55 protein-coding genes (2 of these 55 only partly in view) are annotated in these 57,489 nt (G+C 59.7%); 20 read left to right on the plus strand and 35 right to left on the minus strand.

Features of this window, described 5'->3' with window-relative positions; genetic code table 11:
* From bamA to rpsB, 9 genes are all read right to left on the minus strand, one after another.
* Positions 1-1,756: the 5' portion of an outer membrane protein assembly factor BamA gene (gene bamA, locus B9G99_RS02690; RefSeq protein ID WP_086620638.1), read on the minus strand. Its footprint begins 578 nt before the window's first position; only the first 1,756 of its 2,334 coding nucleotides appear in the window; it begins with the start codon at positions 1,754-1,756; its stop codon lies off the left edge, out of view.
* 310 nt (positions 1,757-2,066) lie between these two features.
* Positions 2,067-3,416 (minus strand): sigma E protease regulator RseP, encoded by a 1,350-nt coding sequence (gene rseP / locus B9G99_RS02695; protein WP_086620639.1) that lies wholly within the window; start codon positions 3,414-3,416, stop codon positions 2,067-2,069.
* A 2-nt stretch (positions 3,417-3,418) separates the two neighbouring features.
* Positions 3,419-4,609 (minus strand): 1-deoxy-D-xylulose-5-phosphate reductoisomerase, encoded by a 1,191-nt coding sequence (gene ispC / locus B9G99_RS02700; protein ID WP_086620640.1) that lies wholly within the window; start codon positions 4,607-4,609, stop codon positions 3,419-3,421.
* 108 nt (positions 4,610-4,717) lie between these two features.
* A complete protein-coding gene (locus tag B9G99_RS02705) occupies positions 4,718-5,515 on the minus strand; it encodes a phosphatidate cytidylyltransferase (RefSeq protein WP_086620641.1) in 798 nt (265 codons plus the stop codon).
* Positions 5,508-6,251 carry a polyprenyl diphosphate synthase gene (gene uppS, locus B9G99_RS02710; protein ID WP_086620642.1) on the minus strand — a complete coding sequence of 248 codons (744 nt, stop codon included), beginning with the start codon at positions 6,249-6,251 and terminating at the stop codon, positions 5,508-5,510. Before uppS ends, B9G99_RS02705 begins: the two co-directional genes overlap by 8 nt.
* A gap of 62 nt (positions 6,252-6,313) precedes the next feature.
* The gene (gene frr / locus B9G99_RS02715; protein ID WP_086620643.1) at positions 6,314-6,871 is read right to left on the minus strand and encodes a ribosome recycling factor; all 558 of its coding nucleotides are present in this window, start codon (positions 6,869-6,871) and stop codon (positions 6,314-6,316) included.
* Between the two features lie 16 nt (positions 6,872-6,887).
* Positions 6,888-7,640 carry a UMP kinase gene (pyrH, locus tag B9G99_RS02720; protein ID WP_086620644.1) on the minus strand — a complete coding sequence of 251 codons (753 nt, stop codon included), beginning with the start codon at positions 7,638-7,640 and terminating at the stop codon, positions 6,888-6,890.
* Positions 7,641-7,800: 160 nt separating this feature from the next.
* The gene (tsf, locus tag B9G99_RS02725) at positions 7,801-8,670 is read right to left on the minus strand and encodes a translation elongation factor Ts (protein ID WP_086620645.1); all 870 of its coding nucleotides are present in this window, start codon (positions 8,668-8,670) and stop codon (positions 7,801-7,803) included.
* A gap of 212 nt (positions 8,671-8,882) precedes the next feature.
* Positions 8,883-9,617 carry a 30S ribosomal protein S2 gene (gene rpsB / locus B9G99_RS02730; protein WP_086620646.1) on the minus strand — a complete coding sequence of 245 codons (735 nt, stop codon included), beginning with the start codon at positions 9,615-9,617 and terminating at the stop codon, positions 8,883-8,885.
* 303 nt (positions 9,618-9,920) lie between these two features.
* Between rpsB and map the strand changes: the two genes are divergently transcribed.
* The 6 genes from map (at position 9,921) to B9G99_RS02760 (ending at position 16,653) form a co-directional block, all read left to right on the plus strand.
* On the plus strand, positions 9,921-10,709 hold the full coding sequence (gene map / locus B9G99_RS02735) for a type I methionyl aminopeptidase (protein WP_086620647.1): 789 nt from the start codon (positions 9,921-9,923) through the stop codon (positions 10,707-10,709).
* Positions 10,710-10,796: 87 nt separating this feature from the next.
* Positions 10,797-13,496: a [protein-PII] uridylyltransferase gene (locus B9G99_RS02740; protein ID WP_086620648.1), complete on the plus strand. Its 2,700-nt coding sequence runs from the start codon at positions 10,797-10,799 to the stop codon at positions 13,494-13,496.
* 93 nt (positions 13,497-13,589) lie between these two features.
* The gene (locus tag B9G99_RS02745) at positions 13,590-13,934 is read left to right on the plus strand and encodes an ArsC/Spx/MgsR family protein (RefSeq protein WP_086620649.1); all 345 of its coding nucleotides are present in this window, start codon (positions 13,590-13,592) and stop codon (positions 13,932-13,934) included.
* 27 nt (positions 13,935-13,961) lie between these two features.
* Positions 13,962-14,987: a 2,3,4,5-tetrahydropyridine-2,6-dicarboxylate N-succinyltransferase gene (gene dapD / locus B9G99_RS02750; RefSeq protein ID WP_086620650.1), complete on the plus strand. Its 1,026-nt coding sequence runs from the start codon at positions 13,962-13,964 to the stop codon at positions 14,985-14,987.
* Positions 14,988-15,071: 84 nt separating this feature from the next.
* On the plus strand, positions 15,072-16,244 hold the full coding sequence (gene dapE, locus B9G99_RS02755) for a succinyl-diaminopimelate desuccinylase (protein ID WP_086620651.1): 1,173 nt from the start codon (positions 15,072-15,074) through the stop codon (positions 16,242-16,244).
* A 4-nt stretch (positions 16,245-16,248) separates the two neighbouring features.
* Positions 16,249-16,653, plus strand: coding sequence for a hypothetical protein (locus tag B9G99_RS02760; protein WP_086620652.1), 405 nt, complete (start codon positions 16,249-16,251; stop codon positions 16,651-16,653).
* A gap of 100 nt (positions 16,654-16,753) precedes the next feature.
* On the opposite strand, the gene B9G99_RS17200 is transcribed toward B9G99_RS02760, so the two are convergent.
* Positions 16,754-17,209, minus strand: a complete 456-nt coding sequence (locus B9G99_RS17200) for a cold-shock protein (protein WP_086620653.1) — start codon at positions 17,207-17,209, stop codon at positions 16,754-16,756.
* A 176-nt stretch (positions 17,210-17,385) separates the two neighbouring features.
* Between B9G99_RS17200 and B9G99_RS02770 the strand changes: the two genes are divergently transcribed.
* Complete coding sequence (locus B9G99_RS02770) at positions 17,386-17,622, plus strand: SlyX family protein (protein WP_086620654.1); 237 nt, start codon at positions 17,386-17,388, stop codon at positions 17,620-17,622.
* 90 nt (positions 17,623-17,712) lie between these two features.
* Here B9G99_RS02770 and trxB read toward each other — a convergent pair whose 3' ends face one another.
* Both trxB and B9G99_RS02780 read right to left on the minus strand, forming a co-directional pair.
* Positions 17,713-18,690 carry a thioredoxin-disulfide reductase gene (gene trxB / locus B9G99_RS02775; protein WP_086620655.1) on the minus strand — a complete coding sequence of 326 codons (978 nt, stop codon included), beginning with the start codon at positions 18,688-18,690 and terminating at the stop codon, positions 17,713-17,715.
* Between the two features lie 168 nt (positions 18,691-18,858).
* Positions 18,859-19,065: a zinc ribbon domain-containing protein gene (locus B9G99_RS02780; protein ID WP_086620656.1), complete on the minus strand. Its 207-nt coding sequence runs from the start codon at positions 19,063-19,065 to the stop codon at positions 18,859-18,861.
* 253 nt (positions 19,066-19,318) lie between these two features.
* Here B9G99_RS02780 and acnA point away from each other — a divergent pair, with 253 nt between their 5' ends.
* The gene (gene acnA, locus B9G99_RS02785) at positions 19,319-22,057 is read left to right on the plus strand and encodes an aconitate hydratase AcnA (RefSeq protein ID WP_086620657.1); all 2,739 of its coding nucleotides are present in this window, start codon (positions 19,319-19,321) and stop codon (positions 22,055-22,057) included.
* Between the two features lie 90 nt (positions 22,058-22,147).
* Here acnA and B9G99_RS02790 read toward each other — a convergent pair whose 3' ends face one another.
* Together B9G99_RS02790 and B9G99_RS02795 are read right to left on the minus strand one after the other, a co-directional pair.
* Positions 22,148-22,795 carry a hypothetical protein gene (locus B9G99_RS02790; RefSeq protein WP_086620658.1) on the minus strand — a complete coding sequence of 216 codons (648 nt, stop codon included), beginning with the start codon at positions 22,793-22,795 and terminating at the stop codon, positions 22,148-22,150.
* 166 nt (positions 22,796-22,961) lie between these two features.
* The gene (locus B9G99_RS02795) at positions 22,962-24,143 is read right to left on the minus strand and encodes a YeeE/YedE family protein (protein WP_086620659.1); all 1,182 of its coding nucleotides are present in this window, start codon (positions 24,141-24,143) and stop codon (positions 22,962-22,964) included.
* A gap of 219 nt (positions 24,144-24,362) precedes the next feature.
* On the opposite strand from B9G99_RS02795, the gene B9G99_RS02800 reads away from it, so the two are divergent.
* Entirely contained in the window at positions 24,363-26,390 is a 2,028-nt protein-coding gene (locus B9G99_RS02800; protein WP_227875902.1) for a S9 family peptidase, read from the plus strand.
* 80 nt (positions 26,391-26,470) lie between these two features.
* On the opposite strand, the gene trpS is transcribed toward B9G99_RS02800, so the two are convergent.
* From trpS to radC, 7 genes are all read right to left on the minus strand, one after another.
* Positions 26,471-27,484, minus strand: coding sequence for a tryptophan--tRNA ligase (gene trpS / locus B9G99_RS02805; protein WP_086620661.1), 1,014 nt, complete (start codon positions 27,482-27,484; stop codon positions 26,471-26,473).
* A gap of 111 nt (positions 27,485-27,595) precedes the next feature.
* Positions 27,596-27,940: a putative signal transducing protein gene (locus B9G99_RS02810; protein WP_086620662.1), complete on the minus strand. Its 345-nt coding sequence runs from the start codon at positions 27,938-27,940 to the stop codon at positions 27,596-27,598.
* A gap of 7 nt (positions 27,941-27,947) precedes the next feature.
* Positions 27,948-29,138: a class I SAM-dependent rRNA methyltransferase gene (locus tag B9G99_RS02815; RefSeq protein ID WP_086623244.1), complete on the minus strand. Its 1,191-nt coding sequence runs from the start codon at positions 29,136-29,138 to the stop codon at positions 27,948-27,950.
* A 95-nt stretch (positions 29,139-29,233) separates the two neighbouring features.
* Positions 29,234-30,049: a bifunctional DNA-formamidopyrimidine glycosylase/DNA-(apurinic or apyrimidinic site) lyase gene (gene mutM / locus B9G99_RS02820; RefSeq protein WP_086620663.1), complete on the minus strand. Its 816-nt coding sequence runs from the start codon at positions 30,047-30,049 to the stop codon at positions 29,234-29,236.
* Positions 30,050-30,206: 157 nt separating this feature from the next.
* Positions 30,207-30,362, minus strand: coding sequence for a 50S ribosomal protein L33 (gene rpmG, locus B9G99_RS02825; RefSeq protein WP_086620664.1), 156 nt, complete (start codon positions 30,360-30,362; stop codon positions 30,207-30,209).
* A gap of 60 nt (positions 30,363-30,422) precedes the next feature.
* Positions 30,423-30,659, minus strand: coding sequence for a 50S ribosomal protein L28 (gene rpmB / locus B9G99_RS02830; protein WP_086620665.1), 237 nt, complete (start codon positions 30,657-30,659; stop codon positions 30,423-30,425).
* A gap of 202 nt (positions 30,660-30,861) precedes the next feature.
* Positions 30,862-31,536 carry a RadC family protein gene (radC, locus tag B9G99_RS02835; RefSeq protein WP_086620666.1) on the minus strand — a complete coding sequence of 225 codons (675 nt, stop codon included), beginning with the start codon at positions 31,534-31,536 and terminating at the stop codon, positions 30,862-30,864.
* A 139-nt stretch (positions 31,537-31,675) separates the two neighbouring features.
* Here radC and B9G99_RS02840 point away from each other — a divergent pair, with 139 nt between their 5' ends.
* Complete coding sequence (locus tag B9G99_RS02840; protein ID WP_086620667.1) at positions 31,676-32,689, plus strand: zinc-dependent alcohol dehydrogenase family protein; 1,014 nt, start codon at positions 31,676-31,678, stop codon at positions 32,687-32,689.
* 44 nt (positions 32,690-32,733) lie between these two features.
* Here B9G99_RS02840 and B9G99_RS02845 read toward each other — a convergent pair whose 3' ends face one another.
* Positions 32,734-33,615, minus strand: a complete 882-nt coding sequence (locus B9G99_RS02845; protein WP_158521429.1) for a 5'-nucleotidase, lipoprotein e(P4) family — start codon at positions 33,613-33,615, stop codon at positions 32,734-32,736.
* Positions 33,616-33,736: 121 nt separating this feature from the next.
* On the opposite strand from B9G99_RS02845, the gene coaBC reads away from it, so the two are divergent.
* From coaBC to slmA, 5 genes are all read left to right on the plus strand, one after another.
* Entirely contained in the window at positions 33,737-35,098 is a 1,362-nt protein-coding gene (coaBC, locus tag B9G99_RS02850; RefSeq protein ID WP_086620669.1) for a bifunctional phosphopantothenoylcysteine decarboxylase/phosphopantothenate--cysteine ligase CoaBC, read from the plus strand.
* A complete protein-coding gene (gene dut, locus B9G99_RS02855) occupies positions 35,095-35,580 on the plus strand; it encodes a dUTP diphosphatase (RefSeq protein ID WP_086620670.1) in 486 nt (161 codons plus the stop codon). The genes coaBC and dut overlap by 4 nt, the downstream gene beginning before the upstream one ends.
* Positions 35,581-35,608: 28 nt before the next feature.
* Positions 35,609-36,991 carry a phosphomannomutase/phosphoglucomutase gene (locus B9G99_RS02860; protein WP_086620671.1) on the plus strand — a complete coding sequence of 461 codons (1,383 nt, stop codon included), beginning with the start codon at positions 35,609-35,611 and terminating at the stop codon, positions 36,989-36,991.
* A 120-nt stretch (positions 36,992-37,111) separates the two neighbouring features.
* The gene (gene argB, locus B9G99_RS02865; protein WP_086620672.1) at positions 37,112-38,026 is read left to right on the plus strand and encodes an acetylglutamate kinase; all 915 of its coding nucleotides are present in this window, start codon (positions 37,112-37,114) and stop codon (positions 38,024-38,026) included.
* A gap of 85 nt (positions 38,027-38,111) precedes the next feature.
* Entirely contained in the window at positions 38,112-38,708 is a 597-nt protein-coding gene (slmA, locus tag B9G99_RS02870) for a nucleoid occlusion factor SlmA (protein WP_086623245.1), read from the plus strand.
* Here slmA and B9G99_RS02875 read toward each other — a convergent pair.
* The 5 genes from B9G99_RS02875 to ftsY form a co-directional block, all read right to left on the minus strand.
* Complete coding sequence (locus B9G99_RS02875; RefSeq protein WP_086620673.1) at positions 38,623-40,215, minus strand: putative bifunctional diguanylate cyclase/phosphodiesterase; 1,593 nt, start codon at positions 40,213-40,215, stop codon at positions 38,623-38,625. The two genes, slmA and B9G99_RS02875, sit on opposite strands and share 86 nt — an antisense overlap.
* A 182-nt stretch (positions 40,216-40,397) precedes the next feature.
* Positions 40,398-41,270: an RNA polymerase sigma factor RpoH gene (rpoH, locus tag B9G99_RS02880; protein WP_086620674.1), complete on the minus strand. Its 873-nt coding sequence runs from the start codon at positions 41,268-41,270 to the stop codon at positions 40,398-40,400.
* A 113-nt stretch (positions 41,271-41,383) separates the two neighbouring features.
* On the minus strand, positions 41,384-42,379 hold the full coding sequence (gene ftsX, locus B9G99_RS02885) for a permease-like cell division protein FtsX (RefSeq protein WP_086620675.1): 996 nt from the start codon (positions 42,377-42,379) through the stop codon (positions 41,384-41,386).
* Positions 42,376-43,044 (minus strand): cell division ATP-binding protein FtsE, encoded by a 669-nt coding sequence (ftsE, locus tag B9G99_RS02890; RefSeq protein WP_086623246.1) that lies wholly within the window; start codon positions 43,042-43,044, stop codon positions 42,376-42,378. The genes ftsX and ftsE overlap by 4 nt, the downstream gene beginning before the upstream one ends.
* 12 nt (positions 43,045-43,056) lie before the next feature.
* On the minus strand, positions 43,057-44,634 hold the full coding sequence (gene ftsY / locus B9G99_RS02895; protein WP_086620676.1) for a signal recognition particle-docking protein FtsY: 1,578 nt from the start codon (positions 44,632-44,634) through the stop codon (positions 43,057-43,059).
* Between the two features lie 208 nt (positions 44,635-44,842).
* Between ftsY and rsmD the strand changes: the two genes are divergently transcribed.
* Both rsmD and B9G99_RS02905 read left to right on the plus strand, forming a co-directional pair.
* On the plus strand, positions 44,843-45,463 hold the full coding sequence (gene rsmD / locus B9G99_RS02900) for a 16S rRNA (guanine(966)-N(2))-methyltransferase RsmD (RefSeq protein ID WP_086620677.1): 621 nt from the start codon (positions 44,843-44,845) through the stop codon (positions 45,461-45,463).
* Positions 45,464-45,584: 121 nt separating this feature from the next.
* Positions 45,585-45,824 carry a cell division protein ZapB gene (locus B9G99_RS02905; RefSeq protein ID WP_086620678.1) on the plus strand — a complete coding sequence of 80 codons (240 nt, stop codon included), beginning with the start codon at positions 45,585-45,587 and terminating at the stop codon, positions 45,822-45,824.
* Positions 45,825-45,844: 20 nt separating this feature from the next.
* Here B9G99_RS02905 and B9G99_RS16815 read toward each other — a convergent pair whose 3' ends face one another.
* The 8 genes from B9G99_RS16815 to prfB form a co-directional block, all read right to left on the minus strand.
* The gene (locus B9G99_RS16815) at positions 45,845-46,297 is read right to left on the minus strand and encodes a GNAT family N-acetyltransferase (protein WP_158521430.1); all 453 of its coding nucleotides are present in this window, start codon (positions 46,295-46,297) and stop codon (positions 45,845-45,847) included.
* Entirely contained in the window at positions 46,287-47,171 is an 885-nt protein-coding gene (locus B9G99_RS16820) for a hypothetical protein (RefSeq protein ID WP_158521431.1), read from the minus strand. The genes B9G99_RS16815 and B9G99_RS16820 overlap by 11 nt, the downstream gene beginning before the upstream one ends.
* A 90-nt stretch (positions 47,172-47,261) precedes the next feature.
* A complete protein-coding gene (locus B9G99_RS02915) occupies positions 47,262-47,603 on the minus strand; it encodes a BolA family protein (RefSeq protein ID WP_086620680.1) in 342 nt (113 codons plus the stop codon).
* A gap of 49 nt (positions 47,604-47,652) precedes the next feature.
* Positions 47,653-47,988, minus strand: a complete 336-nt coding sequence (locus tag B9G99_RS16900) for an MFS transporter (protein ID WP_227875903.1) — start codon at positions 47,986-47,988, stop codon at positions 47,653-47,655.
* Positions 47,913-49,076: an MFS transporter gene (locus tag B9G99_RS02920; protein ID WP_227875904.1), complete on the minus strand. Its 1,164-nt coding sequence runs from the start codon at positions 49,074-49,076 to the stop codon at positions 47,913-47,915. Before B9G99_RS02920 ends, B9G99_RS16900 begins: the two co-directional genes overlap by 76 nt.
* Positions 49,077-49,189: 113 nt before the next feature.
* Positions 49,190-49,573, minus strand: a complete 384-nt coding sequence (locus B9G99_RS02925) for a hypothetical protein (protein ID WP_086620681.1) — start codon at positions 49,571-49,573, stop codon at positions 49,190-49,192.
* 134 nt (positions 49,574-49,707) lie between these two features.
* Entirely contained in the window at positions 49,708-51,225 is a 1,518-nt protein-coding gene (lysS, locus tag B9G99_RS02930) for a lysine--tRNA ligase (RefSeq protein ID WP_086620682.1), read from the minus strand.
* Positions 51,226-51,351: 126 nt separating this feature from the next.
* Positions 51,352-52,450 (minus strand): peptide chain release factor 2 gene (gene prfB, locus B9G99_RS02935; protein ID WP_115504158.1). Its coding sequence is split into 2 segments (ribosomal slippage): positions 51,352-52,374 and positions 52,376-52,450, totalling 1,098 coding nucleotides; the frame shifts between segments, so codons are not numbered across the junction.
* Between the two features lie 244 nt (positions 52,451-52,694).
* Here prfB and B9G99_RS02940 point away from each other — a divergent pair.
* The 3 genes from B9G99_RS02940 to B9G99_RS02950 all read left to right on the plus strand — a co-directional run.
* Positions 52,695-54,278 carry a peptide ABC transporter substrate-binding protein gene (locus B9G99_RS02940; protein ID WP_086620683.1) on the plus strand — a complete coding sequence of 528 codons (1,584 nt, stop codon included), beginning with the start codon at positions 52,695-52,697 and terminating at the stop codon, positions 54,276-54,278.
* A 258-nt stretch (positions 54,279-54,536) separates the two neighbouring features.
* A complete protein-coding gene (locus B9G99_RS02945; protein ID WP_086620684.1) occupies positions 54,537-56,120 on the plus strand; it encodes a peptide ABC transporter substrate-binding protein in 1,584 nt (527 codons plus the stop codon).
* Positions 56,121-56,182: 62 nt separating this feature from the next.
* Positions 56,183-57,489, plus strand: the 5' portion of a protein-coding gene (locus B9G99_RS02950) for a peptide ABC transporter substrate-binding protein (protein WP_086620685.1). Its footprint extends 286 nt past the window's final position; 1,307 of the gene's 1,593 nt are visible here — the first part of the coding sequence; the start codon lies at positions 56,183-56,185; its stop codon lies off the right edge, out of view.

Here is a 57,489-nt window from a genome sequence, read left to right on the forward strand (position 1 = left end):
CATTCTGGTAGCTGCCGGCCGTAGGCAGGATGCCGCGGTTGAGATTGTTGCGGGTCCAGCCGGCCGTCAGGCTGTAGGTATTGAAATCGTTACCCTCGTCGTTGATGAACTGAACGATTTCAGAGGGCGAATCGTCGTAATCATCAACGTGGAGGCTTTCAAGGTTGACGCCGAAATTCAGGCGCGACAGATCGCTGATCGGATAACCGAAATTCACCCCACCGCCGAAGGCGTCGGTGGAATAGGTTGAAATATCGGAATCCTCGTAATCGGTGGCCCGATAGTAGAGGTTATAGCCGCGCGAAATACCATCCAGCGTCCAGTAAGGATCGGTATAACTGAACCGCAGGTTCTGATAGTACTTGCTGGTCTGCGCGCCGATGTCCACGCGATTGCCCGTGCCCAGGAAGTTACGCTGGGAGAGCGAGGCACCATAAATGATGCCCTCGGACTGGGCAAAGCCGAGGCTGGCCGAGATGCTGCCAGAAGGCTGCTCTTCGACGTTATAGGTGACATCCAGCTGATCGGGCGTATCGGCCACCGGCTGGGTATTGACCTCGACCTGGCGGAAAAAGCCCAGTCGCTCAAGTCGGGCCTGAGAGTCACTGATGGCATCGGTCGAGGCAGGGGCGCCTTCAAGCTGCGTCATCTCCCGGCGCAACACTTCGTCGGCCGTAGTGGTATTGCCCCTGAAGTTGATGCGTCGAACATAGGCACGACGCCCCGGATCAACGTTGAAGGTCACATCGACCCGGTCATCGTTGTCATGAATATTGGGCACGGCCTCGATGCGGGCAAAGGCAAAGCCCTGTGCGCCGAGCGCCTTGCGAAGCGCTTCGGAGGAGGCCGTCAGATCCGACTGGGAAAAGATTTCACCGCTTTTGGCCTGGACCAGACTGCGGGCCTTGTCGTCAGGCATTTCAACGTTGCCGGCGAAGTTGATGTCGCCGAAGCGATAGCGCTTGCCTTCGTCGATATTGACCGTGACATAGATCGAGGACTTGTCGGGGCTGATCGAGACCTGAGTCGAGTCGATGGAGAAATTGACGTAGCCACGATCGAGATACCACGAGCGCAGACGATCCAGATCCCCCTGGAGCTGCTCGCGGGAGTATTGATCGGAGGAGAACCAGCCAAAGAACCAGCCCGGGCGGTCTTCCAGTTCGAACTGCTGCTGAAGGGTTTCGTCATCAAAATCATGGTTGCCCACGATATTGATCTGCTTGATGCGCGACACATTGCCTTCGTTGATATCGATATCAACCTGCACGCGATTTTGATCAAGCCTGTGAACCGACGTCGAGATCCTGGCGCTGTAGCGCCCCTGACCCTGATAGACCCGCTCAAGTTCGCGCTGCATCTCTTCCAGTGTCGAGCGCTGAAGCACCTGGCCTTCGGAGAGCCCTGCGTCGCTCAGGCCCTTTTTAAGCTGATCCTCGGGAATCTTGGAATTTCCCTTGATGTTGATGCTGGCAATCGAGGGGCGCTCGTCGACATCGATCACCAGAACATCGCCATCACGACCCAGCTGTACGTCATCAAAAAGGCCGGTACGAAACAGCGCCTTGCCGGCATTGGAGATCGATTCGTCATCGACCGTATCGTGAGCGGAAATGGGTAGCGCGTTGAACACGGTACCCGCAGAAACACGCTGCAACCCTTCCACGCGAATATCGGAAACCTCGAAGGACACGGCAAACGCCGCCTGGGAGGCGCCCATTAACAACACCGCCCAACCTGTAGCTCTAATCTTCATGCCGTCATTTCGCTTGTTACAGAATTCCGCCCACTCGGGGCCCGCTTTTGCTCAAGGTTCATGCCAATGCCCCGACAGGGTCCAACAAAAAGGAAACCGTTTCGCTTGTCGACATCGATGCTCCGAGCGGGAAGGCCAGTATGACACCCCAGACATGTCGGCAGTAGTCATTCACCATGCCGACGGGAACAGGCACCTTATACACAACCCCACCACCCTGACAAGCGCCGACGTCATGGGCTCGGTACAGAATTTGTAATGATCGCAGCGACAATCGCCCCGGCCATCGGGTCTGACACCACCGGATCGATCAAAGACGCATGATGTCAAAATAAAAGGCCATCAGCATCAACGAGGCGATCAGGGCCATGCCAATACGAAGCCCGAAGGCCTGCACACGCTCCGAAACCGGGCGACCACGTACCAGCTCGATGACGTAATACACCAAATGTCCGCCATCCAGAACCGGCACCGGCAGCAGATTCAATACACCAAGGCTGATGGAAAGGTAAGCCAGGAAACTGATGAAGGTTTCAAGGCCTGACCGGGCTGAATCTCCTGCCACGCGAGCAATCGTGATCGGTCCGGACAGATTGGAAGGTGAAATCAACCCCGTAATCATTTTGCCGATGGACCCGACCGTCAGGGAAGTCATTTCCCCTGTACGCGACAATGCCTGCCCCATGGCACCCAGCGGGCCCCAGGCCAGCGTGCGCTGATACTCCTGTGGCCAGCTGACACTGCCCGCGCCAGCCCCCATGAATCCGACAGTGGCGCCTTCCTGCTCACGCGCTTCAGGCGTGACCGTGACGGTCATGTCGTGCCCGTCGCGTGCAATGCTCAACTCAAGCGGCGTATTGGCAGCAGCCTGCACGCGCGACACCAGATTTTCCCATGTCGGAATGGGCTGCCCGTTCACCGCCTCGATGCGATCTCCCGGTTCAAGGCCACCCTTCGCGGCCGGGCTGTCGTCAAGCACCTGACCGATAATCGGGGCAACGGCCGGACGCCACGGCGTAAAGCCAAGCGTGCGCAATGGCTCGGGCGGGTCCTGACGCGCCATGAAGCTATCGACCGGTAATTGATGCGTTTCAAGCCGGCCCTGCTCGTCGCGCGTCGAGATTTCGAGATGGCCAGTGGCACCGATTTCGGCCACCAGCGCCAGGTTGACGCCATTCCAGTCCGGTGTCTGCCGGCCCTGAACGGAGACAATTTCCTGACCGTTTTGCAGCCCGCCTCGCGCGGCGGGCGAATCCGGCGTGACCTCGCCGACCATGGGCACAATGGCTGTGGTGCCTGCCATGAACATGACCCAGTAGGCCACCACGGCCAGAATAAAATTGGCCAGCGGCCCCGCAATCACCACGGCGATTCGCTTGAGCACATGCTGGCGATTGAACGCCAGATGCTGCTCGGAGGGGTCAACCGGGCCTTCGCGCTCATCAAGCATCTTGACGTAGCCGCCCAGCGGGATGGCAGCCAGGGCAAACTCGGTACCGTGACGGTCCATTCGGGAGATCAGCGGCTTGCCAAACCCCACCGAAAACCTCAGAACACGAATGCCACAACGTCTTGCCACCCAGAAATGGCCGAACTCGTGGATCGTGATCAAAAGCCCAAGAACGACAATGACCGCAATGATGTTTTGCAGGATTCCCATGACTATCCTCCGGCAGCGGTCATGGCCAATTCATCGATCACCACCTGAGCCTCGTGTCTCGCCAGACGATCCTGCGCCAGAATCACGTCAAGCTCATCGGCACTGCGACGCTCGATGCGGCCCATGACGGTTTCGACCACGACAGGAATGTCGGTAAAGCCGATACTGCCGGTCAGAAAGGCATCCACGGCTATCTCGTTGGCGGCGTTGAGTACGGCAGGCGTTGTACCACCTGCCATCATGGCCTCTCGTGCCAGTCTGAGGCAGGGGAAGCTCTCAAGGTCAGGGGTCTGAAAATCAAGGCGTGCCACTGCAAAAAGATCCAGCGGTCTAACACCGGCATCAATACGTTCGGGCCAGGCCAGCGCATGTGCGATCGGCGTGCGCATATCGGGATTGCCCAGCTGAGCCAGTACCGATCCGTCGCTGTAAGCGGCCATTGAGTGGATGACGCTTTGCGGATGGACAACCACATCAATCTGATCAGGTGTGGCATCGAACAGCCAGCAGGCTTCGATCAGCTCGAGCCCCTTGTTCATCAGCGTGGCGCTGTCTACTGAAATCTTGCGCCCCATGGACCAGTTCGGGTGCGCGCAGGCCTGATCAGGCGTCACATGAGCCAGAGCTTCCCGGTCGTGATCGCGGAAGGGGCCGCCCGATGCCGTGAGCAGCAGCCGAGTAATCCCGTGACGCTCGAGCCCGCCGCGATGCTCTCGCGGCAGACACTGAAAAATGGCGTTATGTTCGGAATCCAGCGGCAGCAGTACAGCGCCGGAGCGGGCCACTTCGCGCATGAACAGCGCGCCGCTCATGACCAGTGCTTCCTTGTTGGCCAGTAGAACCCGACGCCCGGCACGAACGGCAGCCAGTGTCGGCATCAGTCCGGCAGCGCCGACAATGCCGGCAACAACCACTTCTGCCGCACCCGCTACCTCACACAGCGCCTGCTCTCCCCAGCTGACCCGAGTGGCCACCTGATGTGCCTTCAGCGCTGCGCCAAGCTGACGAGCCTCATCCTCACTGCCCAGCACTGCATGTTCCGGCTGATGCTTCAGACACAGCGCCAACAGCTTTTCAACACTTGAATGAGCGGTCAGTGCGTGCAGACGATAGCGGTCAGGATGGCGTTCGATAACATCAAGGGTACTGGTACCAATGGAACCGGTGGCCCCCAGCAGGGTGACAGTCTGCATGAAAGAGATCCTGAAAGCTGAAACGGATGGGAGGCACAAAACGCGCGACCCGAGCCGATTCAATCATGATCATCGGCTGCAGGCCACAAAACCGCATGCTGACAGTGATTAGCCGATCCAGGGTGCCAGCAGGGCAAAAATGGGAATGGCGGCGGTCAGACTGTCGATTCTGTCCAGCACCCCGCCGTGTCCCGGCAACAGATTGCCGGAATCCTTGATGCCGCGATAGCGCTTGAGCATGCTCTCATTGAGATCTCCCAGCACCGAGGCACCGGTGACGATGGCGCTGATGATGACCAGTACCAGCGTCTGGCCAATACCCATGCCCTGAAAGAGGGCCATGAGCAGCGCAAGCGCAGCCGTACCGCCCAGCGCGCCGTAAACACCGGCCCAGGACTTGCCGGGACTGACTCTGGGCGCCAGCTTCCGATTGCCATAGGCACGACCGGCAAAATAGGCCGCGATATCGGCGCCCCAGACCAGAAACAGCACATACAGAAGCCATATCGGTGATTCACGCAACAGCAACAGGCCTACCCAGCACGGCAACAGTACCCAGAGTCCCATGGCATAGCGAACACCACGGCTGCTCCATTGATCGGTATTGCCAGGGTAACTGATGACCCAGTAAAGGCAGAGCAGCCAGCCAATCAGTGCAATCCAGAGCGGCCAGGTCTGCAAGGCAATACCGGAGGACCAGCCCAGTGCCATCAAGGCAATCAATGTCACCGTAAACAGAGCACGATCCTTGAGACCTTCGCCACCGGAAAGATTGGACCACTCCCATGCCGAGGCGGCAACCAGTATGCCCACGAACGTGGCAAACCAGCCGCCCCCCAGCACAAACAGCAATATCAGTGACGTGGGCCCGATGGCCAGCGCTGTCAACACCCGTTGCTTAAGCACCCTGAACCTCGATTTGTTCGTCGGTCATGCCAAAACGGCGCTTGCGACCAGAATAAACACTCAATGCTTCATCGAAGGCATCGCCATCGAAGTCAGGCCAGTATAGTGGTGAAAAGTAGAACTCTGCGTAGGCCATTTGCCAGAGAATAAAGTTACTGATGCGCTGCTCGCCACTGGTGCGAATGCAAAGATCCACTTCCGGGATCCCTGTCGCTGACATTTCACGCTCAAAAAGCGCCTCGTCAATGTCATCGGACGACAACTGCCCGTCCTCAACCTGGCGAGCAAGACGCTGTGCTGCGCTGGCAATATCCCAGCGACCACCATAGTTGACGGCCACGATCAGTTTCAGTCCCTGATTATGGCGCGTCAGGTGCTCGGCTCGATCGATGGCACGATTCAGGGAGGAAGACAGCTTCGACCGATCACCAACGATGCACAGTCGGATACCATTTTTATGCAGCCGGGAAACCTCACGCTTGAGTGCCATGATGAAAAGCTCCATCAGGGCACTGACCTCCTGGGCCGGACGCTTCCAGTTCTCACTGGAAAAGGCAAACAGGGTAATGGCTTCAAGGTGATGTTCGGCCGCGCGCTTGATCACGGCCCTGACCGACTCTACTCCGGCATGATGACCGCGCACACCGGACAGTCCACGAGACTTGGCCCAGCGATTGTTGCCGTCCATGATGATAGCCACATGCCGGGGCATGTTTGAAAACTTGTCAGGCGTCATGACTTCTCACTGCAGGCACGGCCGAAGCCGCGCCCTGAGTCGGATGGTTTCGGGCCCGGACCTCAGACCTGCATCAGATCGCTTTCCTTTTGCTCAAGCGACTTGTCGATCTCGGCAATGAAGCGGTCGGTCAGCTTCTGGATACCGTCCTGCGCCTGACGCTCTTCATCCTCCGAAATTTCCTTCTGCTTGAGAAGGGCTTTCAAATCGCCATTGGCATCACGACGGATGTTGCGAATCGCCACCCGTGCGTGCTCGGCTTCGGCTCGCGCCTGTTTGGTATAGCCCTTGCGGGTCTCTTCAGTCAGCGCCGGCATCGGCACGCGAATGACGGTACCGGCCGTGGACGGATTCAGGCCCAGATCTGCGGTCATGATGGCCTTTTCCACCTTGGGGACCATGGTCCTTTCCCAAGGCACCACGGACAGTGTACGAGCGTCCTCGACATTGACATTGGCCACCTGAGAAAGCGGCATCTCGGCACCATAGTATTCAACGCGCACGGCATCGAGAATGCTGGGGTGGGCACGCCCGGTACGGATCTTGCCAAAGGTCGAATGCAGCGACTCAACGCTTTTCTGCATGCGGCTTTCGGCGTCTTTCTGGATCTCGTTGATCACTTTATAAATCCTCTGCTCAGCCTTGTGGTTGCACCGGGCCGTTATCGACGATAGTACCTTCACGACCACCCATGACAAGATTCAACAGCGCACCGTGGCGCGTCATGTCGAAGACGCGAACCGGCATATCATGGTCACGCACCAGACAGATGGCGGTCAAATCCATGACTCCGAGTTTCTGGTCGAGTACATCATCGTAGCTGAGTCGCTCATATTTGGCGGCATCGGGATGCTTGACGGGGTCCTTGTCATAGACGCCATCCACCTTGGTGGCCTTGATGACCACGTTGGCATCGATCTCGATCCCGCGCAGACAGGCGGCACTATCAGTCGTAAAGAAGGGGTTGCCTGTACCTGCCGAGAAGATGACGACATCACCGGAGGTCAGGTAGCGGATAGCAGTACGGCGGTCGTAGTGCTCGACCACGCCGCTCATGGGAATGGCAGACATGACGCGCGAGCGGATATTGGCGCGCTCCAGCGCATCACGCATGGCCAGGGCATTCATGACCGTGGCCAGCATGCCCATGTGGTCACCGGTCACGCGATCCATGCCGGCTTCGTGAAGCGCCGCTCCGCGAAACAGGTTGCCGCCGCCGACCACGATACCCACTTGGACACCAATGCCCACCAGTTGGCCGATTTCCAGCGCCATGCGATCCAGTACCTTTGGATCAATACCGAAGTCCTGTTCGCCCGTCAGCGCCTCACCCGAGAGCTTGAGCAGAATACGCTTGTACTTGGCGCTACGTTCAGTATTGGGGGGCATGTGACATCCTCCTGATGGCCCGAGGGGAGAAAACGTGAGGTGTATCGCCGATCATGACAGCATGGTCATGATCCGGCAGATACGCGAAGGCGTGCGCGAACGCACGCCCTCAAACCGCCTGAGGCCAACCCTGACCGCAGACGAGAGACGACACGCCCGATCAGCTGCGGCGCGCCTGCTCCATGACTTCCTTGGCGAAGTCGACTTCTTCCTTCTCGATACCTTCGCCAACTTCGAAGCGCACAAAGCTAACAACTTCAGCGCCCGCCTGCTTGGCGTATTCGGCCACGGTCACGTTCTGATCCTTGACGAACGGCTGATTGATCAGGCTGTTCTCGGCAAGGTACTTCTTCAGACGACCCTGCGTCATCTTCTCGGCGATTTCCGCAGGCTTGCCGGCCATGTCGGGCTGCGCCAGGATGATCGCCTTCTCGCTGTCGAGCTCGGACTGCGGCATCTTCTCGGGATGCGAGACGGACGGGTTGATCGCGGCCACGTGCATGGCGATGTCACGTGCGACGTCCTGGTTGCCACCCTTGAGTACGACAACGGCACCGATACGATCACCGTGAACATAGGCACCGACGCTACCGCCTTCGGGTGCATCGATGACCGCGGCGCGGCGTACCGTAATATTTTCGCCGATCTTCTGGACCAGCTGCGCACGGGCGTCTTCCAGCTCGCCTTCCATCACGACAGCGATATCTTCGCTGCGCGTGTCGAGCACCTTGTTGACAACTTCATTGGCAAAGTTCTTGAAGTTGTCATCACGGGATACGAAGTCAGTCTCGGAGTTGACTTCCAGCATCACGGCGGTAGTGCCATCTTCGGCGACGCGGGTCAGTATGGCGCCTTCGGCGGCTACACGGCCGGCCTTCTTGGCGGACTTCAGACCTGCGTTCTTGCGCAGGTTTTCAATGGCGGTTTCGATATTGCCATCGGCTTCGGAGAGTGCCTTTTTGCACTCCATCATGCCAAGCCCGGTGCGCTCGCGTAGTTCCTTGACCAGAGATGCGCTGATAGCTGCCATGTCATGAACCTCTGTTGAATCATGTATTCGGTTCCGGAGATCCCGGAACGAGAAGAAAAATCGGTACCACCTGTCGATGACAGTTCCAGGACAAACGCTCATGCACCATGGCTGATACGATTTGTCGCCTCAAAAAAAGGGGCCCGTAAGCCCCCTTTTGCACTGTCATTCACAGACACCGGCAGTGAACTCCCCTGCCGATGCGGGTGACATTACTCGGAAGCCGCTTCGGCCGCTTCGTCGACTTCGACAAACTCGTCGCCGCTGCCTTCCTTCGACTTGGCGCAGGCATTGGCAATCGCCTGAACGTAGATCTGGATGGCACGGATGGAGTCGTCGTTGCCCGGGATGATGTAGTCAACACCGTCCGGATCGGAGTTGGAATCCACTACACCGATGACCGGGATGCCCAGCTTGTTGGCTTCGTTGATCGCGATACGTTCGTGATCGACGTCAACCACGAACATGACGTCCGGCAGGCCGCCCATGTCCTTGATACCACCGATGGAGCGCTCGAGCTTTTCCTGCTCGCGCGTGGCCATCAGGACTTCCTTCTTGGTCAGCTTCTCGAAGGTGCCATCTTCATGCATGGCTTCGAGTTCGCGCAGACGCTTGATGGACTGACGAATGGTCTTGAAGTTCGTCAGCATGCCGCCCAGCCAGCGATGGTTCACGAACGGCTGACCAACGCGAGTCGCTTCCTCGGCGATGATCTTGGCCGCAGCGCGCTTGGTGCCAACGAACATGATCTTGTTGTTGTTGGCAGACAGACGCTCAACCACGGAGACGGCTTCGTTAAGGGCCGGCAGCGTGTGTTCGAGGTTGATGATATGAATCTTGTTACGAGCGCCGAAGATGTATTTGCTCATCTTCGGGTTCCAGTAACGGGTCTGGTGACCGAAGTGGGCACCTGCCTTGAGCAGGTCACGCATATTGACTGACATGATGACTCTCCTGAGTATCGGGTTAAGCCTCCACGTACCCCATGGGTCCGACCGTTTTCACGGCACCCGGGACCATGTGTCGGTACATGTGTGGTCTCTGTGGTAATGGTTCAGACGCTTTCCGCGATCGCCTGTCCAGAAGACAAGTCTGTCATACCCGGACATGGATTGCAGGAAAACGCGCGGCTTTATACCATATAATGCTGTCAAGATGAAGCCGAACCTTGCTGTCATAGCCCCCGACTGCCGGGAGATATTGACCCTGCACCCTCGCACGGCTTTCCATTTCGCTTACCACGAGTCGCCATGAACATCCCCATCCATAATGCCGAAGATATCGACAAGCTACGCATCGCAGGACGTCTGGCCGCCAGCGTGCTGGAGATGATCGAGGCCCACATCCGCCCGGGCATTTCCACCGGCGAAATCGACCGGCTGTGCCAGCACTATATTGAAAACGAGATCGACTCGATCTCGGCCACCATCGGGTATCACGGCTATCAGCACGCCACCTGCATCTCGCTCAATCACGTGGTTTGCCATGGCATTCCCGATTTTGGCAAGAAGCTCAAAAAGGGCGACATCTTCAATATCGATGTCACCATCATCAAGGATGGCTATTACGGCGACACCAGCCGCATGTTCATCGTCGGCGACAATATCAAGGGCGAGCGCCTGTCACGCGTGGCTCAGGAGTGCCTGTATGAGGCCATGAAGATCATGCGCCCGGGCGTCTGGCTGTCCGATATCGGCCGCGTCATCGAGGCACACGCCAATGACAACGGCTATAGCGTGGTGCGAGATTTCTGTGGACACGGCATCGGGCGCAGCTTTCATGAAGATCCGCAGGTGCTGCATTACGATGGCTATAATGAGCACAACGATGCCGAGCTCAAGGAAGGCATGTGCCTGACCGTCGAGCCGATGATCAATGCCGGTGACTGGCAGACCCGGGTCCTCAAGGATGGCTGGACCGCCGTCACCCGCGACAAGAGCCTCTCCGCCCAGTGGGAGCATACCCTGATCATCACCGCTGACGGCGTGGAGGCCACCACCGTACGCCATGACGAGGACCTTGGTTTTCTGACAAACTAATTCATCGTCTTCCCGATGCGCTCTCCGGCCTGTCATTGACAGGCCCGTGGCGGACGCTGCCGCTCACTTTTATTACGGTCACCGCCCATGCTTCTGCACCATTATCGGTTTACCCCGGACACCACCCTGATCGATACCGAGGCCCTCAAGGCGCGACTGGATCGGAACACCTCACCCATTGGGGCCGTTCGGGAAGTGTTGACCGATATCCGCAGTCGTCTGGATGAACGTTTCAAAAGCGGCGCAGATATTCGCGACCTGGTGTTTGGCAGGGCTTGGTGTATCGACCAGCTACTGGCACTGCTGTGGTCACGCCTTGACTGGCATGACGATGGCATCGCCCTGATCGCCGTGGGCGGCTACGGTCGAGGTGAGCTGCACCCATACTCTGACATCGACCTGATGATCCTGCTGGAAAGCGATGACGACACGCCCTACCGGGAATCGCTGACCGCCTTTATCACAATGCTCTGGGACATCGGCCTTGATATCGGCCACAGCGTTCGCTCACTCAACGACTGCGAACGCGAAGCACGTGACGATGTCACCGTGATTACCAACCTGTTGGAAACGCGCTGCGTGGCAGGCTCTGAACCGCTTCTGGAACGCATGCGCGAACGCCTGAACCAGATGGACACATGGCGCAGCGAAACCTTTTTCCAGGCAAAACTGGCCGAGCAAAGGGCACGCCATCAGCGCTTCAACAACTCAGAGCATCATCTCGAGCCCAATATCAAAAGCTCGCCCGGAGGCCTGCGCGATATCCAGACTGTCACCTGGATCGCCAAGCGCCACTTTGGCACCAACATCATCGAAGTCCTGATGCAGCAGGGGTTCATGACGGATGCCGACATGCGCATCGCCAGTCAGAGCAGGGCCTTTCTCTGGCAGGTACGTTACGCCCTGCACATGATCAGCGAGCGTGGCGAGGACCGTTTGCTGTTTGATCATCAGCGTGCCATTGCCACCCTGTTCGGCTATCACGACACGCCCGAGCGGCTCGGCGTTGAAGAGTTCATGCGTCGCTACTATCGCGTGGTAACAGCCCTGGTCGAACTCAACGACATGCTGATCCAGAACTTTGAGGAAAACATCCTCCAGAACGACCAGCAGCCGGAGGTCGTGCCGCTTAATAATCGGTTCGAACTGGATGGACGGTATCTGCGCATTCGCGGCCCCCACGTCTTCAAACGCCGCCCTTCGGCCCTGATCGAGATGTTTGTGCTGCTGGCACAACATCCCGATATCGAGGGTGTGCGCGCCGCCACCATTCGCGCCATTCGCGACCACCGCCACCTGATTGACAATGGCTTTCGGGCTGATCTTCGCAACCGCAGCCTGTTTCTGGAATTGCTGCGCGGCGGCGGCATGGTCGCTCGTGAACTGGGCCGCATGGCACGCTATGGCATTCTGGGCAAGTATCTTCCCCGCTTTGGCCACATCATCGGCCTGATGCAGCACGACCTTTTTCACATCTACACGGTAGATGCCCACACCCTGCGCGTGCTGGACGTCATTCATCGCTTTAGAACCCCCGAAGGGCGTGAAGAGTACCCCCTGTGCGCAGCACTTGTGGCACGCGTTCCCAAGCTTGAGCTTTTGTGGATTGCCGGGCTTTATCATGATATCGCCAAGGGCCGAGGCGGCGACCACTCCCAGCTGGGCGCCCGGGATGTCCAGGGATTTTGCCATCGTCACGGCGTACCAAGGCGCGATACACATCTGGTCAGCTGGCTGATCGAGCATCATTTGCTGATGTCCACGACCGCACAGAAGCGTGATATCAGCGACCCGGAGGTTATCCGTGAATTTGCCGCCATCGTTCACGATGAAGTGCATCTGGATTATCTCTATCTGCTGACGGTGGCCGACATCAACGCCACCAACCCCACCCTCTGGAACAGCTGGCGCGCGGCCCTTTTGCGTCAGCTGCATGGTGAAACACGCCGCGTGTTGCGGCGTGGACTGGAAAATCCGCTCGATCGACAGGAGTGGATCGAGGAGACACGCGAAGAAGCCCGTGCCCTGACCCAGTGCATGGGCGGCGAATGCCAGGCCGTGGATGCGCTCTGGGAAACACTGGGCGATGACTACTTCCTGCAGTACAGCGCCAGTGAGATTGTCTGGCATACCCAGGGCATTCTGCAGGCCGGTGTGGACGTTATGCCGCTGATTCTGATCAGCGCCCCGACCGAGGACATGACCGATGGCGGTACCAAGGTCTTTATCCACACCCGTTCGGTCAACAATCTGTTTGCCGCCACCGCCGCGGCCATCGATCAGCTGGACCTGTCCATCCACGATGCCCGTATTGCTACCTCGAGCAACGACTGGACGCTCAATACCTTTATCCTGCTCGACGACGACGGTCATGCCATTCGCGACCCGGCCCGGCTCAAGCAAATTCAGGCGCATCTGATCGAAGAGCTCGATGACCCGGACGACTACCCGCGCATCGTCAAGCGTCATACGTCGCGCCAGCTCAAGCATTTTCGGGTCCCCACCCGGGTACTCATCGAACAGGATGAGGCCAATCAGCGCACGGTACTGGAGCTGATCGCTGCTGACAGGCCCGGGCTTCTGGCCCATGTCGGGCAGATTTTCATGAGCTTTGATATTGCCCTGTCCGGCGCCAAGATCGCCACGCTTGGAGAACGGGTCGAGGACGTGTTCTTTATTACCGACACCAACGGCAATCCGCTGACCGACCCCGAGCTTCAGAAAGCCCTGAGTGATCGCTTGTGCCACGTACTCGATGCCGAGGCCGGTATTGCAACGCCCGGATAGGCGCGAACCATCGACAGCAGCATTTTTCCCGATTTGAGCCGCGCCACGCCGGGCGCCTATAATCGCCGCCCAATGCGTCACAAGAGATTTCCCATGTTGAAGCTTTACGGCCTATCCAACTGTGACCGCTGCCGTCGCGCCCGCCACCGGCTAGAAGCCAGTGGTCAAAAGGTCGAGATGATCGATCTGCGTCGCCTGGCCGACCAGGGCGGACTGGAAGAGGCCCTTCAGCATTTTATGGCCCATATCGACTGGTCCACGCTGCTTAACCGTCGTAGCACGACCTGGCGAGGGCTGGATGATGCCGAGCGTCTTGATCTGGATCAGACGCGCGCCGTGGCACTGATCAAGGCCCACCCCAGCCTGATCCAGCGTCCGGTACTTGATACCGGCACCCAGGTGCTGGTGGGCAAGGCTGTCGATGACTGGCCGGCCTGATCTATCCCCATTAACAAGGAGTTTTTCATGCTGAGTTTTGCACTGGGTATCGGCACCCAGAACCGTCAGGGCGACTGGCTTGAAGTCTATTACCCGGCCCCGCTTCATATCCCGGAGCAGACGCTTGTTGACACCGTACGCAGCACGCTGGGTGCGCCCGAAGGCAACGTGGCGGTAAGCTTTCTGCCCGAGCACTGCGAAAGTCTGGCCGAGGCCTTGAGCCATGCCGGCAATGATGAGCAGGCCGATATTGCCCGTGCCATGGCGGACAGCCGCCGCCCGCTGGTCGCCGTCTTTCTTGAAGAAGACCGTGCGCCGGAAAGCGTGCCCGAGGTGTATCTCAAGCTGCATCTGCTGTCGCATCGCTTGGTGAAGCCCCACGGGCTCAAGCTTGATGGCATGTTCGGTCTTTTGAAGAACATCGCCTGGAGCAGCGAAGGCGCCATCGACATCGAGGAACTCGACGACCGTCGCCTGAAGGCACGCCTTGAAGGCCGCGCCCTGTCCGTCGACTGTGTCGACAAGTTCCCGAAAATGACCGACTACGTGGTGCCAAAGGGCGTGCGCATTGCCGACACCGCGCGCGTGCGTCTGGGCGCCTATCTGGGCGAAGGCACCACCGTCATGCATGAAGGCTTTTGCAACTTCAATGCCGGCACCGAAGGCCCGGGCATGGTGGAAGGCCGCATTGCGGCAGGCGTCATGCTGGGCAGCGGCTCCGATCTGGGCGGCGGCGCCTCGACCATGGGCACCCTGTCCGGCGGTGGCAACATCGTCATCGGTACCGGCAAAAACTGCCTGATCGGCGCCAACGCCGGCATTGGCATTCCTCTGGGCGATCGCTGCACCGTCGAAGCCGGCCTTTACATCACCGCCGGTGCCAAGGTGGCAGTGCTCGACGACCATGGTGAGCTGGTAGACACTGTTGCCGCGCGTCAGCTGGCCGGACAGAACGATCTGCTGTTTTTGCGCCATTCCCAGACGGGCCGTCTTGAGTGTCGCACCAACAAGAGCGCTATCGCGCTCAACGACGCCCTGCACGCCCACAACTGACGTCCTGCACGCCCACCACCAGGGTCATCAGCGCTGTCCACACATCCGGGTGCTCACACGAGCGCCCGTTGAATGAAGAGAGTCATGCAAAAGGTTTTCGACAATACGGCTGAAACACGACAGACGCCGGGCGAGACGCTATCACTGGCGCTTGAGCTGCTCTCAAGAGCTTCCATAACGCCTGACGACGCCGGCTGTCAGACGCTGATCGGCGAACGTCTGGCACGACTGGGCTTTCATCTGGAGTGGATGGATCAGGGCGAGGTACGCAACCTCTGGGCCGTGCGCGGCCAGGCCGGACCCACTCTGGTGCTGGCCGGTCACACCGACGTCGTACCAACAGGACCCGAGCACCTGTGGCAGACACCGCCGTTCTCGCCTCGCATCGATGAGCACGGCTATCTTCTTGGACGCGGTGCCGCCGACATGAAAGGGTCCCTGGCGGCCATGGTGACCGCCGTCGAACGCTTTGTGAGTGCACATCCCGAGCATCCGGGCCGAATTGCCTTTTTGCTGACCAGCGATGAAGAGGGCCCGGCACGAGACGGCACCCGTGCCGTAGTCGAAATCCTGCGCGCACGACATGAACCCATCGACTATTGCATCGTTGGTGAACCCTCCTCGGAGGCCCGCTTTGGCGATGTCATCAAGAACGGTCGACGTGGCTCCCTCAACGGCGTGATGCGCATTCACGGCGTGCAGGGCCATGTGGCCTACCCTCAACTGGCCCGTAACCCCATCCATCAGGCCATGTCGGCACTGGATGCACTGGTGTCGGAGCACTGGGACAACGGCAACGAATTTTTCCCGCCAACCAGTCTGCAGATCTCCAACATTCATGGCGGCACCGGCGCTAACAACGTCATTCCGGGCGAACTGGAAGTCACCTTCAACCTGCGCTTTTCCACGGAAGTCACGGCGCCGGCGCTTCAGGCACGTATCGAGGCCCTGCTCGATGCACACGGGCTTGACTGGCATATTGACTGGCAGCTCTCCGGCGAGCCCTTCATGACGGTACCAGGTGAGCTGACCGAGGCCGTCAGCGCGGCCCTTTGTGAGATCACCGGCGCCGCCCCTCGACTCTCTACCGGCGGTGGCACCTCGGATGCCCGCTTCATTGCAACGCTGGGACCGCAGACCATCGAGTTCGGGCCACGCAACGCCACCATCCACCAGCGTGATGAGCGCATTCTTGCCACGGACCTTGATCTGATGAGTCAGGCCCTTGAATCAACCCTTGACCGGCTGCTGCGATAATCCCATGGAGCACTATCCAGATATCGAGGTTTACCTCGCCTGCAACGATGCCGAACGCATTTCGCAATGGCTTGCCAACGCGCTGGAGACCAGCGTGACGCTTGAGCGCGCCGGCAAGTACCAATGGCGAGCGGCACCCATCTACAGGGGGCAGCGATTGCCGGTCCTGCTGGTCGAAAACGCCGCGGACCGAATGGCCAGCCTCTGGCTTGACAGCGAACTGACGCCCTGGCCACGCGATGTCGACTGTGCCCGGGCCGCCAGTCAGGCACTGGCCTGTGAAGTGCGCTGCTCACTCGGCGGCTGGCAGCCCGGCGACGATCCCGACCGTTTTTTTCAGGTGCACCCTGATGGCAGCGAGAGCGTGATTCACTGGCCCGACGCCGGGGCCCAGGATGGTAAAAAATAGGATGTCAGTGACGTGACCTGTCTTTGACACCATCAAAAACGCCCCGCGTTGCGGGGCGTTTTGCTGCTACATCATTCAGGAAGGTCGAAAGGATGACTCATCAGGTAATGACGGTGACATCCTCGGCCTGAAGACCCCGCTCGTTCTGAATGGAGTAATAACGAACCCGCTGTCCCTCGGCCAGCGTACGATGCCCCTTGCCACGGATGGCACGAAAATGGACAAAGACGTCCTCGCCGCCATCCCGGGTAATAAAGCCATAGCCCTTGTTGACATTGAACCACTTGACCACGCCAATTTCGCGATCATCCTTTTCAACGTCTACCACATTGGACAGCGTCGGGGTCAGAACATGCATGGCAAGCGTGGCCACTTCAAGTGCCACAAAGCAAGCCACGACAGACAGCCCCCAGATGACGACAAGACCGGGCTCGGCGGTCATGTTTTCGATAACGACAGGGCTTGCAAGATAGACAAGAAAACCTGCGAGAACCGGCGTTAAAAGCGCCAGCAGCAGGCTGATAACGGTACAGCGCCAGATGGTTTTTGCACTCATGACGATACTCTGCTTCAAACGTTTATCGGATTGTTTAATCAAATGGTTCGCGCCCCGCAGATTCCCATGATGCCCCTGTTCACGGGAGGCGAACCCAGCCACCGACCCTGCGGCCGGATGTTTAACGTACGGAGATCAACGACATGAACACACCTCCGCAACAAGCTGATTCTAACATGCACATTGACACTACGCTTAAGCAGGTGATAGAGCGTGCTAACGATCTGGAAAGCCGTCTGGCCTGGCAGGAAGACTGGCTGGAACGCCTCGACAAGGCATTGATCACGCAAAATGCCACCATCGAGAGGCTGGAACGCCTGTGCAATCTCATGGCCCAGCGCCTGGGAGAGCAGCGGGAAAGCCTTGAATCGATCCAGTCCGACAGCGCTCAGGAGCGGCCGCCGCACTACTGAAACGCCTCCCCGATTTGCCTGCAACATTCCACCGGACACAAAAAAGGGAAGGCCTGAGCCTTCCCCCTGTATCGCAATCTTCGATGATCCTTACCAGGCCGAATGCGGCACGCTCGGATCCAGCCCGTCCAGATAGCGCTCGGCATCCAGCGCCGCCATGCAACCGCTGCCGGCCGAAGTAATGGCCTGGCGATAGATCTGATCGGCCACATCGCCGGCTGCAAAGACACCCGGAATGCTGGTCGCCGTGGCATTGCCCTCAAGTCCGGACTTCACGGTGATGTAGCCATCCTTCATGTCCAGCTGACCCTTGAACAGGTCGGTATTGGGACGATGACCGATGGCCACGAACAGGCCGGGCGCCTCGAGCTCGCGCGTGCTGTCATCCGCCATCGATCTGAGCCGCACACCTGTCACACCGGAGCCGTCCCCCAGCACTTCATCAACGGTCGTGTTCCACTCGATCGCCATGTTGCCATTGTCGACCTTGTCGAACAGTTTCTGCTGCAGGATCTTCTCGGCTCGCAGACTATCGCGGCGATGGACCAGCGTTACCTTTGAGGCAATGTTGGAGAGATAGAGCGCTTCCTCGACCGCCGTATTGCCACCACCAACAACCACGACTTCCTTGTTGCGATAGAAAAAGCCGTCGCAGGTAGCGCAGGCCGACACGCCCTGCCCCTTGAACCGCTCCTCGGATTCAAGCCCGAGATACAGCGCGCTGGCGCCGGTCGCCACGATCAGGGCATCACAGGTATAGCTGCCGTTTTCCCCCTTCAAGCGGAAGGGACGCTCGGTCAGGGTGACTTCGTTGACGTGATCGATGCGAATATCAGTATCAAATCGCTCGGCATGACGGCGCATGCGCTCCATGAGCTCGGGGCCCTGTACACCGCTGTCATCGCCCGGCCAATTGTCGACATCCGTGGTCGTGGTGAGCTGCCCCCCCATCTCCATGCCGGTCAGCAGCATTGGAGACAGATTGGCGCGAGCCGCGTAGACCGCAGCGGAGTAGCCGGCCGGGCCCGAACCCAGAATAATCAGCGGATGATGGCTGACATCACTCATGACATAACCTCAAAAGAAATCGACAAAATTGAATGGGGCCCAGTGTAACACTGCATGTGGCTGGCTTCAGCGTCCGGGCAGGCACGATAGAACATGCCTTGATTGTGAGCAGGCAGGCGGCAGACAGCCAATCGGCGATGGTAATGACGCTCATTGCCCGCCATGGGCTCAGGCATCGTCATCCCGTCCGAGCGTGACCGACTCCAGGGTGTCATCAAAAAGGGATACCGTCACCGTGACGCTGATTGGCGCGCAACACCACTGACAATCCACCCAGGTCACGTGGGAGCCCTGACTGGTGTCAATATCGATATCATTCATGGCGTCGCAGTAGGGGCAATGTTCCTGCCATGATATTAGTCTTTGGTCGTGCATGAGGGTTTTCGCCTTGAAAAACTTGAACGAAACAGGAGGCAAACTGTTATGCTAGCGCCACGAAGTTTGTCGACAATGTAGGCAGGCCGACACAAGATCATATTGCAGGTATGCTTACTATACTCATCAGGCAACATCAGCACGCTGGATAATGTTCCCTGATGCGGCGTACCGGCCATGCGTTATCGCCTCTCCTGACGGAGGTTATCAAGCCGCATGGTGCGGGTCCGGAATCCGATGACGAGGAGGCTTCATGAGCCCTGATAACACCAACAGCACGCTTGGCGAGCTGACGGTCGGTGACACAACCTACCATTACTATAGCCTCAGAAAGGCCGCCGAGCAGTATGGCGATTTTGCACGTCTGCCCTTCACGCTCAAGGTGCTGCTCGAAAACCAGCTGCGCTTTCAGGATGGCGTAACCGCCACAGAGGAAGACATTCAGGCGCTGGTCGACTGGCAGAAGGAAGGTCGTTCCACACGTGAGATCGGCTATCGCCCTGCTCGAGTTCTGATGCAGGACTTCACCGGCGTTCCCGGCGTTGTCGACCTTGCTGCCATGCGCGATGCCGTGGCCAAGCTGGGTGAAAAGCCTTCTCGCATCAACCCGTTGTCGCCGGTCGATCTGGTCATCGACCACTCGGTCATGGTCGATGATTACGGTAATCCGGAAGCGTTTGAAGACAACGTCAAGATCGAGATGCAGCGTAACCTTGAGCGTTACGAGTTTCTGCGCTGGGGTCAGCAGGCGTTCGACAACTTCAGCGTGGTTCCCCCGGGTACCGGCATCTGCCACCAGGTCAACCTTGAGTACCTGGGCAAATCGGTCTGGACCAAGGAAGAAGACGGCAAGACCTTTGCCTTCCCCGACACACTGGTCGGCACCGATTCCCATACCACCATGATCAACGGTCTGGGCGTACTGGGCTGGGGCGTTGGCGGTATCGAAGCCGAAGCGGCGATGCTGGGCCAGCCGGTTTCCATGCTGATTCCCGAAGTCATCGGCTTCAAGCTCGAAGGCAAGCTCAAGGAAGGCATCACGGCGACCGACCTGGTACTGACCGTCACCCAGATGCTGCGCAAGAAGGGCGTGGTCGGCAAGTTTGTCGAATTCTACGGCGACGGCCTCAAGGATCTGCCGCTGGCCGACCGTGCCACCATCGCCAACATGGCCCCTGAATACGGCGCGACCTGTGGTTTCTTCCCGATCGACGATGAAACCCTGAACTACATGAAGCTGACCGGCCGCAGCCAGGAGCAGATCGAACTGGTCAAGGCCTATGCCCAGGAACAGGGCATGTGGCGCGAGCCGGGTCATGAGCCGATTTTCACCGACACCCTGTCGCTGGACATGAACACCGTCGAGGCAAGCCTTGCCGGGCCCAAGCGTCCGCAGGATCGTGTTGCCCTGACCGACATGAGCGCCACCTTTGAAAAGCTGCTGGCCGATCAGTCAAAGGATGCTTCCACGCAGGAAGAAGGCCGTTGGCAGAGCGAAGGCGGCAACACGGCGCCCTTTGTCGACAATAGCTTCAGCGAAGATCCCAACATCGAGCACCGCGGACAGAAGTTCCGTCTGCAGGATGGCGCCGTCGTCATCGCGGCCATCACGTCATGCACCAACACCTCCAACCCGAGCGTGCTGATGGCTGCAGGTCTGGTCGCCAAAAAGGCTGTCGAAAAGGGCCTGACCAGCAAGCCCTGGGTCAAGACCTCACTGGCGCCCGGTTCCAAGGTCGTGACCGACTATCTCGCCACGGCCGGTTTCCAGGAGCCGCTCAATGCGCTCGGCTTCAACCTGGTCGGCTATGGTTGCACCACCTGTATCGGTAACTCCGGGCCGCTGCCCAAGCAGATCGATCAGGCCATTCAGGATGAAAACCTGACGGTCGCCTCGGTTCTGTCCGGCAACCGTAACTTCGAAGGCCGCATCCATCCGCTGGTCCAGACCAACTGGCTGGCGTCACCGCCCCTAGTTGTGGCCTATGCGCTGGCAGGTAATGTCCGTCTGGATATTTCGAAAGAGCCGCTGGGCGACGACAAGAACGGTAACCCGGTCTATCTCAAGGATATCTGGCCGTCTCAGAAAGAGATTGCTGAAGCCGTCGAGCGTGTTCGCAGCGACATGTATCGCAAGGAATACGCCGAAGTCTTTGACGGTGACGCCGCATGGCAGTCCATCGACATCACCCCGGGTGAAGTCTATGAGTGGTCGAAGGATTCCACCTACATCCAGCATCCGCCCTTCTTTGAAGGCATGGGTCGTGAGCCGGAACCGATTCAGGACGTCAAGAATGCCAGCGTTCTGGCCAAGCTGGGCGACTCGGTCACGACCGACCATATCTCTCCGGCCGGCTCCATCAAGCCCGACAGTCCGGCAGGCCGCTACCTTCAGGAGCACGGTGTCGAGGTCAAGGACTTCAACTCCTACGGCTCGCGTCGCGGCAATCATGAAGTGATGATGCGCGGCACCTTTGCCAACGTGCGTATCCGCAACGAAATGCTCGATGGCGTTGAAGGCGGCATGACTCGCTACGTGCCCAACGGCGAACAGATGGCCATCTATGATGCCGCCATGAAGTACGCCGAAGAAGGCACACCGCTGGTCATCATCGCCGGCAAGGAATACGGCACCGGCTCCTCGCGTGACTGGGCTGCCAAGGGCACACGCCTGCTGGGCGTGCGCGCCGTCATCGCCGAATCCTACGAGCGTATTCACCGCTCCAACCTGATCGGCATGGGCGTTCTGCCGCTGCAGTTCCCGGAAGGGGAAGATCGCAACTCGCTGGGCATGACCGGTGACGAAACGATCAGCATCTCGGGTCTGAATGATCTGAGCCCGGCCGCCAGCGTAAAAGTGTCCATCACCTTCGCCGATGGCAACACCAAAGAAATCGATGCGCTCTGCCGTATCGATACCGCCAACGAGCTGGAGTACTACCGTCACGGCGGTATCCTCCACTACGTGCTGCGCAGCATGCTGCCCAACTAAGCAGTACGCCTGCCATACAAAAGGCCCCATCCATGGATGGGGCCTTTTTTTGGTCAACGGTCTGCCGAATGGTCTCGACACGGCAATCAATCAGGCCGCATGCCCTGCCTTCCGACGTGCCCAGAGCCACAACTCAACGGTAGACAGCAGTATCAGCGCAAACCCCAGCGTCTCGATGCTTTCCTCTATCGTGGCCTTGATTTCATAAACATACTGCGCCTTTAAAACGGCTTCCCAGAAAATGCCACGCCCCATCAGCCGGGAAAAGACGTAAACAGTCACAAAACCACTCAGGAAAAGACCAAAGGACATTTGCTGCATATAGCGACAGCACTCATCCAGCACGCGCAGCCGGTAACGCACCAGAAACACGGTAGCCGGCACCAGTACCAGCGTGACCAGCCACTGCCACAGGCCATCAAACACGCGATCAAGCATGAAGTCCTGCTCACGGATCAGGGAAGCGAGTAAAAAGGCAAACATCAGCACGGTACCATGGCGATAGACGCCCATGGCACGAACCCTCCAGAGAGCAATCAGACTACCCAGCAGCAGGAAGGTCTGGGCAATTTCAGCAAAAGAGGTTTCAGAGAACTGATCTTCGAGCTCTCTGGGCAACGCGTCCCAGTACATGCACTGGCAGATCAGCGCTACAAAAAAGAGATAGGCAATATAACGATAGAGGCTCTTGAGCGTTTCCTGTCGTTCGGCGGGGGGGGAGGACATCGAGGCTGACATGCAACTTCCATAAAATCGTAAGCGTGTTAACTAATTATTATACCTTGTTTTGTTAACGAAAAATTAACCATTTTACCGGCTTGCTCAAGACACGATGAGTTAATGCACATAACGGCACGGAGATGCCAGAGGCATCTCCGTCTTTTGGATCGAACACCAAACCATCTCAGCAGCCACTGACGGCAGGACGCGCAGGCTGCTGGAAAAAGAAGGGACGCAGTCTTACCCCGACCATGTTGCCGGCAAAGGCAAAGACCATCCATACCCAGCCATGCAGACTGCCTGAAGCGATACCGCTGAAATAGGCGCCGATATTGCAGCCAAAGGCGATACGCGCGCCATAGCCCAGCAATATGCCACCGATGACGCAGGCCAGAAGCGAGCGCACGGGAATGTTCAACGTCGGTCGAAATCTGCCCGCCAGCGCTGCTGCTGCCATCGCCCCCAGAATAATGCCGATGTTCATGACACTGGTCACGTCATGCCAGAGACTCTGATTCAGCGCCTGCGCGTTGCCAGGCTGCTGCCAGTAGCTCCACTGCCCCGGGTCGACCCCGACCAGTTGAACGAGTTTGGCCCCCCAGAGCGCGAACGCCGAGGTAATGCCCCAGGGGCGCCCGGCCAGCGACAGCGTGGCAAAGTTAAGCAGTGCCAGCGCCACCGCACCGAAAAGCAGAGGCCATGGACCGCGCAACCAGCGTGCCGTGCCACGTCGTTCGGCCGGTATCGCCGCCGCTTCCAGACGGCCATGCCGACGGCGCTCCAGCCAGACGGTGACCGCGGCGATTACCGCAAACAGGGCCAGACTGATGGCGATCCCCGGCCCTGCCCCCATCTCAACCAGCGAGGTTGGCTCAAACGCCGGCAGCGATAACCACCAGTCAAAGTTGATGGTGGCCAGTACCGAACCGACGATGAAGAACAGCAGCGTGACCACCATGCGGGCATTGCCGCCGCCTGCGGTAAACAGGGTCCCCGAGGCACAGCCGCCGCCCAGCTGCATGCCGATACCAAATATAAAGGCCCCAACCATCACGGAGATCCCAATGGGCGAGACAAAGCCTCTTACCGGATGATCAAACAGCGTGCCGGCCGACAGGGCCGGAAAGAACAGCACCACCGCGACCGCCAGCAGCACCATCTGCGCCCGTAGTCCCCGCCCCCGACGATCAATGATGAACACACGCCAGGCCGACGTGAACCCGAACGCGGCGTGATAAAGCACCAGCCCCAGTGCTCCGCCTACCAGCATCAATGCCCCTTGAGTCATGCTGACTGTCATGGCGACCGCCAGCGCCGCGATCAGCAGGAAGGCGGCTGCCCCCCAGACGAGCGGTGATTGATGCATTGGCCTCTGTTGAGACTGATCCGTTGCCGTGAACTGCGCCATCTCTTTCCTCGGTAATTAAAAGGCTCTCTTTCATAGTTTATCGACATAAATAACGTGTCTGAAATAAAAGCTGGCTAACGGATTCATCAGGCCCGGGATAACCACGTGCGTTATGCTGTCGAACTCAAGATGACACCGTAGACCGCTACGGTCACCGGCTATCGGTACAAGGAGTTCATGATGCGCTGGATCAATGTTGCGCTGGCAGCCGTGCCGGCCAGTCAGACCCCCTCGGCAGGCGCCGGCCCGACAGATAACGTGGCCCTTATCGAGCGTCAGCGCCTGTTTGGCAATCCCAGCCGCGTCCAGGGGCGCCTGAGCCCGGACGGGCAGTGGCTTTCCTGGATTGCACCTCACAATGACGTGCTGAATCTGTGGGTGGCCCCGACAGATCAGCCTGAAAAGGCGCGCGCTCTGACACAGGAAGAGACCCGTCCGATTCGCAGTTATTTCTGGTCTCCGGACAGTCAGCAGCTTCTGTACGTCAACGACCAGGGCGGTGACGAAAACTTTCGCCTCTACGGCGTCAACGTGGAAAGCGGTGAACCGCGCACTCTCACGCCGCAGGAAGGCGTACGCGTGCAGGTACTGGGTGTAAGCCGCCACATCAGGGATCGCATCATGGTCGGCATCAACGACCGTGACCCGCGCTGGCATGATGTCTACCAGCTCAACCTCGACAGCGGTGAGCTGTCGCTGGTACTGCAAAACGACGGCTACGGCGGCTTCCTGCTCGACGAAAATCTGGAGATCCGGCTGGCCGAGCAGCCTCGTAGCGACGGTGGTGAAGACTTTTTCCGCGTTAACGACCTGAGCGTCGAAAGCGAGCCGTTTGCTTCCATCAGCTTTGAAGACAGCGCCAACACCGGGCCTGCCGGCTTTACCCGCGACGGTCGCACCATGTACTGGATCGACAGCCGCGGACGCGATACGGCCGCCCTGACCGCACAGGACTGGGACAGTGGCGAATTACGCGTGATCGCCGAGTCACCGAAGGCCGACATCACCGGCGTCATGGCCGATCGTGACAACCACGACATTCAGGCCTGGGCCGTGGACTATCTGCGCACTGAATGGATCGCCATTGACCCGGCCATCGGTGAAGCACTGACCTTTCTTGATGAAAGGCTCAAGGGCGACGTCAATGTTACCTCACGCACCGATGACGACCGGCGCTGGATCGTGGTCAATGATCCGGTCACGGCACCTGCCGAAACATGGCTCTTTGACCGCGACGCGCTCACGCTGACCTCGCTGTTTGTCAGCCGCCCGGAGCTTGAAGGCGCACCGCTTGCCGGCATGACGCCGCTTGAAATCAAAACGCGTGACGGTCTGACGCTGGTCTCTTATTTGACCCTGCCCCACGGCAGCGAAGCTGATGGTTTTACGGCGCCTGCCGAGCCCCTGCCGATGGTGCTGCTGGTTCATGGCGGTCCCTGGGCACGCGACAGCTACGGCAGCAACAGCTATCACCAGTGGCTGGCCAACCGCGGCTACGCCGTACTGTCGGTCAACTATCGCGGTTCGACCGGCTTCGGCAAGTCCTTCACCGCGGCCGGCGACGGTGAATGGGGTACCAGCATGCATGATGATTTGATCGATGCCGTGGACTGGGCCATTGATCAGGGCATTGCCGACCCGAAAAGGGTCGCCATCATGGGTGGCTCCTACGGCGGCTACGCCACGCTTGCCGGACTGACCATGACGCCCGAGGTGTTCGCCTGTGGCGTCGATATTGTCGGCCCCTCGAATCTGACCACCCTGCTGGAGAGCATACCGCCCTACTGGGAAGCCGGACGTCAGCAGATGTATCGCCGCATGGCCGATCCCAATACCGAGGAAGGCCGCGAGTGGCTAAAGGCCCGCTCGCCCCTGACCCATGCCGATCGCATCCAGCGACCGCTGTTGATCGGTCAGGGGGCCAACGACCCGCGCGTCAAGCAGGCCGAAAGTGACCAGATCGTCGACGCCATGCGCGAAAAATCGATTCCCGTCACCTATGTGCTCTTCCCCGATGAAGGCCACGGCTTTGCGCGTCCGGCGAACAATATTGCCTTCAACGCCATTACCGAAGCCTTTCTGGCCGAGTCGCTGGGCGGTCGGTTCGAGCCCATCGAAGATGCGCTGACGCCCTCTACCGTGACCGTGCCGCACGGCGCCGAGTACACGCCCGGTCTCGAGGCAGCGCTCAACGCCACGTCCTGATCAAGCAACGTTCTTTAAACAAAAAGGGCCGCCTTCTCATGAAGGCGGCCCTTTTAATATTCAGCACGATCAGGCGCTGATCAGACGAATCGCCCCAGCCCCACCGCCGGGCGCAGGCGCTCCAGCAGCACATTGGCCTCACCGCGCGCACGCTCGGCGCCCTTTTGCAGCACCGATTCGATATGACCCGGGTCCTGCAGAAGCCTTTCATACTCCTCGCGCGGTCCTTCAAGCTGAGCGTTGAGATGCTCAAAGACCGCATTTTTGGCATCGCCCCAGCCGATGCCCTCGGCGTAACGGCCACGCATGGCCTGCTCTTCGCTTTCGCTGGCGAAGGCCGAATAGATCTGAAAGAGCGTGCAGGTCTCGGGGTCCTTCGGCTCGCCCGGCTCCAGCGAGTTGGTCTTGATCTTTCGAATCAGCTTTAAAAGCTTTTTCTCGGAGGAGAACAGCGGAATGGTGTTGTCGTAGCTTTTGGACATCTTGCGTCCGTCCAGCCCGTTGAGCGTTTGAACGCGCTCATCCACTACCGCTTCGGGCAGCGTAAAATAGTTGCCCTTGTAGACGTGGTTGAAACGTCCGGCCATGTCACGCGCCATCTCGATGTGCTGCACCTGATCGCGCCCGACCGGCACGCGGTTGGCATTGAACAGCAGGATATCGGCCGCCATCAGCACCGGATAGCTGAAAAGCCCCATGGTGATACCGCGGTCGGGGTCCGGGCTGCCGGTCTCTTCGTTGTCGGTCACGGCGGCCTTGTAGGCATGCGCCCGGTTCATCAGCCCCTTGGCGCAGACACAGGAGAGCATCCAGGCCAGCTCGGTCGTCTCATGGATGTCCGACTGGCGATAAAAGATGGCGTTGTCCGTATCCAGCCCCAGCGCCAGCCAGGTGGCAGCAATCTCGAGGCGTGACTGCTGCACCCTTTTGGGATCGCTTGCCTTGATCAGCGCGTGAAGGTCGGCCAGAAAATAGTAGGACTGAACGCTTTCGTCCTGACTGGCGGCAATGGCGGGGCGAATGGCACCGACATAATTGCCCAGATGTGGGGTACCGGTCGTGGTGATGCCGGTCAGTACTCGTGTGCTGGTCATGAACGCAACGTCTGCTCGGTGATGGAAAACGGCGCGGATGAAGTCATCGCGTAGAAGTGCTCACAGTGTAACGCGCGCGAGACGGCCGGGCGACAGGCTGATCTTTCGGCGTTATGGATCGGGCCGTTCAAGTCCGCACTGCCAGCAGGTATCAAAATTCGCTTCGTGCCACTCGCCACAACGTTGGCAGCGCCAGCCCCGTGACAGCCGCGCACCGGGCGAGGACGACACCTCGACGCTCTGACGCCATTGATCGATGAGCGCTTCTGCGCGTGGCGCGTCATCAAAAGCTACCCACAGCTCCGGTTCGCAGTCGATGGGGGCCAGATCCCCCATGCCGCCGGCCAGCGTCCAGTTACGCAGCTCACACATCACACCCGCGCCTTCAAGCAGATTGCGGACATGACCTACCAGCAGGCTGTTCGGATGCTGAAAGACACGAACCGGACGTGCCATGGTGACCTCAGTCGCGAAAGATTCGTACGCCCATCGCCTTGAGATAGGCCGTTTCCGGGATGGACGGATGGATGGGATGGTCACCGCCCTGGTGGCCCTGATAGATCAGCTGGGCATGACGATCCTGATGGCGTGCCGAACCGCGTACGACGTCAATAAGACGATCGCTGGCCAGATGCATCGAGCAGGACGCCGACATCAGGAGCCCATCACGTCCCAGCAGACGAATCGCTTCCCGGTTGAGTCGGCCGTAGGCCCGCTCACCGGCACTGATGTCCTTGCGCTTGCGAATGAATGCCGGCGGATCGAGTACGATCACGTCAAAGACTTCACCCTGGGCCTTGAGCTGGGCCAGCACTTCAAAGGCATCGCCCTGAAGCGTCGAGACACGATCTTCCACGCCATTGAGTGCAGCGTTGTGCCTGACGCGCTCAAGCGCCGGGCTGGAGGCATCGACACAGACCACTTCCAAGGCACCGCTGGCTGCAGCCTGAACGCCCCAGCCACCCACGTAGCTGAACACATCCAGCACCCGCTTGCCCGCGACCTGGGCATTGAGCCAGGCACGGTTATCGCGGTGATCAAAGAACCAGCCGGTTTTCTGTCCACTCACGACATCGGTTTCAAAACGCACGCCGTTCTCTTCCAGCGCCACGGCGCCATCAAGCTCGCCCTGAACGATCTCGACATGCTCATCGAGCTGCTCCAGCCGGCGGCCGGCAGTGTCGCCGCGCAGAACAATCACGCGCGGAGAAAGCACCTTGTTGAGCGCATCGATGATGTCATCACGCACCTTCTCCATGCCCAGCGTATTGAGCTGAATCACCACCACATCATCGAAGCGGTCCACCACCAGACCGGGCAGCAGATCACCTTCGCCATGTACCAGCCGGTAGAAGGGGCGCGCATACAGACGCTCACGCAGGGAGAGCGCCTGCTTGAAACGGTGCACCAGCAGCGAACGGCTGAGCATGACATCGGTATCGCGCGAGACCACGCGCGCGCAGATCAGGGAGTTGGGATTGACGTAGGCCACGCCCATGGACCGCCCGTTGGCCGCCTCGATGATGGCCTGAGCGCCCGGTTCAAAGTCCTTGAGCGGCGTTTCGGCGATGTCGATCTCATTGGAATAGAGCCATAGATGGCCCGCCTTGAGACGACGATCGGCATTTTTCTTGAGACGAAGACGTTGGGTCACGACAGCTTCCGAAATTGGTAATAAAAAGGGCACATGCGTATTGCCCGTCATTCTATCAGCTGGGCATCGCTGCGGCAGTGTGTCGTATGCGGTGACTAGCGCTGGCAGTGGGGGCAAAAAACGCTGGCGCGCTGACCAATGGTCATGGAACGCAGTTCGCGGCCGCAGACGCGACACGGTTCACCGCCTCGACCGTAGACGTTGAGCCTCTGCACGAAGTAGCCCGGCTCACCGTGCCCACTGACAAAGTCACGCAGCGTGGTACCGCCCTGCTCGATCGATGCCGCCAGCACCTGCCTGATGGCCTCAGCCAGACGCTGGTAGCGCGCGCGCGACACCCTGCCGGCTTCAACGCGCGGGTCGATACCGGCCATGAACAGTGCTTCAGCGGCATAGATATTGCCCACGCCCACCACGGTGGCGTTATCCATAATGAAATTCTTGACAGCGACACGCTTGCCGCGCGAGCGCTGATACAGGTGAGTACCACTGAATTCATCTCCCAGCGGCTCAGGGCCAAGCGATGCCAGGCGACGATCGCTGAGCGGATCACCCTTGATGAAATCCACCAGCCCGAAGCGGCGTGGATCATGATAACGAAGCACCCATCCGGAGCTCATGACCAGATCGATATGATCATGCTTGCGCGGCTCGGTGCCGACCTCGACCAGCCGCAGGCTGCCGGACATACCCAGATGCCAGAGCAGATGACCACCGGCCACCGGCAGCAACAGATACTTGGCGCGGCGTTCGATCTCCCCGACACGCTCTCCGGTCAGGTGCTCGGCCAGGCCTTCCGGCACAGGAATACGCAAACGTTGATGACGAATGATGACTTCATTGATCTCGAAACCCGCCACCCACGGCGCAATACCGCGGCGGGTCGTTTCAACTTCAGGCAGCTCGGGCATGAGGGTCTAGTGTGACAGCATTGGAGGAAGGAAGACGGTGAGCCGATGAAGGCCTGCCGGCCGAGCATCGAGCATGAAAGGTCCAGATACAAAAAGACCCGGCCATGACCGGGTCCTTTCAGGCCACCCTGTCGGGCGGCACGTAAAGCGCGATCAATTACTTGATCTTGGCTTCACGGTACATGACATGCTTGCGTACGACCGGGTCGTACTTCTTGAATTCCAGCTTGTCAGGAGTGTTGCGCTTGTTCTTGTCGGTCGTATAGAAGTGACCGGTACCCGCGCTTGAAACCAGTTTGATCTTGTCACGCATGTTATTGCTCTCCGCATTCAAGCGCACACGACGCTTGAGGTGTAATCACGAACCGTCGTCTCAGACGCTCAGGCCATTTGCACGCAGATCCTTGAGGACCACTTCGATGCCTTTCTTGTCGATGATGCGCATGCCCTTGGAGGACAGACGCAGACGGACAAAGCGCTTTTCGGACTCGACCCAGAACCGGTGCGTGTGCAGGTTCGGAACGAAACGACGACGCGTCTTGCGCTGAGAGTGGGAAACGTTGTTACCAGTCACCGGACGCTTGCCGGTAACCTGACAGACTTGTGACATGGAAGCCTCCAGCCGTGAGCCCGAATGGGCCCCACATGAGTGTCTATTAAGTATTCGGGCAAACCGGTGAGAAGTGGCAGGCGATACGCCTCCCTGCCCCCTGTTCATAACCCGCAGAAAGTCAAAGGGCGTACTTTATACCAGAGTACCCCCTGATCGGCAAGCACACCTTGATATTATTGCCATTACGCCGGTATTGGCCCTAAAGCCAGCCCCGCTCGGCAAAGGAAGTCACCTCACCATCACCCACCACGAAATGATCCAGCACCCGAATGTCAAAAAGTCCCAGCGCCTCGACCAGACGCGTGGTGATACGGCGATCGGCATCACTGGGCTCGGCAACCCCGGAGGGATGATTATGCGCGAAGATAATGGCCCCGGCATTGAGCGCCAGCGCACGTCTTGCGACCTCACGTGGGTAGACGGCAGCGGCGTCCAGCGTTCCGGTAAACAGCTTTTCAAAGCGCAGTACCCGGTGCTGACTGTCCAGAAAGAGTGCAGCGAACACTTCATGCCCGAGATCACGCAGATGAGCACTCAAAAAGCGACGCACCATGGCGGGTGAATTGAGCGCATCGCCACGCATCAACAGCGTTTCCAGATGACGACGCGAGAGTTCAAGCGCGGCCTGCAACTGTACGTACTTGGCATCACCCAGCCCATGAGCACGGCAAAAGGTACCGCGGTCGGCCTCCAGCAGTGGCCGCAGCCCGTCAAACTCGCTCAAAAGATCCCTCGCCAGATCCACCGCCGAGCGCCCCTTGACGCCCACCCGCAGAAAAATCGCCAGCAGCTCGGCATCCGATAACGCCTGCGGGCCCAGATGAATCAGCTTCTCCCGCGGTCGTTCGCCTTCCGGCCAGTGACTGATACCCACGCCTGCCCCTTTTAACAGAATATACTGATTAAAGGTTAACGGCGCTCATGCCAGAAACTGAAACCACACTGTCTTTTGCCATGTTTCACCCTCCCGCTACGCTTGGTCTGTTATCTGTTTAATTTTAAGGAGGCTTACGATGCGGCTTTATACCCTGCCCAAAACCGGTGCGATCAGCGACCTGACCCTTACCGAGCGCGACACGCCCCGCCCGGCACGAGGCCAGGTACTGGTACGGATGCGCGCGGCGTCATTGAACTATCGCGACCTGATGATCGTGACAGGCCGCTACGGCCGAGGTGGCGTGGCGCCTGATCGTGTGCCGCTCTCCGACGGTGCCGGGGAAGTCGTCGAGCTTGGTGAGGGTGTCACCCGTTTTGACGTCGGCGACCGCGTCGCCGGCATCTTCATGCAGAACTGGCTGGGTGGCGAGGTCAACGACAGCCATCCCGGCTCGGCACTGGGCGGCGCCGTGGATGGCGTGCTCAGCGAATACGTCCTCTTCGATCAACAGGGTCTGGTCGCCCTGCCGGAACATCTCTCATATGAGGAAGGCGCTACCCTGCCCTGCGCCGCCGTCACGGCTTGGAATGCGCTGTATGCCGGAAAATCGCCGCTCAAGGCGGGCGATAGCGTGCTGCTGCTGGGTACCGGCGGCGTCTCGATGTTCGGCCTGCAGTTCGCTCGCGCCGCTGGTGCCCATGCCATCCAGACCTCCTCGAGCGATGACAAGCTTGCTCGTGTGCGTGAACTCGGCGCCGACGACACCATCAACTACCGCCAGACGCCCGAGTGGCAGGACGAGGTTCAGCGCCTTACCGATGGGCGCGGCGTGGATTATGTGGTGGAGGTCGGCGGTGCCGGCACCCTGCCCCGCTCGATCGACTCCGCCCGTCTCGGCGGTCAGGTCAATCTGATCGGCGTTCTGACCGGGGGCGAGATCAACCCGACTGCCATCATGCGAAAGAGCGTCCTGATGCGAGGGATCTTTGTGGGGTCGCGGGAGATGTTCGAACAGATGAATCGCGCCATCACCCAGCACAAAATCAAACCGGTCATCGATCGCACCTTTGCCTTCGATGACGCTCGCGCCGCCTTTGAACACCTCGAAAGCCAGCAGCATCTGGGCAAGGTGGTAATCACCCTCGATTAGGACAACACCTGCCAGGCCGGGCGACCACGCCCGGCCTTTCTTATTTATGGCACCTGCTGCTCCGGCCCGGACCAGGTGCGTAGCGCGGCACGCCGTTTCTGGTCCTTCTCCTGCGGTGACAGCGAGTAGTCGCCTTCGTAAAGTGCCGCCTCCCAGCCGCCATAGGTCGGATTGGGCAGCACGATATAGCGCTCGCCAAAGTGCGCGCGATCCTGAATGACCTGCGCATTACGCGTGGCGACCTCATCGGCATCGTAGCGGCTGTCAAAATCGGCCAGATTATCCCCTACCAGCAGCGCCACATCATGTGTGGCCATGACCGTCTCACGGCGCGGCTGCTTGTCGCTGGTATCGGTACGCAGCATCATGTGCTGCTTATCGACCCACGGGAAGTCGAGCTGTTTCAGGTTTTTCATGGTGGCTGCCAGGCCGCGCTCATCGCGATTGGTCACGTAGAACACCTCGACCCCGCGTGAGCGCGCATAATCAAGAAAGGCCTGAGCGCCGGGCAGCGCACGTGCCTGGGCGTCTTCGACCCAGGCATTCCAGTTGGCGCTTGAATAACGCTCATCGCGGCCGATCAGCCAGGCTTCAAAGGGCGTGTTATCGATGACGGCCTCGTCACAGTCGACGATGACCGCCAGCGGTCTGTCGCCGGGTCTACGACCCTCAAGCGCCTGATCCAGCCTCAGACGCGCCACGTTGAAAGCCTGGTAGGAAAGCGCCCGGTATTCAGCGGCGCTTTGCATCCAGGCCGTGGCCATCACCAGCTGCTCATTGAGCGCCTCGTTATTGTAAGACGGCGATACCGGCTGATCCTGACTGGCGCAGCCACTCAGCGCGACACCGAGCGCCAGCGCCGAGAGGCTCGGAGCCAGACGATGACGACGCAAAAGGGCACGCGGGCGGGTCGGGTTTGACGGCATGACAATGTTCCTCGAAAGCATATCGTTGTGGTTGTTTGCGCCATGGCGGATGCTACGCACGCCAGGCACGCAGTGGTAAGGTAGCATCCCATCGATTTTCGTTATGCTCATGGAGCCCCGCATGTCACGACTGGCTGGTCAACGCATCGTTTTAGGCATCAGTGCCGGCATCGCGGCCTACAAGAGTGCCGTACTGGCGAGGCTTTTGAAAAAGGCCGGGGCCAGCGTTCGCGTGGTGATGACCGAGGGCGCACAGGCCTTTATCACGCCGCTGACCCTGCAGGCCCTGACCGGTGAAGAAGTACGCACCTCCTTGCTTGATCCACAGGCCGAGGCCGGCATGGGTCATATCGAGTTGGCCAAATGGGCCGATATCGTCCTGATCGCGCCCGCCACGGCCGATGTGATGGCGCGCCTGGCCGCCGGTATGGCCGATGACCTGCTCACGACGCTGTGTCTGGCCACCCGGGCTCGCTGTCTGCTGGCACCGGCCATGAATCAGGCCATGTGGTCACACCCTGCCAGCCAGCGTAACGCCGAAACGCTCAAGACCTTCGGCTGGCAACAGCTCGGACCGGATGCCGGTGAGCAGGCCTGTGGCGATGTTGGCGGCGGGCGCATGCTGGAGCCGGAAGACATCGTCGAAGCGCTCGAAGCCGCGCTGTCCGGTCATTCACCTGCGCCTGGCACGCTGCCACTGGACGCCATGCCCGAACATGACAATCACTCTCCTACACCGGATGCCTTCATGGCTGCCGAGGCCATCCCGGCATCCCGGGCGCTGGCCGGGCAGCACGTGGTGATTACGGCCGGGCCCACCCGCGAGGCCATCGACCCGGTGCGCTATCTCTCCAACCACAGCTCGGGGAAGATGGGCTTTGCACTGGCCTGCGCGGCGCGCGATCAGGGCGCGCGCGTCACCCTGATCAGTGGCCCGGTGACACTTGCCACGCCCGAGAACATCACACGCGTGGATGTTGTCAGCGCCGTGGAGATGCTTGAGGCCGTCGACGCAGCGCTTGCCGACTGCGATATCTTCATCGGCTGTGCCGCAGTGGCAGACTATCGTCTGGCAGAAGTGGCCGAGCACAAGCTCAAGAAGGTCTCCGGCAGTACGGGCCTGGCCCTGAACCTGATCGAAAATCCGGACATTATCGCCGCCGTCACCCATCGCCAGAGCCCACCCTTTACGGTCGGCTTTGCCGCCGAAACCCGCGAGCTTGCCCGCCATGCCCACGACAAGCTGGTACGCAAGCGTCTGGACCTGATTGTCGCCAACGACGTGGCGGCACCGGGGCTGGGTTTCGGGGCCGATGACAACGCCGCCGTGCTGTATCATCTCGATCCCGACCAGCCGGACAACCCGGCCACGTCGCATACACTGTCACCGCGTGCCAAGCAGGATCTGGCGCGCGCCATTATCGATTACATGCTGCCCCTTTACTGCGGGCATCAATCAATGCGGAGCCCTGTCTGCTCATGACTGCCTCTTCCGACCGGCCGCGCCTGCAGGTCCGAATTCTCGATGACCGGGTGCGCGAATACCCTCTGCCCCACTACGCCACCCGCGGCAGTGCCGGCATGGACCTGCGCGCCCTGCTGGACGCGCCGCTGACGCTGGCACCCGGCGACTGCGAGCTGGTCCGCACGGGTCTGGCCGTGCATATTGCCAATCCGGCCTGGGCCGGCATGATCCTGCCACGCTCGGGACTGGGCCATAAACGCGGCATTGTACTGGGCAATCTGGTTGGCCTGATCGATGCCGACTATCAGGGCGAGCTGATGATCTCGATCTGGAACCGCGGGCAGGAGCACGTCACGCTCGAGCCTTTCGAACGCATCGCCCAGTACGTGCTGGTGCCGGTCATCCAGGCCGAACTGGAAGTCGTCGACGAGTTCACGCCCGGCGATGATGACGACACCATTCGTGGCGCCGGCGGCTTCGGCCACTCGGGACGACACTGACGCTGGTTTAAAGGACAGGAGTCTTTGCATGACACAGGTAAGTGCTGCCATCTTTCGTGCCTATGACATCCGTGGCGTGGTCGACGAACAGCTTAACGTTGATACTGCGCGTCTGATCGGTCATGCCATCGGCAGTGAAGCGCTCGCCCGCGGTGAACGGGGCGTGGCCGTCGGCCGTGACGGCCGGCTTTCTGGCCCCATGCTGTCGAAAGCCCTGATCGAGGGTCTGTGCGCGGCCGGCTGCGACGTGGTGGATATCGGTATGGTCCCCACGCCCACGCTCTATTTTGCCACCCACGTACTGGAGGGCGTCACCTCCGGGGTGGCCGTGACCGGCAGCCATAACCCCTCGAACTACAACGGCTTCAAGATCGTGCTGGGCGGCCACGCCCTGTCGCGTGATGACATTACCGCACTCTACCGTCGCATCGAGAATGATGAGCTCTCACATGGTGAGGGTCGCTGCCGCGAGCATGACCTGCGCGAGACCTATCTGGCGCGCATCCTCGACGATGTCGCACTCGACCGGCCGCTGCACGCCGTGGTGGACTGCGGCAACGGTGTGACCGGTGAACTGGGACCGGAACTGATCCGCCGCCTGGGCGCCCGCGTCACGCCGCTTTTTGAAGAGATCGACGGCCGGTTCCCCAATCATCACCCGGACCCGGGCAAGTTCGAAAATCTGAAGGATCTGATCGCGAAGGTCCGCGAGACCGGTGCCGATATCGGCCTTGCCTTTGACGGCGACGGTGATCGGGTCGGCGTGGTCACCCCTTCTGGTGAGATCATCTATCCCGACCGCCTGCTGATGGCCTTTGCCAGCGACCTGCTGGAGCGCGAGCCCGGGGCGCGGATCATTTTCGACATCAAGAGCACCGGCAATCTGGTCCCGATCATCGAGGACGCCGGCGGCACGCCCGAGATGTGGTACACCGGCCATTCGCTGATCAAAAAGCGCATGAAGGAAACCGGCGCGGCGCTGGCCGGCGAGATGAGCGGACACATCTTTTTTGAAGAGCGCTGGTACGGCTTCGACGATGGCATTTACGCTGCCGCTCGCCTGCTTGAGATCCTGTCGCGCCAGCCCGGTGATGCCGATCAATACTTCAGCCGCTTCCCACAGGACGAAAGCACCGCCGAAATCAACGTGCCCGTCACCGATGACAACAAGTTCGAGATTGTTGAGCGCTTCATCAGGGACACCGATTTTGGCGAACAGGCGACCCGAACCACGCTTGATGGCATCCGTGTCGACTACCCGGACAGCTGGGGGCTGTGTCGCGCCTCCAACACCACGCCCATGCTGGTGTTTCGCTTTGAAGGCAAGTCCCGCGAAGCGCTTGAGCGCGTTCAGGACCGCTTCCGTCAGGCGCTTTTGGCCGTTGCCCCCGACATCACGCCAACCTTTTAGGGAACCGGTGCCTTACGGGCCTGCAAACGCATCGCAGGCCCGTGATATCTCAACCCTCTTGATGAAGGCTGAACGCTGGACCGTCCCGCCCTTTTTTCTTTTACAGGAGCGTTTTGCAACATGCATGACAGCGAATACAATCCGCGCCAGGTCGTTGAAATCCTGTCCGAGGCGCTGCCCTATATTCAGCGCTTTTCAGGCAAGACCGTCGTGATCAAGTATGGCGGCAACGCCATGACCGAAGACAACCTGATTCACTCCTTTGCGCGTGACGTGGTGCTGCTCAAGGAAGTCGGCCTCAACCCGATCGTGGTACACGGCGGCGGCCCCCAGATCGGTCAGTTGCTGGAGCGTCTCAATATCGAATCCCGCTTTGTGGACGGCATGCGGGTGACCGACTCGGAAACCATGGATGTGGTCGAGATGGTGCTCGGCGGGCTCGTCAACAAGAGCATCGTCAACCTGATCAACGGCGCCGGCGGCAAGGCGATCGGCCTGACCGGCAAGGACAACGCCCAGATTCGCGCCCGCAAGCTGTCCGTGCAGCGCAAGCGTGCCGACATGACGGCGTCTGAAATCATCGACATCGGTCATGTCGGCGAAGTCGAGCACATCTCGACCGACCTGATCGAGATGCTCTCGGAAGCCGACTATATTCCGGTGATCGCGCCCATCGGCGTGGACGCCGAGGGGAACTCCTACAACATCAATGCTGATCTGGTCGCGGGGCGCGTGGCCGAGGCACTTGGTGCCGAGAAACTCATGCTGCTGACCAACGTGGCCGGGCTCATGAATCAGCAGGGCGAGGTCATGACCGGCCTGACCACCGAACAGGTCGATCAGCTGATCGAGGACGGCGTCATCTATGGCGGCATGCTGCCCAAGATTCGCTGCGCACTGGAAGCGGTCAAAAACGGCGTCAACAGCTCCGTCATCGTGGATGGGCGCGTGGAACACGCCATCCTTTTGGAAATCTTTACCCGCTCGGGCGTGGGCACGCTGATTACCGACCAGGCAGGCACCCCCTCGTCCTGAGGTATCGTGTTGTACGGACATGACCACATTCACGGGTGCCCGAGGCCGTCCCGGGCACCCTCGCAGGCAGATAAAAAAGATGGCCATGACAAGGGAACAGAAACTTTCACGTCGCGACCAGATCCTGCAGGCACTGGCGCGCATGCTGGAGCAGGGGCGTGGCCAGCGCATCACGACGGCCGCACTGGCTCGCGAGGTGGGCGTGTCAGAAGCCGCGCTTTACCGGCACTTTCCCAGCAAGACGCGCATGTACGAGGCGCTGATCGAGTACATCGAACAGACGCTTTTTGAGCGCGTTACATTGATCGTCAATGAACCCGGCGACGTCAGTGACCGCTGCCAGCGCATTTTGACGCTGCTGTTGATCTTTGCTGATAGAAACCCCGGGCTTTGTCGCATCATGACCGGCGAGGCACTCACCGGTGAACATGAACGGCTGCAGGCCCGCGTGGCGCAGCTCTTTGAGCGTCTTGAGACCCAGCTCAAGCAGGTGCTGCGCACCGGTGAAATTGAACAGGGGTATCGTCCGGCCATCGGGGTATCGGCACTGGCCAACCTGCTCATGGCCGTTGCCGAGGGGCGAATTGGTCAATACGTCAGAAGCGGCTTTCGTCGCGCGCCCCAGAGTCACTGGGACGATCAGTGGCAGCTTTTGAGCGCCCATCTGACGACGCAAGAGTAGAACTGTCCGACCGATGCGCCTTCAGATATCTGATGGCCGTATCAGCCTCGACGCCGGCACCGAACAGGTAGCCCTGGAGGATCTCGCAGCCAAGCTCGTTGAGCAGATACTGCTGCCAGCGCGTTTCAACGCCCTCTGCCACAACCGTCAGCTGAAGTGAATGTGCCAGCCGCACGATGGCCTCGATCACATGGTAACCACGACTGTTATCGGGCAGGGCGATGACGAAACTCTTGTCCAGCTTGAGACGGTCCAGTGGCAGCAACGCCAGCTTGTCCAGTGATGAGTAGCCGGTCCCGAAGTCGTCCAGCGATATCCGGATACCCTGCTGACGCAGTTTTGAGATCACGTGTACGCACTCGTCAAAATTCTGCATCATCCGGCTTTCGGTAATCTCGAACTCCAGACAGGCGCCCTCAAGACCGTAACGCTCCAGCACCGTTGCCACATGCGACAAAAGCGCCCGATCAAGCTGAAGTACGGAGACATTGATGGCCACGACCGGCACCTGATATCCCTGAGAACGCCAGCGGCGGATCTGTCGGCATACCCTGTCAATGACCCAGTTACCCAGCGCTGGCATGAGCTCCGCCGATTCGGCCATGGGAATAAAGGTCGAGGGAGGAATGTCACCGTGGTCGGGATGATGCCACCTCAGCAGCACTTCAAAACCGGCGATTTTCTGATCGCCACCCTGCACCTGAGGCTGATAGACCAGCCGCAGCTGTTCGTCCCTCATTGCCTGATACAACGCTTTCGAATCAGGCAGAGACGCTACACGCGCATCCTCACCGGCAATGAACAGCGCCGGCCAGGCGCAGGCATCGTTTTTCGAAGAGATGACATTTTGTGAAGAAATGGCACCGCCGGGCATTGAGCACTCTTGCTCGTCGGGCCACACGCAGCTCCCCTCGTGCCGGCTGATGTCGATCAGAAACCCATGACACTCGGTTTTTCCATCACGGCGCAGAATCACGCCACGGTCCAGCACTCTCTGCTCGGACGTGCCCTGAACCAGACGATAGGTGTGCTCGAAATATCCTCGCTGCAGGGCAATATGTCGAGCACACTTCAGTGATTGCCGATCGTCGGGATGCACCATGGCATCAAAGGTGCTGCAGGACAGACAGCGACCCTGAAGTTGCGGCATTGATACGGTCGTATTGACGGCACTGCTCAGATAGCAATAGCGCTGCTCATCATGGCAATAGCGGTACATGATGCCGGAAAGCCTGCTGCCGCAGTCATCGCTATCATCCGATCCGCCCTGTTTCAGGCAATATCGCTCATAGCCCTTCGACAACAGCTCCCTGCCCTGAAAAAAACAGCACAACCACAGCAGCAGCCCCATGGCCAGCGTGTGGTCGTCCATATGTTTTTGCCACCAGAGCAGACACAGCGCGGTCAGCAACAGAGCAAATACCAGACGATAGAGCGTACACAGTAGCGGAGGCACTTTCTGGGGTGCCATCAGCCTTGATTGACGCAAAAGTGCGGAGATAGACATCGGTCAGCGCTCGGAGCAGCAACAGAAAAATCATCCGATAACCATAAAAACAAGTAATGAATAATATTGGTCATCATTTTTTTTCATGAAACGTACCGTAAAGCAAAACCCCGGGTCTTGGGAGCCCGGGGTCAACTTTTGCGCCAAAAACAATCTTTAGTATGAGATCTAAAGTGTTCTGATCAGGCCACTTCAGCAGATTCGCCGATCGCCTGTTTGAGTTTTTTCATGGCGTTTTTTTCAAGCTGACGGATGCGCTCGGCAGACACGCCATAGGTATCCGCCAGTTCATGCAGCGTGGACTTCTGTTCGGCGAGCCAGCGACGCTGAAGAATATCGCGTGAACGATCGTCAAGCCGGGCCAGTGCGTCACGCAGTTGCTGCGACGAACGATCCTGCCAGTCGGACTCTTCGAGCGACAGTGCCGGATCAGAGCGGCCATCTTCCAGATACTGCGACGGAGACTGGTAGCTCTGCTCGTCATCCTCGCTGCCGGGGGCCGGGTCAAAACCGGCATCAAAGGCGGATAGACGACCTTCCATCTCACGCACTGCTTCGGGCTTGACGTCCAGATCCTGGGCGATGGCATCCACTTCGTCGTTGTTCAACCATGACAGGCGCTTCTTGGCGCTGCGCAGATTGAAAAACAGCTTGCGCTGCGCCTTGGTGGTCGCCACCTTGACGATGCGCCAGTTACGCAGCACGAATTCGTGGATCTCGGCCTTGATCCAGTGCACGGCGAAAGACACCAGCCGTACGCCCTGAGCCGGGTCAAAACGCTTGACGGCCTTCATCAGACCGACGTTGCCTTCCTGAATCAGATCCGCCTGCGGCAGACCATAACCGGAATAGCTGCGAGCAATGTGTACCACGAAACGAAGATGCGACATGACAAGACGACGGGCAGCTTCAATGTCACTGTCGGTGTGCAGACGTGTGGCGAGGTCTCGCTCCTCATCCACCGTCAGTACGGGAATACGGTTGACGGCCTGAATGTAGCCGTTCAGGTCATTGCCCGGCGAAAGATGACCGATAGGCTGAAGACTGGTACTCATGTTTAAACGGTCTCCCCTGGTCCCTGACTGGTAATTATCTACCATTATAGACCATGGTAAAGGTGCTTTGTTTCGCGCATAACGGCTTTTATCGGCCCGTTGTGTTCACGGCTTCAACGCGGGCTGATCTCTGCCAGATGGCGACTGACGGCAAGCCATGCGCCTATAAGTCCCAACATGGTACTACAGATCAGCAATAAAACCGATCCACCCAGCCCGATGCCCGGCAGGGTAAAATGACTGCCGAAACCGGAAGCCAGCATGTCGATGGGCGCCGACAGCCACCCTCTGCCCAGCGTCAAAAGGATCAGGGCCAGAATGCCGCCGCCAAGCCCGTACCAGACCCCCACATAAAGAAAGGGGCGTCGCACGAAGGCATGCGTCGCACCGATCAGGGTCACGACCTCGATCTCCTGACGTCGGCTTTCGACGGCCAGTCGAATGGTATTGCCCACGACCAGCAACACGCCCAGTGCGAATAGAGCGCCGAAGGCCATCACGATACGGCGCCCCAGCTCACCGAGCTGGCGCAGGCGCTCAAGCCAGGCCATATCCAGACGCGCATCAGCCACACCATCGAGTTTTCCGAGTCGCTCGGCCAGTGCCCGGGCGGCCTCCGGGTCACGCGAGCGCGGCTGTACCAGAATGGTTGCCGGCAGCGGATTATCATCGATCATGGCCAGAGCATCGGTCATCCCCAGACGCTGCTGAAAGCTCTCAAGCCCGGCAGCGGCCGTAATCAGCTCGGTCGAAGCGATGTCGGGATCCTGACGTACCCGATCGGTCACATCCATGGCCTGAGACTCCGACAGCGCCGGGTTCAGATAAAGCGTCATGCGAGCGCTGTCATCCAGATTGCTGTCCAGCAGCTGCGCGCTGCCCAGTGCCAGCCAGAGACTGGCCGGCAGCACCATCGCAATGGCAATCGCCATCATGGTCATGAAACTCGACAGCGGACGACGTCGCAGCCGATGCAGGCTGTCGACGGCCATCTGTTCATGATGGCGACGCCAGGCGCGCGAGCGGCTTTCAAAAGTGATCTGGTGGGAACGCGCCCCTCGACGCGGTTTGTCCCCCCCCGGAGCAGGGCGGCGTGGTGTCTGGCTCATGCAGCCTCCTCGTCACCGATCAATCGACCGTCACGCAGCTTGAGCACTCGATGCCTGAGCCGCGCAATCAGTGCCAGATCGTGACTGGCCAGCAAGACGGTCGTGCCAATGCGATTGAAGTCTTCAAAAAGGCGCATGATATCGGCCGACAGCTGCGGATCCAGGTTGCCCGTAGGCTCATCGGCCAGCAGCATGGCCGGCTTGGTCACCACCGCGCGGGCAATGCCGACACGCTGCTGCTCACCGCCTGAAAGCTCGATCGGCAGGGCCTTTTCGCGATGCAAAAGCCCGATCTTGTCCAGCGCCGCATGGACCCGGCGGCGAGCATCCTGAGGCGTGGCGCCCTGAATGACCAACGGCAGGGCCACGTTATCAAACACGCTGCGATCAAAGAGCAGCTGGTGGTTTTGATACACCACCCCGATCTGGCGCCGATAGAAGGGAATCTGTGAAATGTGAAGGCTGGTGATGTCATGACCGGCCACGACTATACGGCCCCGGGAAGGCCGCTCCAGCGCCATGAGAAGGCGCAGGACCGAACTTTTCCCGGCACCGGAGTGACCGGTGAGAAACACCATTTCACCACGCTGGACGGTGAAATTGAGATCGGCCAGCGCTTCGAAACGACCGCCATAGCGCTTGCCGACATGCGCAAACTCGATCATGGCCATGAGAAATCAGCTGCCTTCCCGGTCAAAGAGCGCTCCCACGAAATCCTCGGCCTCGAAGGGTCGCAGATCATCCAGCGTCTCCCCTACCCCGATATAGCGAATGGGGGTTCCAAGCTGCTTGGCAATGGCGAAGATGATGCCCCCCTTGGCCGTTCCGTCGAGTTTGGTCAGGGTAATCCCGGTCACGGGCACGGCCTGATTGAAGGTCTCTGCCTGCGAGATCGCGTTCTGCCCCGTCCCGGCATCGAGCACCAGCATGACCTCATGTGGCGCCTGGGCATCAAGGCGCGCCATGACGCGCTGCACCTTGCTGAGCTCATCCATGAGATGGCCCTTGTTGTGCAGCCGGCCAGCCGTATCGGCAATCAGGACATCAACACCGCGCGCCTTGGCTGCCGACACCGCATCATAGATGACGGAGGCACTGTCAGCGCCGGTGTGCTGGGCAATCACCGGCACATCATTGCGCTCGCCCCAGACCTGCAGCTGCTCGACGGCCGCTGCGCGGAAGGTATCGCCGGCGGCCAGCATGACGCTGCGGCCCTGACGCTGAAAGCGCTGGGTCAGCTTGCCGATCGTCGTGGTCTTGCCCACGCCGTTGACGCCCACCATCAGAATCACGAACGGACCTTCGCCCTTGGGCGGCAGGCGCAGCGGCTTCGCGACCGGCTCGAGCATTCTGGAGAGCTCTTCCTGGAGCGCCTTGTAAAGCGCATCGACATTTTTGAGCTCGCGCCGGGAGATGCGCTCCTCCAGATTCTCCATGATCTCGCTGGTCGCCGCGACGCCGACATCGGCCATCAGAAGCTGTGTTTCAAGCTCTTCGAGCAGATCATCGTCAATCTCCTTGTGGCCGAGCAGCAGCGTTGCCAGACCATCAGTAAGATTGGAGCGGGTCTTGCCAAGCCCCTGACGCATGCGCGAGAACCAGCCCTTTTTGGCGCTGGCGATTTCGCTTTGCTCATCGGCGGTTTCAGGCCCTGCCTCGATGGCGGTGTCATAGCGTCCTCGACGTGGCTTATCACGGCCGCGATTACGCGCAGGCGTTGTGACTTCCGACGCACTACCGGGCGCAATCTCTTCGGGAGAAGGCTCGGCAGGTGTCTCGCGCAGCGCTGTCACCTCGGGCGTCGGCCTTGTCGGTTCGGGCTCGGGCTCGTCCACCGGCTCAGGTTCAGACTCGACCACCGGTTCGGGCTCGGGCTCGACCACCGGCTCGGGCTCGATCACCGGTTCGGGTTCAGGCTCGACCACCGGCTTGGGTTCAGGCTCGATCACCGGCTCGGGTTCAGGCTCGACCACCGGCTCGGGTTCAGGCTCGACCACCGGTTCGGGTTCAGGCTCGACCACCGGCTCGGGTTCAGGCTCGATCACCGGTTCGGGCTCAGGATCGATCACCGGCTCGGGTTCGGGCTCGACCGCCGGCTCGGGTTCGGGCACATCCCGCGCCTCGACAGGCGGTTTTGAAGGTCTTTCTTTGGCGTCTTCGGCTTCAGGCGTCGGCGCCTGCTGCTCCAGTTGCTGCTGTTCTTCGCGATCCTGCTGATCGCGGCGCTGCTTCTTGCGCTTAAAAAAACCAAACATGGGCTATATCGTCGCGATTGATCCATCGGGAAAAGGCGGTCAGGCCGCCATTTGATACCGCATCCTACCACTCAAGCGCTGCTCGCCGGTACAATCCGTGTAACGTCATCCAGGGATGGCACATTCGCCACCGGTTACAGATTGACCCTTACCAACGAACTGACCGGCATTGTCAGCACATCTTCATCCATGGAGGCTTCAAGGGCACATGAGGCGACAGCGTCACGGCACTCAGGGACAGGATCAGAAGCCAGGCAGGGCGCGCTCGGGCAGCGGCCGTCTGCGGCTGATTGGCGGGCGCTTTCGAAGGCGCCTGCTGCCCGTGCTCGATCATCCGGGCCTGCGGCCTACTCCGGACCGCGTACGCGAGACGCTGTTTAACTGGCTGGCCACCGAGATCGACAGCCGAACCCGAGTGCTCGATCTGTTTGCCGGCACCGGCGCACTGGGGCTCGAGGCACTCTCCCGCGGCGCCGGAGAGGTACATTTCGTCGAAGCCGATCGTCAGGTCGCCCGTCAGATTGCCGAGAACCTGACAAGCCTCGAGGTGACGATGCCGGTTCACACTCAAAAGGCGCAGGCCTTTCTGGACACACGCCCCGTGGAACCCTTTCACCTGGTCTTTCTGGACCCACCCTTTCGACAGGATTTGATCACCGACTGCGCTCAGCGTCTTGAGCACGAAGGCTGGCTGAACGAGCACGCGCTGATTCATGTCGAAACCGAGGCCGGGCTGATTCCACAACTGCCCGCCGGCTGGCACCTGATCCGGGAGACCCGGGCCGGCGACAGCCACGCTCGGCTCTATCGACGTGAAAGCGCGCAATAACCCCGCCCGCCCTCTTGCCGCCGCGCGTCGGCGCGCGTAGTCTGGCCTGCGCGCGCGCCGGCACCCGTTCCGGGCCATGCAGGGCGGCACTTCGCCTTACTATCTGTATCAGGAGGACAGCATGAGCAATGAACTTTTCGAGCAGCTTGAACAGCGCGTCAACAGTGCCGTTGACACCATCGAGATGCAGCGCATGGAGCTTGAAGAACTGCGCCAGGAAAACGAGCGTCTGAAAAACGAACGCCAGCAGTGGGAAAGCCGTCTGGGTGGTCTTCTGGAGCGTTTCCGCGAGCTCGACGCCAATACGGCGCCCGAGACCACGGCCACCTCTGAAACACCGGCGACCAGCCCCTCCTGGTAAAGACTTGTCGGCGCCCTGCCTCAGTGCGTGAGAGGACGCGACATCAGTATCGCGTCCTCGCGACCGCCTGAGGCCTGCGGATAATAGCCCGTCCGGCGTCCATCCACCTTGAAGCCATAAAGAGCGTAGAGCGCCTGTGCCGCATCATTGCCAGCCCGCACTTCCAGAAGTATTCGCTCCCGCTCAAGCCGCACGCCATGCTCGATCATTGCCCTGATCAATTGACCCGCCAGCCCTCGGCGTCGATGTTCCGGGTCCACCGCAATCATTTCAAGCTCGAGATCAAACGGGCCTGACGAGACCACGGCAAAGGCCAGCAGTGCCCGCTTCTCGGGCTCGGTAACACCCATCACTCTATATTGCGGGTTACTGACCAGCGCTTCAAAGCACTCAACCGACCAGGCATCTTCCCCTCGCGCACGAACATCCAGCGCTGCCAGTGCCTCGGCATCCTTGATCGATTCAGGTGTCATCGTTTTCCCGTGTTTGTGTCGCTGCCTGCCACCAGCGCTGCCAATCGCCCATGTCTGCCCAGAGCGCCCGACGAGAAGATGCCGTCTCCAGCGACTCAAGCGCCGGCCCCTGCCAGAGCGGCAGTTCCAGAACGCGGCTTTGTCCATCGTGGACGTCCAGCACCTCTTCCAGCACGGGCAGCTGTCCAAAGAGCAGGAGCCGCTCGGGCGTCCATCCGCGTGCGCGACGCCCGGCCAGAAAGGCCTTGAAACCCTGGCGCGCCTCATCAAGCGCATCGTCGACCGGCAGCCCTTCCATCATGGGCCAGCCAAATCGCTGACAGGAAAGCGATGCAGAAGGCTCAACCCCGCCGGCCTGAAAAATGGCCTTGAGCAGCGTTTCCTCCTGAGCCGTCAGCGCCTCGTCACGGGCCAGCAGTACCAGCCAGCGACCATCCAGAGCGGCCACCTGTACTGCAAAGCGCAGTGGCTCATGAGGTGAGCCTGCCGGGGAGGACACGACATTACGGGGGGGCGTGTCGGTATCTTCGAGCACAGGTGCGGCCGCTGTCGACACCGACGCACTGTCGGCCGCCACATCATGCTTATCTCTGCCGTTGTCGAGCAGCGCCCTGACCGAACGTGCCGGCCGGCCAGCCTCCCGAGAGGGTGTTTCCGGTGCAGCTGGCGTGGGCATGGACGCCGATTCGGGATGATCGAACTCATCAATCAGGGCATGTAGACGCTGGTGGTGATCCTGTGGAACCTCATCATCAGTGACCGCTTCCACTTCCGGCAGGGACGATGGCAGCGCATTGGGCAAAGGATGGCGAGCCACCCATAGATGGATGCCCATGGCATCGAGATATTGTCGGCGCGCGCGCTCGGTTACCATGCGGCACATCCATTGACGGGATACAGTCTGAAAGGCCTTCCCATGAGGAAGGCCTGACGCCGGTCTCGATGGCTCAACATCTCGATGACACTAGGCGTCACCGCCACGGCAGTTAGGCGAATCGGGACGCTCATTGCCACGCGCCGCCCACTGCTCGGGGGTATAAAGATGCAGGGCGAGCGCATGAACCGGGCCTGCCAGCTCATCGGAAAGTGCGGCGTACACCTGCTGATGGCGCTTGACCGGCATCATGCCTTCGAACTGATCGGAAACCAGAGTCACCTTGAAATGCGTTTGTGAATTGGGCGGTACATGATGCTTGTGGCTTTCATTTTCGATGCTCAGCCACTGCGGCTCGAAAACGGCCAGCTTTTGCTCGATCAGCGCCGCAATGTCGGCACCTTCCAGCGTATCCACCGAAGAAATTGTCATGGGTTATCACCTCCGGCACGTCAGATATTGTCAGTGAGCATGCGTTACGTCACTGGCCGGTAGCCGCCTTGTCAGGCGACTGCCGGCGCAGCATGCGTATTCTTGAAGCCGAAAGTATCAGCGCCACAATGGCGGAAGCCATGCCCATCCACAGGGCCAGACTCACCGTGACCGCGCTGTCCCTCGTGGCATCCATTATTCCAGAAAGCACCAGTGCAACCAAGGCAGCGCCTACCGACTGTCCAAAGGTACGCACGCTGGCCAGCACGCCGGAGGCGCTGCCGCTACGGGCCTTGGGCAGTGACCCCATCATTTCACGGTTGTTGGGCGCCTGATAGAGGCCAAAGCCAAGACCGCACAGGGCACTGCGCCACAGAATATCCATCGTGGTGGGCTGATCCCCAGAAGTGCCAGCGCTGCAAGCCCTGCCATGAACAGCAAGAGTCCGGCCGAGGAGATGATCGGCGGACTGAAGCGGTCCGCCAGCCGGCCACCCAGTGGCGCACCGATCATGACACCCAGCGGCCAGGGCGTGAACAAAAAGGCAGACTCCAGCGGCGTATAGCCCTGCACGTTCTGAAACAGAAACGGCAGGCTGATAAACGCCATGCTCTGAGCCAGAAAGGAGAAAAATGATGTCATCACCGCCATGGTGAAGCGCGCTTCGCGAAAGATGACCAGCGGCAGCAGCGGATTATCGAAATGGCGCTGACGCCAGACAAAACCGGTTAGCGCCGCCACGCTTACCAACAGCAGTACCGGTACGGTCCCGGGCCCGGACATGTCGGCAATGCTGTCGAGCATGATGACAAAGCTTCCCAGACCCACGGCGGACAATACCGCGCCGAGCACGTCGAACCGATAGCGACTGCCCTGCTCCTGCGGCAGCGCCCGAGTCGCCAGCCAGACCGCAGCCAGACCAAAGGGCACATTGATCCAGAAAAGCCACTGCCAGCTGGCCACGGCGAGCACCAGCCCACCCAGCGCCGGACCACCGGCAACGGCCAGCGACACGGTCAATGCGGTCAACCCCATCGCCTGACCCAGCAGTCGAGTAGGAAAGATGACCCGGTACATCGAAGGCCCAATGCTCATCATGGCCGCTGACCCCAGCCCCTGAATGGCGCGAAAGACAATCAGCCAGCCCAGCGATGGCGACAGCGCACAGAGCACGGAGGTCACTACAAACGTAATCATGCCGCCGATATAAAGCCGGTACCGCCCGATACGGTAACCCAGCGCGGCAAAGGTCAGCATCGAGGCCGCCCCTACCAGCTGATAAACGTTGATGATCCAGACAGAAGCTGCAGAAGAGATGCCCAGCTCGTCGGCAATGGTGGGCAGGGCAATGTTGACGCTGTTGATGTTGAGTACCGCCATCAACGAGCCCGACATGAGGACCATCATGGCCAGAATACGCTGACGGGGAGGCAGGCCATCGTCACCTTCGCGCCAGGACAGTAATGCTTTCAAGAGGAGTTACCGGTAGTGCGGGACAGCGTATGAGCGAGGAAAGGAACCCGGCAAAAAAGCTTACACCGGCGTTCATGCCGGGCAAGCCTTGCGATCATGTCAGTCTGGACTGTCTAGACTTCATCGGTATCAAGCAGCAGATCGTTCTCGAAATCGCTCTGTTCAAGCGCCGCTTCTTCATCCATATCCACGCAGAGATAGCTGTGCTCGACGCGAAGGAAAAATTCAAAGGTGACTTCATTGATGTCCGGCCAGTGACGGGAATTTTCTTCCCAGGCAGACAGCTCGTTTTCAAGGATATCGGCAAAGCGTTCATGCAGGCAGGCCCGCAGCGCATCTTCCGTATCCATCTCGGGAATGAGGTAAATCGTGCTTTCGCGTTCGGCATCCTCGAGCGTGAGATCATCGTCCCCCTCGGTCGCCTCCAGCGAATTGATCCAGTCCACAAAGGCCTGTTTGGGACGCACGCTAAGTGCAGAGCGGTTCACCAGTTTCATGGCGACTCTCCCGGTTCGGGGCGGGTGGAAATCCTGTTCAAGCGACCAAGTATGGCCGCCCGGACGCGCCAACGCCATGATTCATCCGGCCATTGGCGCACATCGGGCGGCCAGCCCCTGTTGATCGCCGCGAATTACTCGGCTTCCGGACGCATGGCCGGGAACAGGAGCACATCACGAATCGACGGCGCATCGGCCAGCAACATCACCAGCCGATCAATGCCGATACCCTCACCTGCCGTCGGCGGCAGCCCGTATTCGAGCGCGCGCACGTAGTCGGCGTCATAGTACATCGCCTCAACGTCACCGGCGTCCTTCTCGGCCACCTGAGCGGCAAAACGTTCGGCCTGATCCTCGGCATCGTTGAGCTCGGAGAAGCCGTTGGCAATCTCGCGCCCGCCCACGAAGAACTCGAAACGATCGGTCACGAACGGATTGGCATCGTTGCGACGTGCCAGCGGACTGACCTCGGCCGGATATTCGGTGATAAAGGTCGGCCGCTCGAGACGATGCTCGGCCACTTCCTCAAAGATCTCGGTCTGCAGCTTGCCAAGGCCCCAGCCAGGTTTGACCTCGATGCCCAGACGCCCGGCAAGCGCCGTTGCGCGTTCAGGATCGTCCAGCTCGGCCGGCTCGATCCCTTCACCGTATTTCAGAATCGAGTCACGCAGGGTCAGACGATCAAACGGTTGAGAGAGATCAAACTCGGTGCCCTGGTAGTTGATCAGGGTCGTGCCCACCGCCTTCTCGGCGGCAAAGCGCACCAGCGACTCGGTCAGATCGATCAGGTCATGATAATCGGCATAGGCCCAGTAGAATTCGAGCATGGTGAATTCGGGGTTATGCCGGGTCGAGAGCCCTTCGTTGCGGAAGTTGCGGTTGATCTCGAAGACCCGCTCGAAGCCACCCACCACCAGACGCTTGAGATAAAGCTCAGGCGCGATGCGCAGATACATGTCGATATCCAGCGCGTTGTGATGCGTCACGAAGGGACGCGCCGTGGCGCCGCCCGGGATCGGCTGCAGCATCGGCGTTTCGACTTCCATGAAGTCACGCTCGATAAAGAACTGGCGAATGGCGCTGATGACGGCGGCACGAATGCGGAAGGTATCGCGCACTTCCGGGTTCATGATCAGATCCACATAGCGCTGACGATACCGCGCTTCCTGATCGGTCAGACCGTGGAACTTGTCCGGCAGCGGACGCAGGCTCTTGGTCAGAAGGCGTGCCGTCTCCATCATCACATAGAGATCACCCTTGCCGGACTTGTGCACCGGCCCCTGGCCAAAGACGATATCGCCGATGTCCCAGCCCTTGATGTCTTCCAGCACCTCGGCGGGCAGACCCTTTTTATCCACATAAAGCTGAATCTGGCCGGAGGCGTCCTGAATGACGATGAAGGGACCGCGCTTTCGCATGATGCGCCCGGCGACCGCCGCCTGACGCCCCAGCGACTCGAGCGCTTCCTTGTCATGTTCGCCAAGCTCTGCCTGCAGATCTGCCGCGAGGCTGTCGCGACGCAGATCATTGGGAAAGGCGCTGCCGCCGTGGGCAACGGCCTTTTCACGGCGAGCGGCAAGCTTTGCCCGCCGCTCGGCGATCAGATGGTTCTCTTCGTGTTCGCTGCCTGCCTGCTGATCCTGATTCGCCATTACCTTGCCTATTGAAAATAACCGTCAATGGCAGGCTCGTGACAGCCTGCGGTTCATATCTGAAACGCACGATACCGCCAGCGAGCCTGCCGGTCGGAAGTCGTCTCTTGAAAACGTTTCTTCCGATCAAAGCCCCTGCTTGAGACTGGCCTCGATGAACTGATCCAGGTCGCCATCAAGCACACGCTCACAGTTGCTGGTCTGCACGCCGGTGCGCAGATCCTTGATGCGCTGATCATCCAGCACATAGGAGCGGATCTGACTGCCCCAGCCGATGTCGGACTTGGAGTCCTCGGCCTTTTGCTTCTCGGCGTTGCGCTTTTGCATCTCAAGCTCCCAGAGCTTGGCCTTGAGCTGCTTCATCGCAAAGTCGCGGTTGGCATGCTGGCTACGCTGGGTCTGGCACGAGACCACCACGCCGCTCGGTTCGTGGGTGATACGCACGGCCGAGTCGGTCGTGTTGACGTGCTGACCGCCCGCCCCCGAGGAGCGATAGGTGTCCACGCGCAGATCCGCCGGATTGATCTCGACCTCGAAGCTGTCATCGATCTCGGGAGAGAGAAAGACCGAAGCAAACGAGGTATGGCGGCGGCCGCCCGAGTCAAACGGGCTCTTTCTGACCAGCCGGTGAACGCCGGTTTCGGTGCGCAGCCAGCCAAAGGCGTATTCGCCCTGAACGTGAATGGTGGCCGACTTGATACCGGCCACGTCACCGGCAGAAATTTCGGTGATTTCTGCCTTGAAACCGTGATGCTCGGCCCAGCGCAGATACATGCGCAGCAGGATGTTGGCCCAGTCCTGCGCCTCGGTGCCGCCGGAGCCGGCCTGGATATCCATGTAGGCGTTGTTGGGGTCCATTTCGCCGGCAAACATGCGACGAAATTCGAGCTTGGCCAGCTGCGCCTCGAAGCGGTCAAGGTCCTGGCGAATCTCTGCCACGGTGTCCTCGTCGTCTTCCATCTGCGCCAGCTCATAAAGCTCGCCGTTGTCACGCACGCCGCTTTCCAGCGCGTCCAGCGTGGTCACGATATCTTCAAGCTGCGCCCGCTCACGCCCCAGTTTCTGGGCATGCTCCGGATCGTTCCAGACGTTGGGATTTTCCAGCTCGCGCGTTACTTCCTCGAGGCGGTCCTTGCGTTCGGCATAGTCAAAGATACCCCCTCAGGACGTCTGTCCGTTCGGACAGGTCCTTGAGGATATGATGAATGGGGGTCAATTCCTGCATGGTATCTCGCTCGGACAGGACGACGGCGCTAGAGCGCCGACATCGCATGAGAGTTGAAAAACAAGGGGCGTTATTGTAGCCAAAGCACGACCTGCCCGTCACCCGCCGCCCGCGCCTTATCCGGTCAAGGGAATAAAAATGTCAAAAATGGTTATATACCCTGCTTTGACACTTCTGCCCCGGGCTGTGATCTTTCAGACACGCACCTTTTACGCGTTGACAATAAAACCTTCAGGGAACCGTCATGAAAAAAGTAACGCTTTCACTGCTGGGCGCCGCCGGCCTGTCGCTGGGTGCGCCGCTGGCCATCGCTGCCACGCTCAATGTCGGCATCAGCGGTGACCCGGCCTCGCTGGACCCGGCCCGCGTCACCGGCGGCGTATGGGAAGAGGATGTGTTGCGTGACATCTTCGAGGGGCTGATCGCCATTGACGCCCAGGGACAGATCATTCCGGGTGTGGCGAAATCCTGGGAAGTCAGCGATGACGGCAGGACCTATACCTTCCATCTACGTGAGGACGCCCGCTGGTCGGACGGCGAGTCGGTCACCGCCGACGACTTCGTCTATGCCCTGCGCTATCAGGTCAACCCGACCACAGCCTCCAATTACGCCCACCGCCTTTATCCGGTGGTCAACGCCCAGAAGATCAACGCCGGTGAGGCCAAACCCGAGACGCTGGGCGTGGAAAGTCGTGATGACGGCAAAACGCTGGTCATTCAGCTATCCGAGCCGGCCGCCTATTTTCTCAAGACGCTGGTGCTGCCATTTGGCTACCCGATCCCCGAGCATGTCGTGGCAGACAAGGGTGAAAAATGGAGCCGACCGGAAAACATTGTGGTCAACGGTGCCTTCAAGCCGGTGCGCTGGATTTCCAACACCGAGCTCGACACGGTCAAGAATGATGAATTCCACGATGCCGATGAAGTCACGCTCGACGGGGTGAACTACTACCCCATCGAGGACAAGAATGCCGGAATCTCGCGTTTTCAGGCCGGCGAACTCGATATCCTGCGAGACTTCCCCGCCGCGCGCTATCAGTGGCTTGAGCAGCAGATCCCGGATGCTGTAAAGATTACGCCATCGCTGGGCAGCTATTACTACGTCTTCAACCTGCGTGACGGCTCCCCGGTCGCCGACAAGCGCGTGCGCGAGGCACTCTCGCTGGCCATTCGTCGCGATGTCATCAGCGAGAAGCTGCTCGATGGCGCGGTGACGCCGGCCACCTCGCTGGTACCACCCGGCGTCAGCCATTACACCCCGGCCTCCCAGCCCGGCCTGGATGACGACATGGACACGCGCATGAGCCGTGCTCATGAACTCATGAAGGCAGCAGGATTTAGTCCGGACAAGCCGCTTGATCTGACCCTGCGCTACAACTCCGGTGATGAGCATCAGCGCATTGCCGTGGCGGTTGCCGCCATGTGGAAGCCGCTGGGCGTCAACGTCGAAATGCGCAACAGTGAAGCCAACGTGCACTACTCGGATCTGATGCAGGGTGATTTTCAGGTGGCACGTGCCGCGTGGATCTCAAGCTATGACGATGCGCAGAACTTCCTGCAACTGCTGTCGGCGGCCACCAACAACTACGGTGACTACCAGAACCCCGAGTATAGTCAGCTGATCATGCAATCCGACCGCGAACTCGACGCCGACAAGCGTCGTGACATGATGCAGCGCGCCGAGGCCATGGCACTGGCTGACTATCCGCTGGCGCCGATCTACACCTACGCCGCGCGCAACCTGGTCAAGCCTTCGCTTTCCGGCTGGGACAACAACGCGCTCGACATGCACGCCTCACGCTGGATTTCGGTGCAACCGTCCCAATAAGCGTTTTTCAGTAGCCCCACGGCCCTCGAAGTCGACCCATATTCGACGTCGAGGGCCATCATGCCCGCCCTCGACGCTCGGCTTTTCTTCGCATCGCCTCCCCGAATCAAATTTCACACTTGAACAATTGGTCAACTCTGGACACATCCGCTGACGCGGAGTAAGTTCACAAAATCGTCATAAGCGATATTAAAGCTCGCGCCGCTATCCCGGTTCGCGATAGCGATAACAACAATGCCAATATTGTCAGGAACCTCCATGCCATCGATTCGTCCGCTGCTGGGCGCTATTGCGCTGTCATCCGCTTTTCTTGCCTCCCCGCTTTACGCACAGACTCTCAATATCGGTATTACAGGCGAGCCCGCCTCGCTGGACATCTCTCAGGTCAGTGGTGGGGTATGGGAAAGTGACGTATTAAAGGATATCTACGAAGGCCTTCTTACACAGGACCCTGAAGGTCACCGGATTCCGGGGGTGGCCAAATCCTGGGAGGTCAGTGATGACGGCAGAACCTACACCTTCCACCTGCGCGATGATGCGAAATGGTCGGACGGAAAGCCGGTCACGGCCGAGGATTTCGTGTTTGGCTGGCAGCACATGCTTGACCCCGCCAGCGCCTCCAAATACGCCTACATGCTCTATCCGGTCAAAAATGCCGAAGCGGTTAACACCGGCAAGATGTCGGCAGATCAGCTTGGCGTGGAATCCCTCGATGACGGCAAAACCTTTCGCGTCACACTCACAGAGGCAGCGCCCTATTTTCTCGGTATCCTGACCCACTACACAGCCTTCCCGGTACCCAAGCACGTGTATGATCAGTACGGCAAGCAGTGGACACAGATGGATCATATCCAGACCAACGGCGCCTACAAGCCGACCAACTGGGTCTCTCACGATCACATCACGGCCGAGAAAAACCCCGAGTTTCACGATGCCGCCAACGTGGCCATCGACACCATCAATTATTATCCGACCGAAGATCGCAATGCCGGCGTCTCACGTTTCCGGGCCGGTGAACTTGATGTCATGCGTGCGTACGACTCGGACCGCTATCAGTGGCTCAAGGAAAATCTGCCGGAGGCCACGCACATGAGTCCGTTTCTGGGCTCCTATTACTACGTGCTGAACCATCGTGACGGCCATCCGACTGCCGATATCCGTGTGCGTGAGGCGCTCAACCTGGCGGTACGCCGCGAAGTCATGTCCAAACAGATCATGGACAACACCTTTCTGCCGGCCTATGCGCTCGTGCCACCGGGCACCAATCACTACGAGACGCAGCACATGACGCTCGACGGTGACGACATGAATGCCCGCCTGGCCGAAGCCAAAAAACTGATGAAGGAAGCCGGCTACGGACCCGACAAGCCGCTCAACCTGCGCCTGCGCTACAACTCAAGCGACGAGCATAAAAAGATTGCCGTGGCACTTGCCGCCATGTGGAAGCCGCTGGGGGTCAACGTGCAGATGATCAACTCCGAGGCGACGGTGCACTATCAGTCCATTGCCAACGGCGATTTTGATGTGGCGCGTGCCGGCTGGGTCGCCGACTATGATGATGCCGAAAACTTCCTGACCCTGTTGCATACCGGAGTGGGCAACAACTACGGCGCCTATTCCAATCCCGAGTACGACAAACTGCTCGACCAGGCCAACGTCACGCTGGACGAAGACAAGCGTGCCAGCCTGATGCAGCAGGCCGAGCAGATTGCGCTCGGTGACTACGCCCTGGTACCGCTTTTGACCTATGTCACCCGTAATCTGGTTAATCCGGAGCTTCAGGGCTGGAAGGACAACGTGCAGGACGATCACCCTTCTCGCTGGGTCAGCTTCAAGAAATAACCGCCTGGTGGCGGCATCCCGATGATGCCGCCCGTTTTTGACGTGCTCGGGAATCCTTCATCATGACCAGGTGTCTTTTTAAAAGCCTTGGCGCAGCCGCGTTGCTCGCCTGCCCTCTGCTTGCCTCTCCGCTGTCAGCCCAGGCGGCCACCCTGGATATCGGTATTTATGGCGAACCGGCCTCGCTGGACGCCGCCCGCGTCACCGGCGCCGTCTATGACAATGACGTGCTGGGCGATCTGTTCGAGGGGCTGGTAACGCTGGCGCCCGACGGCGATTACGAACCGGGGGTGGCCACTGACTGGTCGGTCTCCGATAACGGCATGACCTGGACCTTCACACTACGCGATGACGCGCGCTGGTCGGACGGCGAACCGGTCACTGCCGGGGATTTTGTACTCGCCTTTCAGCGAGCGCTCGACCCGGAGATTGCCTCGGTCTATGCCAACCTGCTTTATCCGATCAAAAACGCGGCTGCCATCAACCGTGGCGACGCCGAGGTGGCCTCACTGGGCGCCCGGGCCGTGAACGAACAGCAGCTCGAAGTAACGCTCGAGCAGCCCACGCCCTACCTTCCGACCCTGATGGCGCACATTATCGCCGCCCCGGTGCCGGCTCATGTGGTGAAGGAGTACGGTAACGACTGGACGCAGATGTCGCACATCGTCACCAATGGCGCCTTCATGCCCAGTCGCTGGGTATCGCATGACCACATCGAGACGGTCAGGAATCCGCAGTTTCACGATGCCGAAAGCGTTGACCTTGATGGCGTCAACTACCATCTGGTCGAGAACCTCAATACCGGTCTATCGCGCTTTCGCAGTGGTGACCTGGACGTGATGCGGGACTTCGACGCCAGCCGCTATCAGTGGCTCAAGGAAAATCTGGGCGACGCCGTTCACCTGCACAACCAGCTTTCAACCTACTACTACGCGCTCAACAATCGCGACGATCATCCCACCAGCGACGTGCGCGTTCGCGAGGCCCTCAATCTGGCGCTGCGACGCGACATCATCACCCAGAAAGTGCTGCAGGGCGCGGCCAATCCCACCAGCTCGCTGGTCCCCGCCGGTACTGCGCATTATGACGTGCAGACCATGCCGGGCGTTGATGCGCCCATGGAGACGAGGCTTGAGAAGGCTCAGGCGCTGTTAAAGGAGGCCGGCTATGGCCCTGAGCATCCGCTCAATCTGCGCCTGCGCTTTAACTCCCGCGATGATCATCGGCGTATCGCCGTCGCGGCGGCTGCCATGTGGAAGCCGCTGGGCGTCAACATCGAGATGGTCAACGCCGAAGCCAATGTGCACTACGCCGAAATTGCCCGTGGCGATTTCGATATTGCCCGTGCCAGCTGGGTGGCCGATTTTGA

It is taken from the genome of Kushneria konosiri (assembly GCF_002155145.1).
GTDB lineage: Bacteria > Pseudomonadota > Gammaproteobacteria > Pseudomonadales > Halomonadaceae > Kushneria > Kushneria konosiri.

Excerpts from the sequence above, each read along its gene's own strand:
- rseP (WP_086620639.1), bottom strand. The coding sequence starts at position 3,416 with ATGGGAATCCTGCAAAACATCATTGCGGTCATTGTCGTTCTTGGGCTT.
- ispC (WP_086620640.1), bottom strand. The coding sequence starts at position 4,609 with ATGCAGACTGTCACCCTGCTGGGGGCCACCGGTTCCATTGGTACCAGT.
- uppS (WP_086620642.1), bottom strand. The coding sequence starts at position 6,251 with ATGACGCCTGACAAGTTTTCAAACATGCCCCGGCATGTGGCTATCATC.
- pyrH (WP_086620644.1), bottom strand. The coding sequence starts at position 7,640 with ATGCCCCCCAATACTGAACGTAGCGCCAAGTACAAGCGTATTCTGCTC.
- tsf (WP_086620645.1), bottom strand. The coding sequence starts at position 8,670 with ATGGCAGCTATCAGCGCATCTCTGGTCAAGGAACTACGCGAGCGCACC.
- map (WP_086620647.1), top strand. The coding sequence starts at position 9,921 with ATGAACATCCCCATCCATAATGCCGAAGATATCGACAAGCTACGCATC.
- B9G99_RS02740 (WP_086620648.1), top strand. The coding sequence starts at position 10,797 with ATGCTTCTGCACCATTATCGGTTTACCCCGGACACCACCCTGATCGAT.
- B9G99_RS02745 (WP_086620649.1), top strand. The coding sequence starts at position 13,590 with ATGTTGAAGCTTTACGGCCTATCCAACTGTGACCGCTGCCGTCGCGCC.
- dapD (WP_086620650.1), top strand. The coding sequence starts at position 13,962 with ATGCTGAGTTTTGCACTGGGTATCGGCACCCAGAACCGTCAGGGCGAC.
- dapE (WP_086620651.1), top strand. The coding sequence starts at position 15,072 with ATGCAAAAGGTTTTCGACAATACGGCTGAAACACGACAGACGCCGGGC.
- B9G99_RS02760 (WP_086620652.1), top strand. The coding sequence starts at position 16,249 with ATGGAGCACTATCCAGATATCGAGGTTTACCTCGCCTGCAACGATGCC.
- B9G99_RS17200 (WP_086620653.1), bottom strand. The coding sequence starts at position 17,209 with ATGAGTGCAAAAACCATCTGGCGCTGTACCGTTATCAGCCTGCTGCTG.
- B9G99_RS02770 (WP_086620654.1), top strand. The coding sequence starts at position 17,386 with ATGCACATTGACACTACGCTTAAGCAGGTGATAGAGCGTGCTAACGAT.
- trxB (WP_086620655.1), bottom strand. The coding sequence starts at position 18,690 with ATGAGTGATGTCAGCCATCATCCGCTGATTATTCTGGGTTCGGGCCCG.
- B9G99_RS02780 (WP_086620656.1), bottom strand. The coding sequence starts at position 19,065 with ATGCACGACCAAAGACTAATATCATGGCAGGAACATTGCCCCTACTGC.
- acnA (WP_086620657.1), top strand. The coding sequence starts at position 19,319 with ATGAGCCCTGATAACACCAACAGCACGCTTGGCGAGCTGACGGTCGGT.
- B9G99_RS02790 (WP_086620658.1), bottom strand. The coding sequence starts at position 22,795 with ATGTCAGCCTCGATGTCCTCCCCCCCCGCCGAACGACAGGAAACGCTC.
- B9G99_RS02795 (WP_086620659.1), bottom strand. The coding sequence starts at position 24,143 with ATGCATCAATCACCGCTCGTCTGGGGGGCAGCCGCCTTCCTGCTGATC.
- B9G99_RS02800 (WP_227875902.1), top strand. The coding sequence starts at position 24,363 with ATGATGCGCTGGATCAATGTTGCGCTGGCAGCCGTGCCGGCCAGTCAG.
- trpS (WP_086620661.1), bottom strand. The coding sequence starts at position 27,484 with ATGACCAGCACACGAGTACTGACCGGCATCACCACGACCGGTACCCCA.
- B9G99_RS02810 (WP_086620662.1), bottom strand. The coding sequence starts at position 27,940 with ATGGCACGTCCGGTTCGTGTCTTTCAGCATCCGAACAGCCTGCTGGTA.
- mutM (WP_086620663.1), bottom strand. The coding sequence starts at position 30,049 with ATGCCCGAGCTGCCTGAAGTTGAAACGACCCGCCGCGGTATTGCGCCG.
- rpmG (WP_086620664.1), bottom strand. The coding sequence starts at position 30,362 with ATGCGTGACAAGATCAAACTGGTTTCAAGCGCGGGTACCGGTCACTTC.
- rpmB (WP_086620665.1), bottom strand. The coding sequence starts at position 30,659 with ATGTCACAAGTCTGTCAGGTTACCGGCAAGCGTCCGGTGACTGGTAAC.
- B9G99_RS02840 (WP_086620667.1), top strand. The coding sequence starts at position 31,676 with ATGCGGCTTTATACCCTGCCCAAAACCGGTGCGATCAGCGACCTGACC.
- B9G99_RS02845 (WP_158521429.1), bottom strand. The coding sequence starts at position 33,615 with ATGCCGTCAAACCCGACCCGCCCGCGTGCCCTTTTGCGTCGTCATCGT.
- coaBC (WP_086620669.1), top strand. The coding sequence starts at position 33,737 with ATGTCACGACTGGCTGGTCAACGCATCGTTTTAGGCATCAGTGCCGGC.
- dut (WP_086620670.1), top strand. The coding sequence starts at position 35,095 with ATGACTGCCTCTTCCGACCGGCCGCGCCTGCAGGTCCGAATTCTCGAT.
- B9G99_RS02860 (WP_086620671.1), top strand. The coding sequence starts at position 35,609 with ATGACACAGGTAAGTGCTGCCATCTTTCGTGCCTATGACATCCGTGGC.
- argB (WP_086620672.1), top strand. The coding sequence starts at position 37,112 with ATGCATGACAGCGAATACAATCCGCGCCAGGTCGTTGAAATCCTGTCC.
- slmA (WP_086623245.1), top strand. The coding sequence starts at position 38,112 with ATGACAAGGGAACAGAAACTTTCACGTCGCGACCAGATCCTGCAGGCA.
- B9G99_RS02875 (WP_086620673.1), bottom strand. The coding sequence starts at position 40,215 with ATGTCTATCTCCGCACTTTTGCGTCAATCAAGGCTGATGGCACCCCAG.
- rpoH (WP_086620674.1), bottom strand. The coding sequence starts at position 41,270 with ATGAGTACCAGTCTTCAGCCTATCGGTCATCTTTCGCCGGGCAATGAC.
- ftsX (WP_086620675.1), bottom strand. The coding sequence starts at position 42,379 with ATGAGCCAGACACCACGCCGCCCTGCTCCGGGGGGGGACAAACCGCGT.
- ftsE (WP_086623246.1), bottom strand. The coding sequence starts at position 43,044 with ATGATCGAGTTTGCGCATGTCGGCAAGCGCTATGGCGGTCGTTTCGAA.
- ftsY (WP_086620676.1), bottom strand. The coding sequence starts at position 44,634 with ATGTTTGGTTTTTTTAAGCGCAAGAAGCAGCGCCGCGATCAGCAGGAT.
- rsmD (WP_086620677.1), top strand. The coding sequence starts at position 44,843 with ATGAGGCGACAGCGTCACGGCACTCAGGGACAGGATCAGAAGCCAGGC.
- B9G99_RS02905 (WP_086620678.1), top strand. The coding sequence starts at position 45,585 with ATGAGCAATGAACTTTTCGAGCAGCTTGAACAGCGCGTCAACAGTGCC.
- B9G99_RS16815 (WP_158521430.1), bottom strand. The coding sequence starts at position 46,297 with ATGACACCTGAATCGATCAAGGATGCCGAGGCACTGGCAGCGCTGGAT.
- B9G99_RS16820 (WP_158521431.1), bottom strand. The coding sequence starts at position 47,171 with ATGGTAACCGAGCGCGCGCGCCGACAATATCTCGATGCCATGGGCATC.
- B9G99_RS02915 (WP_086620680.1), bottom strand. The coding sequence starts at position 47,603 with ATGACAATTTCTTCGGTGGATACGCTGGAAGGTGCCGACATTGCGGCG.
- B9G99_RS16900 (WP_227875903.1), bottom strand. The coding sequence starts at position 47,988 with ATGGATATTCTGTGGCGCAGTGCCCTGTGCGGTCTTGGCTTTGGCCTC.
- B9G99_RS02925 (WP_086620681.1), bottom strand. The coding sequence starts at position 49,573 with ATGAAACTGGTGAACCGCTCTGCACTTAGCGTGCGTCCCAAACAGGCC.
- lysS (WP_086620682.1), bottom strand. The coding sequence starts at position 51,225 with ATGGCGAATCAGGATCAGCAGGCAGGCAGCGAACACGAAGAGAACCAT.
- B9G99_RS02940 (WP_086620683.1), top strand. The coding sequence starts at position 52,695 with ATGAAAAAAGTAACGCTTTCACTGCTGGGCGCCGCCGGCCTGTCGCTG.
- B9G99_RS02945 (WP_086620684.1), top strand. The coding sequence starts at position 54,537 with ATGCCATCGATTCGTCCGCTGCTGGGCGCTATTGCGCTGTCATCCGCT.